Source organism: Xenorhabdus miraniensis, from assembly GCF_002632615.1.
Genome location: NZ_NITZ01000019.1, coordinates 57,672 through 101,016, shown reverse-complemented (window position 1 = coordinate 101,016; position 43,345 = coordinate 57,672). Strand labels below are relative to the sequence as shown.

The following is a 43,345-nucleotide window of genomic DNA, read 5'->3' as shown; positions in this document are numbered from 1 at the left end:
CAAACCTAATGTCTGTGCATCAGGATTACTTTCTGTACAGGCGTTGTCTAGAGGAGCATCAAGCAATACAGTAGGCAAATTGCTGTTCAGTGTCTCCACCAGGGTGGTCTGGGTAAGTAATACCACAGGAGAGGCATCATCAAGCATATAGGCCAGTCGTTCGGCTGGATAGGCCGGATCGAGTGGCAGATAGGTCGCGCCGGCTTTGAGAATACCCAACAGACCGACGACCATTTCCAGACTGCGTTCAACACAGATAGCGACGCGATCATCAGGCTGTACGCCCAGCGCAATCAGATGATGGGCCAATCGGTTGGCGCTCCGGTTCAGTTCACCGTAGCTGAGGAATTGCCCTTCAAACACCACGGCGATGGCATCAGGCGTCAGTTCAGCCTGTTGCTCGAACAATTGATGTACCAGAGCGTTTTGTGGAAAATCAGTGTTGGTCGTATTGAAATCCATCAGCAATTGCTGACGCTCATTGGCGGGCAGGATCGATAAGTGACTAATAGGCTGTTGAGGGTCGGTTGCTAAGGTGTCAAGCAAGTTACCAATAACCGTAGTTATGTAGCCTGTTATTCTCGCTGGATCAATCTCCGCAACACTTTGAACTACTAAACTGAAATCTTCACCCATATCATCTACCGAAAGGGTGAGCGGGTAGTTGTTGCGTTCCTGTGTGGTCAACACACGGATACCGTCCCAGGCAACACTGGCGGAGCCTGATTTATTGTGGCGGTAGTTGAGCAAGGAGCTGAACAATGGTAATGACGAAGTGACTCCGCTACAGCGTTGGGCTAGTGCCAGCGGGGCTTGCTCATGTTCCAGCAGTGTTGTCAGGTCACTATAGGTAGTATGCACTACTTCTGATACGCTGCGATTAGCAAGGGATACCCGTATTGGCAGTGTATTGATAAACATCCCCATTACCCGATCAGCACCGACAGAGCCTTGCAGACGGCCTAATAGCACGGAACCAAAAACCACGTCATCACGGCCGCTGGTCTTTGCCAACATTTGCGCCCAGGCAACATGGAACAGTACTCCAGGGCTGATTCCTAATTGACGGGCCTGAGTACGGAGTCTCCCAGCCAAAGCGCTATCCAGTAATAAACGGGCTTCAACAATATTTTCACTGTCACTCTGCACATTAAGCAGACCAAATGGCGCCGTTGGTGTATCGACGTCGGCGAGCCGGGAACGAAAGTAGTCTTCATGCACTGAGGCCGATACACCCAATGTTTGGGCAATAAAATTACGGTACGGCAACGGATTAGGGAGTTCGTCAGCGAGTCCCTGCAACAACAGGCGGATTTCATCGACGATAAGCTCCAGTGTCATATGGTCACAGACCAAGTGATGGTAATTCAGCGCCAGTAGCCACTCTTGGCTGACCGGGTCATGAGCAATGTTGGCGGTAAGCAATGGTGCCTGACTGAGATTGAGTCGATGCTGGCGTGGATCTGTGTGTGCCTGCAACTGAGCGCGTACATTATCTTCTGAGGTTGGCACGAAATTAGTCACTGACAGCGGGGCCTGTCGCCAGACTACCTGTACAGGTCGCGACACATTTTGCCAGCAGATGGAAGTACGCAGGATATCGTGGCGGTCAATGACCTTTTGCAGGGCTTCAAGGAACGTATTGAGATATTCACGGTTATCGAAGGCAATCAAACTATTTAGCAGGTATGTATCGCCTTGTTCTTGTAGCTGGTGATGGAACAGAATGCCTTCCTGTAGCGGTGCGAGTGGATAAATATCCTGCACATTAGCGGCTCCGCCAACCACGGTTTCGACAACAATATCGATTTCCGCCTGAGACAGGGTTACCAGTGGCAGCATATCGGGGGTAATGGCAGTACAGTCTTCAGGAATACGGCTCAATGGCACAATAAAGGTAGATTCATCCTGAGCAGCCCGGATAGTTTTAGCCATGTCGGCAAGCACTGGTGTTGAAAAGACACTGCGGACATCGAGCAACCAACCCGCGCTGCGTAGCTGTTCAATCAGGCTGACCGCTATCAACGAATGGCCACCGAGTTCAAAGAAATGATCGTGGTGACCGACACGTGCCAGTCCCAGCAGGTCTTGCCAGATCTCAGCCAGCATGATTTCAAGTTCCCCAGAAGGCGCTTCATAGTCACGCGTTACCACCGCTGACTGGTCAGGGGCTGGTAATGCCTGACGGTCAAGTTTGCCGTTAGGGGTAAGAGGGAAGGTTTCTAACACAACAAAAGCACTAGGCAACATATAATCAGCCAGATGCTGTCCAAGTTGCTGGCGCAGTTTAGCCGGCACTAGTTCAGTGTTAGGCTGAGTCCGCAGATAAGCTACTAAGCGCTTGTCACCGGGGATATCCTCGCGGGCGATGACAACAGCCTCATCTATTTCTGGGTACTGAATTAAACGCGCTTCAATTTCACCCAGTTCAATGCGGAAACCGCGTAGCTTGACCTGAAAGTCGTTGCGACCGAGGTACTCGATATTGCCGTCAGGTAGCCAGCGGCCGAGGTCACCGGTCTTATACAGACGAGCATCTGGATCTATTGAGAATGGGTCAGAAATAAAACGTTCTTTCGTCAGTTCTGGGCGGTTCAGGTAGCCATGAGCCACACATACACCACCGATATGGATCTCTCCAGTTACGCCGAGGGGGACTGGCTGACCTTGCATATCCAGAATATAAATTTGGGTATTAGCAATTGGGCGACCTATGGGAGGTAAAGTTGGCCACTGATTAATATTTTTGCCCAGTGTATATGATGTTACGACGTGGCTTTCCGTCGGGCCATAGTGATTGTGTAACTGACATGACCCGGCACGTTGTAGAAAATGGCGAATGGCAGGAGTAATACGCAATTGTTCGCCTGCCGTAACGATATTAGCCAGACAAGTAAAATCTCCCTCAATGCTGCTGGAGGCTTCAGCAAGATGCTGTAGGGCAATGTAGGGAAGAAAAAGTCTATCAATCTGTTTTTGTTGAATAAGTTGAAGTAGTTGTTGTGGTTCCCGACGCATTTCTTCATTAATCAGAACCAAGCAGCCGCCTTCACACAGAGTGGTAAATATTTCCTGAAAGGCAACATCGAATCCCAGTGCAGCAAATTGCAGTGTTTTACCGGTTCCAGAGAGGTGAGAAGGATCTTGATGGTGCCATTGCAACAAGTTCGATACTGCTGACAGTGGCATTTCCACACCCTTGGGCAATCCAGTCGAGCCGGAAGTATAGATGACATAGGCCAGATGGTGTGGTGTCAGCCCCAACAACTGAGGATCTGGATTATGGGTTGGTTGTTCCGCCAGAGATGGGGGTTGAGCATCAAGTACCACGGTAGGCAAATGACTGTTCAGCCTTTCAATAAGTGAGGATTGGGTAAGCAGTACCACTGGTGCTGCATCATCAAGCATATACTTTAGGCGTTCAGTCGGGTAGGACGGATCTAACGGTACATAGGCACCGCCAGCTTTGAGGATAGCCAACAGCCCCACTATCATCTCAAGACTGCGTTCAACACAGATGGCGACTCGGTTATCGGGCTGTACTCCTAAAGTGAGCAGGTGATGTGCTAAGCGATTAGCACGGCGGTTGAGTGCATCGTAGCTAAGGGAGTGTGTTTCAAATACTACGGCAGTAGCATCTGGCGTACTTTCAGCCTGTTGCTCGAACAGTTGGTGTACCAGAATCTCTTGCGAAAAATCACCATCGGTTGCATTAAAGTCCACCAGCAGTTTCTGGCGCTCCGCCGTTGGCAATAGGGGGGCGTCTCCAATGGACATATCCAGAGATGTGATGGCAGCTTCCACCAATAGAGCCAAACGGGATTGAAGGGCGATGACCTCTTCGTGATTTAGGTAATTAGTATCATAATTGAATTCGATTGTGGCAGGCTGGTTTACATTCTCAAGGTGGGTAAACGTGTATTGATAGATGGCTATCGTGAGAGGGAACATGGCACCGCGATGTGATTGTTTGAGTGTTGTGATGGTGCCTTGCATACCCACATCGGCTTCGAACAACTCAAGCGATAGCATGATATCAAAAAGTTGAGTACGTCCTGTTTTCTGTTTGATTCGTGTGTTCTGGTTTATTTCTGCGATTGGCAGCCGTTGATGCTTATAGCAGCGGCGCAACTCCGCTGCTGCTTTGCGCATGACATCAAGGAAAGAGTCCTCAGAATAAACAGTCACTCCGATGGGAATGACTGACGAAAACATTCCCATTGTACATTTTTGTTTTGCATTTCTGCGATTGTGTACAGGAATGCCAATAACAATCTCCTCCGCGTCTGTACTGCGTGCGAAATAGCAGGCGAGAACGGCATACATAAAATGGAGGACAGATAGCCCATGAGCGGCCACGGTATTTTCAATCTGTTGAAAAAGTGTTTTGTCTAATTGCCAAAGAACGGGTTTTGCTTGTTCGTGAGTTGCAGATGTACTTAGATTTGAGGGTGGGATTAGGGCTGACGGCAATTTTTCATAGCGCCCCAACCAAAATTGCAGGTCACGTGTATGCAATTTAGAGTCAAGATAGGTACGATCTTCAACAATGAAGTCGAGATAGGAAGGAGCAGCCTCTGCCTGTACTTCTTTCTTGACCAAGCGATTGTAATTATCTGCAAGATCTTTGATAACCAGTCTCAAACCCAAACCATCTGAGATTAAATGATGACAACAAAATTGCCAGTACCACCGCGTCTTGCTAACTCGCAGCAATTCAGAACGCCATAACTCCCCATACAAATGAAATGGGCGCATAAAAGTAGTATGAATTTGCTGTGTGGCTTGAGCTTCTGCGTCAGGATATTGTGAAAAGTCGTGTATGGATAGAGAGATAGGGAGAGTATCGACAAGTTTTTGGCGGGGTAATCCATGGGTATCTACGAGCCGTAAACGCAACGCATCATGACGAGAAACAACAGATTCAAAAGCCTGAGTAAACAGAGCCTCGTCCAGCTTTCCATCAATACAGACCAATGTGCTGATGTTGTAATTGGGAGAGTCAGGATGAAGGATTTGATCAAGCCAAACAACTTGTTGAGTAGAACTAAGCGATAATTCATGAGAGGAAATCAAAGGATGTTCTAATGAAGATTCGTGGTTATGTGGCACATTCATTTTATAGTTCCAAAGTTTCAAATTTTTATCTATTAACTAAATAATCGTCCTAGTTTTTAATAGAATTGAATATTTGATAATAGAAATAATATAGGACTATGTTTATGCTTAATTTAGATCAAAAAATAATCGGCTTGATATTTGTTACTGATCTAGCCTATTAAGCATGTTATTTAAACGTGAAATTTAGGTTAGATAATATCCAGGAACATTAATTACACAAAAAATTCACAAGAATTTAATGTGCTTATATATGTGAATAATCTTCAACTCCAAGATATTACAATGGACATACGTAGTAAACATACTAGACATGGTATTGAAATTGCCTTAACTCTCTTGATAGTGATAGATATGAAATGAAAAAATACAGTAATTTCAGTGAGCTTAACAAATAGATGATTTTATACCGGATAACTTGGGAGGTGTTAACCTGCTATGAATCCACCGTTAATACAATCAATTGAAAATTCAATATTAATTCTGCTTCGCTATATACATCATATACTATATTTATTTGTGAAATAAACATCTGATATTATCTGATTCATTCAAATAGACATAAATGGTTATAATAAAAAATATTACATCCTTATTTTATATTATTAATGATAAAGTTTTTTGTTTCATTTTTGTGAAATTTATTAAAACATCAGATGGATTATGTAATATAAATGCGATGTAAAAATTTTTATTGGAAATGTATCCAAACTTTTATCTATCTATTGAAATTTCACATAAGAATAATCAGGAAATTCACATTTCATTATCATCCTTCTTTTCAATATATGGCGTACTATATCAACCGATTTGTGAAATATTGTAGAAAAAATTAGCCACTTGGCTGCATGGTTTTCTATTTTCGTTGTGATCTGTGTTTATTATCATGACCTTTTTCAGATAGACAACAAACAGAGCCATCTTTATGTCGCAAAAAACCGCTACTCCCATGCCTGAATCCTTACCCGATCCGCGTTAAAAATTTACTCTTCAACAGTGAATTAAGTTCTGGATTGTCCAATCTTGTGGTAAAAACAGGTGTATATTTTAGAAACAATATATTTGTTAACCTTACGATCTGTGTTCTAACGATTGGTTATGATCGTATCTCACTGTATAAAAGGATAAACATTGAATTTTCAAGGGCTACAAGCAAAATACAATCGTCTTTTTCAGGAAAGCGCCGCCTGGAAATTGTTAAGAGCTGATAATGCGCCTTACATTTTAGCTTTTTTAAGTAACTTGTTTTCTGAAAACAGTGAAGTTCCCTTCAGCCAGGCTCGCCTATTACTTGATGAAGAATTAACACGTTGCCGGGAATTGGCTATTTGGAAAACAGAAACGTCAGCAGGCACTTATCTTAATAAATGGATTAAAGAAGACTGGCTGCGTGAAATGAATGATATCCTGACCAAAACGGATGCCAGTGAAATCGCTCTCCGTTTTGGTCAGGGGCTTGATGAACGTCATTCGGGAACGACCGCATCTCATCTGAGAATTGTTCAGGATGCGGTCAGGGATTTTGCTGTAGCTATTAGTCCAAATATTAATGAACGAATAGCACTCTTAGAATCCAAAGATGCAGAAATCCAGAGAGAAATAGATTCGTTGAAAGCAGGTGTTATTACTGAATTGGACGAAGCAGAGCAGCGAGAAAAAATTCGTGAAATTTATCATCTGGCCTCCGTTTTAACGGGGGATTTTCGCCATGTCGAAGATGAAATCCGTCGATTAGATCAAAACATTCGAATCCAAATTATTGAAGGAGATTCCACAAAAGGAAATATTCTGCTTTCCGTGTTGGAGAAAGAAAATTTATTATCCCAAACTGACGCAGGCAGCGCATTTGAAAGCTTTTTCCATTTGCTGTGTGATCAACACAGAACAACGGAATTGAGAGAGCAACTTCGTAGTATTTTAAATCGTTCGGTCGCAAAGCATTTAACTCCTCAACAGCAACAGTTTCTCAATCGATTAATGAGAGAACTGAGTCGAGAGAGTGAAAGAGTTTTTCAGATCAGACGCCGGATAGAAGAAAGCTTACGTGCTTATATAGAAAGTGGTTATGCTCAGGAAAATCGGGCAGTAGAGCGGTTACTTAATCGATTGGAAAAATTGGCTATTGAATTGAAAAATGCAGGATGTCACTTACAAACAGAAACAACCCTATCACTGCCTACAGGTACAGCAACAATAAACTCTCCTGACAGTATGCTACTCAAATTACCTGATGAAAAACTCAATACTTCCGGTGTTGCGGAGAACTTAAACTCCAGGGTGCCAAGTACGCAGATGTTGGAGTGTCTTGATACAGTTCAAGTCAGGTTAATTGCTGAAAAGATCCTGTCTACATTAAAAAAATATGGGCCAATGACGATAGCTTCTATTGTGATCCATAATCCTATTAGTGCAGGATTGGAAGAATTAGTTGCCTATTTGAGAGTAGCAAAATCGATTGGCGTGGTGTCATTGGAAGAGAATGAATCAATAGAGATCACGGATAAACAGGGAGTTAATTTGAGGGCATCCATTCCAACTTTCCTTTTAAGTACCGATCTATTTCCCGACAATTTGGATGAGTTAACTCTTTAAGTTATCTGGCTAGAAAATGGGGATGAACCATGAGTGAATCTAAGAAAGAAACCAGTTTTTTTGATCAGTTAATAAGAAATCATACACAGTCAGAACGTTCCTCTAATACTCTTAATACAGAGTTAAATACAAACTTTTCATTTGAAGAAGTGCTTCCTGATGACCATATATTGAAAGAAGAGAATCACCATTCTGATATATTGAATGATACGATGGATAATAAAGGAATGCCTGTTGAAGCTCGTCAGGTATTAGTCGCTTTATTGCGTCATGGTGTTGTATTGTCTTCGCAGAAGATAAAACTTTTTGCCTCTCTTTGTCGCTATCAAAACGATATTCGTAAATATTTATCAGACATTTATCTGAAATTAGTTCTGGATGAGAGATCCGGGGTTGCGTTTATCGCAAATATTAATGATGAAGAAGATAAAGAGTCTTTGGGAATGGATGAGAATGAAGAGACACTATCTGTCATTAGCCGGAGAACGCTTTCTCTATACGACACGTTACTGCTGTTGGTACTTCGTAAACATTATCAAGATCGGGAATCCTTTGGTGAACAAAAAATTATTATTGATATAGAACGGATTGAATCTAATCTGACCCCCTTTCTGCCATTAACCAATAGCACCAAATCTGATCGTAAAAAACTCAATGGTGCCTTGACCAAAATGGTGACTAAAAAAATATTAAGTCAGGTACGAGGAAGTGATGATCGTTTTGAAATCACACCAATTATTCGTTATGTCGTTAATGCTGAGTTTCTCGAAAAAATGCTTGCAGATTATCTCAATATGGCAAATGAAAAAGGTATAGCTCTCGGTAAAAAGAGTAGCGGCATGAATAATGATGGAGAAACAGGAGATGACTATAATGACTAATTCATTAGTGCATACGAACCAAATCAGATTGGCTGAACTCTCCGTATATAACTGGGGCTCATTCAATGGGTTGCACACTGCGCGGATTGATGAGGCAGGAACATTAGTTACAGGGGACAATGGTTCAGGAAAATCAACATTTATAGATGGGTTGATGGCTTTGCTGCTCCCAGCAGGCAGGGCGACGTTCAACGTTGCAGCAGCACAGGGAGATCGTACTGACCGAACTTTAATTTCCTATATGAGGGGTAGTTTTGGTTCTGCTCATGACGGTGTCGGCACGAGAGTCAGAAGTAAACGTGAATCTGCCGTAGTGACCGGACTGAGAGCATTATATCGGGGTGATGACGGTACAGAAATCACACTGGCAGCACTTTTCTGGAACAGTAAACCAACCAATGCCCTGTCAGATGTAACACGGGTTTATACCATTGCCAAAAGAAACCTGACACTGAAAGAAGTTCTTGAGGCATTTGGTGAAGGTAATGTGCGGGCACTCAAACAGTGGCTCCGTACTGATCCTGCCATAACATGCTGTGATGACCGATTTTCTGAATATCAGGAGTTATACCGAAAACTCTTGTGTATGGATAATAAAAACGCGCCGGCATTGCTTTCACGGGCATTGGGTTTGAAAAAGATTGATGATCTGACAGAGTTGATTCGTGAATTGGTTCTTGAACCCAGCACCGTTAAGGATGATGCCAGAAAGATAGTGGAAGAATTTTCCGATCTCGTTGCTATACACAGTCAACTTGTGGATGCCAGAGCACAAAGGGATCATTTGGCTAAATTACCAGAGCTGAATGCTAGTCTGGAAAAATCAACAAAAGATCTGGAAAAGCTGACAGCAGAAAAAAATGGATTGTCTGTCTATTTGGGTGAAATCTTTGCACAGTTGTGGAACGAAAAAATTGTTGATATTGAAGCATTGCTGCGAGATATCCGCCGGCAAATAGAACAGGCTGAGATACAAGAGAGGGATACTCATGGGTTGGTCGAGCGAAGACACGAAGAATATCTCCAACTTGGTGGCACTAAAATAGAGTCACTTCGCAAAGAAATTCAGCACACTAAAGATCAATTAAAAAGGATTATTCGGGAATCCTCACAATATCAGGACAATGTTAAAGCGCTTGACCTTCCTTCTACACTGGAACATACCGTATTTGTTCAGAACCAATCTACTGTTGCAAGTAGATTTACCAATATTCAGGCAGAGCAGGAAGAATATGAGCAACAATTTGGTACCATCAGCGGGGAATTCAGCCAGTTACAGGGAAAAATAAAGCATATTTCTCAGGAAATCAGCGAAATAGAGTCAAGACCTAACTCTAATATTGATGTGAAATATCAGCAGCTTCGGGATGAGTTGGTTAATTCCCTTGAATTAAACAAAGATGACTGCATCTTTATTGGGGAATTAATTGATGTTCAGGAGCATGAAAAGGCGTGGCAAGGGGCAATAGAAAGAGCTTTGGGAGGGCTGCGTACAACACTTGCCATCCCACATCACCGCTACTCAATGGTGACACGCTGGCTAAATGCCCGTCATACTGGTTTGCACGTGAGAGTCCAGGTTGTCACTGATATTCAGGATAACGCTGTCGAGTTTAAAACAAATGGGTATTTGAGAAAATTAGCGTGGCGGGAACATCCTTATCGGGAATGGCTCAAACATCATCTCTTGCGCTTTGATTTGCAATGTGTCAAAGATACGGAAGAATTAGACAAAACACCGTATTCAATGACGCAGCAAGGGTTAGTGCACATGGATAAAGGGCGTTTTGAGAAAAAAGATCAATATCGGATTGATGACAGGAGGCGCTGGTATTTAGGTTTCTCAAATAAATCGCGTTTATCTATTCTTAATCATGACAAAAATAATTTCATACAGCTGTTATCAGCAATTGAAAAGCAGGTCAAAGAAGCACGAGAGGCGTTAAATTCCATTGTTAATATCAAAATATTGCTGGAAAAAGTGCAGAATTATCGATGGGATGATATCAATGCACCTTACTGGCATGACAAGCTTTTAACTTTGGAAAAAGATCTGGAAGTACTGGAACAATCCAGTGATTCACTTGAAAAAGCGATGGAACGCTGGAAATCGGCGAAAGAACAGTTACTTCATATCCAGTCAATATTAAAAGGGCTTAACGAACAATCGGGGGCGGTTAACTCGACGCTAAATGCAGCCAAAGGGGAATGGAGAAAAGCGCAGGTCAAAGCATCAAGAGGGATATCTGATATCACGCGGCAGTGGTTAACCACACGGGTGGGCAAGCTGCATGCGGATGTATTGGATCGGGAATCAGAATTGGTCTCTCAGATTGAAGAAAAACTGGAACGCCAACTGGAAAATAGCCGCAACAATAAAAACCGGGCGGAAAAATCCTCTGTCAGCATAATGGCTTCGTTTAGATCCCATGAAAAGTGGCAAATTTATGCGGTGGATTGGCAAACCGATATTAGCAGCTTGCCTGACTACCTTAATCATCTGCAACAGTTGGAAAGCGAAGGTTTGCCAAATCTTGTGGATCAATTTATTGAACGATTAAATAAACATGCCACCCAGTCAATGGCAACCATCAAAACGAAACTTGAATCTGAGCGTGAAGATATTCTTGAGAGAATAGACATTATTAATCAGGTACTTAATCGTACTGAATTTCGTTCAGGTACTCATTTGAGGTTGGGAAGCAAAAGGGAAAAATACCCACATGTTCAGGAATTCGATCGGCTTTTGCTGAAAGTATTGAGTAAAGTGATGAGCGATGATCATGAAGGGCGGTTCCGCGAACTATCAGTCGTGGTTTCCATCCTTGATAAAGCCAGTGCTTCCGGGACATCCACGACATTGGAAAGCCTGAGATTGCTCGATCCTCGTTATCAGATGGCATTTTATGCTGAAGAAATTGATGCTACTACCGGTGAGGTTCGTGATGTGCTGGAATCATCCAGTGGTAAATCGGGAGGGGAAAAAGAATCTTTTGCTGCCATGATTGTGGCTGCGAGTTTAGCATATGTATTAACCCCAGATGGTTATGACAGACCCGTTTATTGCACCGTATTTCTGGATGAGGCTTTTTCAAATACAGCGGAATCTGTGAGCCGACGTGTACTCCGTGTATTTCGGGAACTCTATATTCACGTCAACTTGATTACCCCTTATAAGAACCTGAATTTAGCAAGAGAGTCAGCGCGTTCTTTATTGATTGCCGAACGAAATCAGGAACATCATGACAGTCACCTTTGTGAAGTTACCTGGGAAGAAATTGACAGGATCATGGATGAGGAAAAAAGGAACAAACTAGCAGCTGAAATGCATGAATTCGGCATTAAGATTGAAAACTGACATGTAAAAAATATGCAAAAAGCACCACACACATATTCCTGGGGGTTATTACCCACGCAGGTGAAAAAAATAGTCAGAAAAAGGGAATGGGATAACTTGTCTTCCTTAAAGGCACGTCTATTGGGGGTTAAACCATTCCCCATTCGTATTAGCTTAAAACCCCCCAGTGGTGTTTTTGCATTATCGGATTTGGCACATTTTCAGCGAGTTGTCAGTGAATGGAAATCATTTCCTCACCAAGAAATGGTGTTGTGGTCAAGTAAAAGATTTCGGGAATTATCTGAGCAAGTTATTCCCATTTGGGTTGAGATTGAATCCATGCAACAACTGATAGAGTTTTTAGGTCAGGATGCTATCCGCCGAAGTGTAATATGGGAAAGAAATATGAAACCCTTTTTGCACATTGATGAAGTACTTTATTCGGCATTAATCAAAAATATCGAGATTGTAGAAAAAATCACGTTGAAAGAGGCAGAATTACTGGCGAAATTACTTCCTCAATTAAAGCAAGGGCTGGGGAAAGGACAATATCTACGAGCGCTTCCCATAATAGGTATTGATACCAAATTTTTGGAGAGTCACCTGTTCTTACTGGAAGAGCTGGTTAATACGCTTCATGGAGGGGCAGTTTTTGAGGCTGGCGGGCTGGTGGATTGGTTAGAGTGTCAGACGAATCCCAAAGGCTGGCTGACAGTTAGACCACTTTGTCCTCATGTTGCTGACGCGCTGGGTGGGTTACGCATCCTCCAATTACCTTATGAATTACTGAAAGAGTATGAATTTCCAGCATCAAATATTCTGGTGGTGGAAAACCTACAATCAGGTTTAGCATTACCTGATATGTCGGATACGGTGGCAGTTATTGGGGGCGGAAAAAATATTGCCTGGATGGATGCTTTATGGTTGAAGAAAAAACGAGTCGGCTATTGGGGAGATATTGATACATGGGGGCTAACCTTTTTAAGTGATGCCCGAGGTAAATGTGCCGGACTCGAATCAATCATGATGGATATTAACACGGTTAAGATCCACGAAGATAGAATGGGGATTGAGGATAAGCCCACTAAAGTTGTTCCTGATTTTCTCAGTGAAGAAGAAGTTAATTTATTTAATGGTCTGATTTCCGGCCGCTTTCAATCTTCCCGTCTGGAGCAAGAACGTTTGTCATCAGATTACATTAAACATCAGCTCGCTGATTGGTTAACAAAACAGAGCCTGCCTAAGAGGGCGATTAATAACAGATAAGACAGAGTGATGCGGTCGACAAAAATTGGTCATGACCTGAGAAGTTTTCCAAAGGTACGGTTTTTCCGATACATGTACTTACCTCCGGACTTAACTCCAACGGTACATCGGTAGTGCAGTATACCATCCGCTAAAGGGCGTTTTTCTATGCTATAGTAAGCCATAATTGACATGCTCCTAATTGTATTTAGGGGTGCTTTTTGGGGGCTGCTAATAAGCAAATAGCTCAAAATAACCCTAATTGCACGAAAATAAGCAAAACTGAAAGCGTATTAAATTCACGGTGATAGTAAGAAATGGCGGGTGTTTGACAATGAAATTAAGATATTTGTTTTTGCTATTTAGCCTATTTCTTATTGGCTGTACCAATCCTGCTATCAAATCTACCCCCCCTCCATTAAGCGTTGCTCTTTCTGATCCGATAATGGTCATAGCCCAGCTAAGAGATCAACTTGAACAATGGCACAGTACGCCATACCGTTACGGTGGCATGGATAGGCATGGTGTTGATTGTTCTGGTTTTGTCTATCGTACTTTTTATGATCGTTTTAATATTCGGCTTCCCCGCACAACGAGTGAACAAACCAGATTAGGCACAAAGATTAGCAAAGAGGATTTGATGCCGGGGGACTTGGTCTTTTTCAAGACAGGCAGCGGTGAGAGTGGCTTGCATGTGGGTATTTATGATACTAACAATGAATTTATTCACGCATCCACTAGCAAAGGGGTAATCCGTTCCTCGCTTGATAATGTGTATTGGCGTCGTGTCTTCTGGCAGGCACGCAGGATGTGATCCCACTTTCATCCCATTTCTCCAGCAATGCTTTATGATATCTTAACCCTCTATTTTCCTTTGCTGGAGCCAAAAATGTCCACATTACGTCTGTTGCTGTCAGACTCTCACGATCCCTGGTTTAATCTTGCTGTTGAAGAGTGTATTTTTCGGCAGATGCCACCAAATCAGCGTGTTCTTTTCTTATGGCGTAACGATAATACGGTCGTAGTTGGGCGTGCACAAAATCCTTGGAAAGAGTGTAATACCCGAAGAATGGAACAAGATGGCATTAAACTGGCTCGACGTAGCAGTGGCGGTGGGGCAGTTTTCCACGATTTAGGTAATACGTGTTTCACTTTTATGGCAGGTAAACCTGAATATAACAAAACTGTTTCCACGCAAATTATCCTTGAAGGGCTGAAAAAATCAGGGATTCATGCAACAGCTTCTGGCCGCAATGATCTGGTTTTATTTTCCCCTGAAGGGGAACGTAAAATCTCTGGTTCTGCGTATCGGGAAACTAAAGATCGGGGATTTCATCACGGAACTTTATTGATTAACGCAGATTTGAATCGTCTTGCCGATTACCTTAATCCTGATCCTAAAAAATTACAGGCGAAAGGTATTACGTCGGTTCGTTCCAGAGTAACAAACTTATCTGAATTATTGCCCGGTATTACACATGAAAAAATTTGTAAGGGTATTATTGAAGCATTTTTTGACCAATTTGGCGAAACAGTTAAGGCGGAAATTATTTCACCGCAGATTTTACCTGATTTGCCGGGCTTTAGTGATATTTTTGCTAAGCAGAGTAGTTGGGAATGGAATTTTGGTCAGGCTCCAGCGTTCAGTCACACATTAGATACGCGGTTCAGTTGGGGAGGAATTGAGCTGCATGTTGATGTTGAGCATGGCGTGATTAGCCGTTGCCAGATGTTTACCGACAGTCTTGAACCTGCTCCGTTTGAATTACTGGCTGAAAAGTTAATTGGGGTATTGTACCAGCCAGAGGCAGTTGGACGGATCATTCAACAAATTAGCGAGTTATACCCCTCTTTGGATACAGAGTTACAGCAATCGTATCATTGGCTCATCAATGAATTGAAATGATCTGAAAATTTAGCAAAGTGTGAAAAAAATGGTCAACTACAGGGAAGTTGACCATAAAGGGTGACGCTTATTAAAAATTTTTATTCTTCACAATGTAAGAAGGTCTTAAATTCAGGTAGTTGCCCGTTTTCTCTGAACTTAGCCGGTGTAGTGTTAAAATGTTTTTTAAATATCCGGGTAAATGTAGCCTGAGAACTAAAACCATATTGCAGAGCAATATCAAGAATCGGCAAATTATCTTCACGTAAAGATCTGGCTGCTTCATGAAGACGGCGTCGGCGTACGTATTGGCCTAGTGTACAGCCTTTTAATTCCTTAAAAATTCGTTGTAAATGCCATTTTGAATAGCCACTTTTATGGGCAATAGCATCTATCTTTATACCTTCTGTCCGTTGAAGTTGGCTTTCTAACCATCTGACAATATCGTTGATAACATTTTCTAACATGTTTACCTCCCACGTAAGTGGGTTTTTTGCTAAAAAGATACCGATATATAAATAATTATTTACGTTATTGTGCGTGTCATTTTAAGAATTTCTTTTTTGTCGTATACGCGAAACGTGCGATTTGGGGTTAATTATTTGAGGCGGAATAATTTGAGGCAGAATAGTCAGGAGTTGAGGCAAATTTTGCAGGCTAAAGCAAAATTTGCCTTTTTTCTTATCCGGGCAATAGATTTTAAACTGTAGCTAATCCGCTAAGATCCGAAAGATAGAGAGAATAATCACTCTTTTTACTGCCTGAGATAGATTTGTGGTTGATGAGTTTCAGGATGTTGGGTAACACCTAAATCAGCTTGATACCATTGTTTGAGAATATCGTCCCGCAGTACATCGTGTGGAGTGCCGGATGCGACTAATTTTCCTTTGTGCAAAAGGATGATTTTGTCAGCATAAAGGGCTGCCAAGTTCAAGTCATGCAGCACACAACAGACGGCTATAGGATGTTGACGCGTCAGGCGGTGAACGAGCCGTAGTGTATGTTGTTGATGATAAAGATCCAGTGCTGAAGTAGGTTCATCCAAAAAGAGGCAAGATTCTGTAGGCTCTGGATGCCAAAGTTGGGCCAAAACTCTCGCTAACTGAACTCGTTGTTGTTCTCCGCCGGAAAGTTGTTGGTAATTTCTTTTTCTCAGTTCTTCACATTCAGTTAATGCAATAGCTTCATCAATAGCGATTTTGTTGTGAGCATTTTCATGGGGAACACGACCCATTGCAATGACTTCTTCCACACTAAAAGGAAAAGAAAGGGAACTATATTGTCGCATTACTGCACGAATGCGTGCGAGTTGCTGAGTCGGCCAGCGGGAAATGGGAACACCTTTTAACAGGCATTCTCCTGAGCTTAGCGGAATATAGCCAGTTAATAATCGTAATAGTGTCGATTTTCCTGCCCCATTTGGGCCAATAATCGCAATCACTTCCCCGGAACGAATGGAAAGTGAAACATCACTGATTATCTGGTGCTGGCCGATGAAATAATTTAAATTTTTAGCTTCAAGCAAATTATCTGACATGATCGGCTCCATTATAAACGGCCTCCTGATGACTTAAGAATCAGCCATAAGAAATAGGGAGCACCAATCAAACCCGTTATCAATCCTACTGGCATTTCGGCAGGAGCAACTAATGTTCTGGCCAGTGTATCGGCGGTTAACAAAAGGCATGCTCCGCCCAAAGCTGATATTGGTAACAACCAAGTATGATCGCCACCAAACCGCATTCTGGCAAGGTGTGGAATAACCAAACCGATAAAACCAATGACGCCAGTCAGTGCAACTGCACATCCTATCAACAATGCACTCAGTAATAATAATTGATATTTAGTACGCTGGACATTGATGCCTAAATAATGCGCTTCCTCATCGCCCAATTGAAGCAAATTTAACTTTCGTGATTGGCTGAATGTCAGTATACAAACGGGAATAATGAGGGATGCGGCAATTATCAGCGTTGGCCATTGAATTTGGCTCAACGAGCCCATCATCCAAATGGAAAACTGGCGCAATTGTTGATCGTTACTGATATAACTTAATACACCAATAAATGCCATGCACAGTGCATTAATAGCGATACCTGCGAGTAGCAGCTTTGATAGGTTACCGTGGCTATATTTATTAAGAGAGAATATCAGGGTGGATACCAATAAGCTGCCGGCAAAAGCTGCAATAATATGGCCGTATAGCGCAATACTGGCTGGTAAAGTGAAAGGCAGGACAATAGCCATTGCTACTGTAAGTGCTGCTCCACTACTGATCCCTAATAACCCGGGGTCGGCCAGAGGGTTGCGGAATAACCCCTGCATCACGGCACCAGACACAGCCAATGCACATCCGACAAGAATTGCCAATAGAATACGTGGCAACCGAATATTCAACCAAATTTGCCACTGTGGATCCTCCAAAGAGGATTCCCACAGGGTTTTAAAAGAAAGTGGCAATGCCCCCATATTGGCTGAGCTGATTGCTAGAAAGAATAACAATAAACCCAGTATTATCAAACCAATACTGGGGGATTGGGAACGACTCATTGCACTTTCTCCGCTGCTTCACGGACTTGTTTCATCACGGCAGGAGTTTGCAGACCAAATCCAAGCAGACCCATTTCATCTACAACAACGATCTGTTTTTTCTTGCCTGCTGGTGTGAAATTTAATCCGGGCAGTTGCCAAACTTTATCCATACCGCCTAAAGTCTTCAATCCTTCTGTACTGATCAGCAACAAATCTGGCTTGCTGGCGATAACGCCTTCTTGAGACAGAGGGCGATATCCTTGAATTCCTTGCATTGCATTCTTTGCACCAATCGCACGAATAATCTGATCTGCGGCTGTTTTTTGACCGGCAGACATTGGCATAATGCCACCGTGACTCATGACAAAAATGACTTTAGTGGGAATATCTGATGTGGCGATATTTGCTAATTGTTGCCGGTATTGGGCAATCAATGCTTCACCGTGTTTTTCCTGATTGACCGCCTTGGCGACGGTCATGATTTTTTCAGGAACGGCTTCTAACGAGGTTTCGCTGGTCACTTTAATAACTTTTACACCGGAATCTTCGACTTGCTTGAGTGCCAGAGAAGGTTGAGCCGATTCACTGGCGATCACCAATGATGGGCGCATAGACAAAATCCCTTCTGAATTCAGCATCCTCATATACCCTACATCGGGTAGAGAGAGTAACGCTTTGGGATTTTGGCTGGTACTGTCCCTTGCAACAACATGCTTTCCTTCGCCAAGTGCAAAAACAATTTCAGACACATCGCCACCAATTGTAACAATGCGCTCAGCAGAGAACACATTGAAGGAGATGGCAAGCATAAATGTTAGAAGCCACTTTTTCATGCTATATAAGTTTCCTGTTCTGGTTGCAGTTTAGGCAGCGCAGCAATTTGTTCACGCCATTTAGCTTGCTCTGGGGTACCTTCGGTGCGTTGACCGTATAACTGTGCGATTTGATTTCCATTGGCATCAAATAACTCAAGGCTGGTGACAAAACCATTATCTGTTGGTTTACGGGTAACCCAGCTTTCAGCAATGGCACTTTCAATCAGGTGCAGAGTGAAATTGGAGTTGAAAATATTGAGCCATTTCTGAGAGGAGTTTTCTTCCTGATAAGGCACCAAACGTGCCAGTTTGCCGGTAAAAATCTGAACACAACCACGGTTTCCGACAAAGATCATGATTTCGTTCTGATCGTTATAAGCAGTTTCAACGATCTGGTTTACTGCTGAATTATCAACACGATATGCCAAATCATCACTGACTGCATTGAAAATCTGCTGGCGGTTCAGATTATGGCGTTTCATCATGATGAAGAATTGATGAACATCAGTCATTGCCCGCCATTCTTCATCTAACTGTGCGCGTAATTGCTCAGTGACTTCTGCATGCTCAGGTACTTTTTCTGGCTGAATCTCTAGCACTGGATTTTCATTGGACTGATATTTTTCGATCAAAGCATCCCATGCAGCCATATCGGTGTTACTGGTGGTATAAACCTTATGCAATGCGTCACCTTGGCGATCAAAGAATTGAATGCTGTGACGTACACCATTCTTGGTAGGTTCAACCAAAGAGAAAATACTATTCCAGTGTTCGAAGAACAGGCGCAGGTCAAGTTCACGTGGGTTGAGGATCAAACCAACGTGTGGGCTGAATTTGGTATTTTCGTAACGACCAATATGCTCGTGAACGGCGAAATCATTACGGGTAATTGCCTTGGTTTCGCCAACGGTCGCCAGTTCCTGAAGTAAGGTTGGAGCATCAATATTCAAACGTTTGGCGTCAATACCGACACGGCTTTGCAATAACTCTCCTTCGCTGACATTGAGGTAAGCCGCGAGGTCACGCGCATATTTAGCTTTGTTATCTGCTTTGGCTTGTTGGTAACGTTCATAAAGTGATTGATTCACAGTTGCTAACTCCTTAAAAAATGGCGTTAAAAATACATTTCATTTTAAAAATTAATGGGATGGTCTATTACTATTTACCATTGGTAACTGATGAACAGTTTGGCGTTGCGACCCGTTTGTGGTGTACCCAAAGATGAGTAATAGGCTTTATCGAAAGCATTACCCAGTACGACAGAAGTCGTCATCCCTTTTAATGCGCCATCACCGTGATAGCTGACATAGAAATCATTGACGCCATAACCTGCGTGTTGAGAAATTTTCTGACCGTATTCATCCTTATTCGTGCCATATATACCTTTAAATTGGGTATGTTGGGCAAACTTACCGATCCAACCGATAGAAAAACCTGTGTTAGATAGTGGAATGTCTAATGTGCTGGTTAGGTTGTCAGGGCTTAGGGTACCTATGGATGCCCCGGTTTCTTCATTTTTGCCTGTTGTACGGTTGTAAGCGAGATCCCAGGAGAACCAATCAGAATTATATGTCATGGAAACATCCCAACCCCAGATCTTAGATTTTGGGATGTTAATTGATTTCGTAAAGCCATCCATAATAGATTTCGAAGCGCCTTCTCCTATAATAAATGAGATGTAGTCTTTCGCTTTCGTATCAAAATAGCTGGCCTTAAATTTCAGACCATCACGATTGGTAAACAGCTCCTCGAAACGAAGCCCGAAACCATATTCCAGAGTTTGATTACTTTCAGGGCGTAGATTTGGGGAGGGTACCCAGTAGTTTTTAACAAAATGTTTCGAATCGTTATACATTTCGCCCATGCTTGGCGCACGGAATGCCTGAGAATAGGAAGCAAACATCATCAGCCAATCGGCTGGAGTAATGCTAATGGCACCTTTTGATGACCATTTGTCAGCACTGATATCGTCATATTTGTTATTTGAAGACTTATAACTGTCATAACGGGTACCCGCAATAAACGAAACAGGCAACTCCCGTAAAGTCATTTCGTCCTGAACCCAGCCGGATGCAAAACGAATATCGGCATTGGGAAAACCTACAACAATATCACTGCTTGGCTTTTGTCTTTGCTTATAGATTTCGCCACCGTAGGTAAATTGATGCGCTGCAAAAGCAGTGTTTGGCAAATGGGAGCGGTTTTCAAGTTTTATGCCATAAGTTGCTTGTTTGCGGCCTTCAAAACTTTTGTCTTTATTTTTGCTATTAATATTTACATCGGAATAATAAATATCCGCTCTGGCGTTTAACCAGTTGTAATCTGATGGATTCAGTTGATAAGCCAGATGTGCATCCCGTTGTGCTGTGGTGCGGTCTACCTTTTGGTTTCTACTATTATCGTTAGGTTCTTGTGGATTTTTGGGTTCATGTGCTTCATTGCGGTAATAACGTAAGTCACCGCTGAGCGTCTGGCTGTCAGTTATTTTCCAGGAGCCTTTTGCCAGGATATTTCCAATGGTTTCATCATTACGACCTTGCGTACCATCTCCATAGCGGATATTACCTACATCGCGGGTACCAAATGCCAATAATCCATCAAGTTGTTCTGTTTTACCGAATGCGGTACCACCAAATCCCAGGCTGTGATCCCCTGTACCTGCGCGGTTAAAAACGCGAAAACCTGTGTTTTTACCTTCTTCCAATAAATCAGCAGCATCTACTGTTTGGTAGGCAATAACACCACCGAGAGCACCACTACCATATAATAGCGCCGATGGACCCCGAACGATTTCAACTTGCTTAATCAGTGCAGGATCAAGGAATACGCCATTAAGATGCCCGGTATCGGTTCCTTGCCGAATGCCGTCCACAAGGGTGAGAACACCTTTCTGAGAGTAACCTCTCATATTGATATCTTGTCCATTGGCGCGCCCAGAGCCAGCAATTTCAATTCCCGGAATTTTGTTCAGTAAATCATTTGCATTACCTGCAACTTTGCTACTGGCTGAATTACCATCAATGACCGTAACCATCATCGGAGTCTCAAAACTGTCTCGCTGATTACCCGTGGCGTAAACAGTTAAAGTATCTTTGGATGATTTGTCTTTTTCAGAAACTACGGTCGCTGCATTTGCTGAAGATAAACTTGCAAAGATAGCTACAGTTAATGCAGACAATCTTAGACTGGGCGATTTAATTAGGGTCATGCAGGTTAATCTCCGTGCTTAAATAGTGTCTTATAAATTAAAACGAAAGAGCAACACCTTGCTGATATTCAAAAGGTGAGCTTGCCAAAAATTTTGCTATGTCAGAATAAATTTGCTGCATTTTGTCGAATTTGTTGAGGTAATCTGCTTTTTTTGCCAATTTTCATGGCATACAATTTTGTTGATGGTGGTTGGTCATCAATACAATTGCGCTTTACAGAATCGTTGGATAGATCAGGAAGAATCTGCTGTTGCAGGAGGTTAGTGTAGCAATGCTGACGATACGCTAATTTTTCCATAACCAAACTTGAACAATAATTATTCTAATATTGAGAATAATTATCGTTTCAATGGAGGTTAACTTCAAGTTATTTTTTTTATACCTATGTTAAATGAACAATGGATTGATTTTTATGATTTTTATGGATTTATCTGACTCCGGCAGTAACAAACAGGAGCCAGAATAGGGAAAGGATTCAGGAACAATTTTCAACGGCATTGGCAAGGATACTGATAAATTGTTCGGTATCCTGCCAGCCAAGGCATGGATCGGTAATGGATTGTCCGTAGGTCAAAGGTTTTCCCTGCACCACTTTTTGAGTACCTTCCACCAAAAAGCTTTCAGCCATAATGCCGGCAATGGCAGTTGAACCAGCTTGAATCTGTTCCCCAAGATTTTTTGCGACATCTAATTGACGACGATGTATTTTCTGACAATTAGCGTGGCTGCAATCCACAATCAAGCGTTCGGGTAAATTAAACTCACGTAATTTATGGCAGGTTGCTGCAATCTCTTCCGCTCCGTAATTCGGTTTTTTTCCGCCACGCATAATAATGTGCCCATAGGGATTTCCACTGGTTTGATAAATGGTCATTTGACCATTTTTGTCAGGAGACAGGAACGTATGTCTGGCCCGTGCTGCACGAATGGCATCAATGGCAATCAGTGTATTGCCATCTGTCCCATTTTTAAAACCAACTGGACATGACAGGGCAGAAGCCATTTCTCTGTGGATTTGGCTTTCTGTGGTTCTGGCGCCAATAGCTCCCCAACTAATTAAATCGGAGATGTATTGACCCGTCACCATGTCCAAAAATTCTGTGGCGGTGGGAACACCTAATTCATTGATATCAATTAATAGCTTACGGGCAAGTGATATCCCTTTATTGACCTGACAGGAACCATCTAGCATCGGATCTGAAATTAAACCTTTCCAACCCACGACTGTTCTCGGTTTTTCGAAATAGGTTCGCATTACAATTTCCAGGCTGTGCTGGTATTTTTCACGTAATGTGCGTAAGCGGGAGGCATAATCAAGGGCTGCATCAACATCATGGATGGAGCAGGGACCAATGATGACCAATAAACGTTGATCATTGCCTGTCAGAATGGACTCGATACGTTTTCGTGACAATGTCACATTTTGCAACGTCTTTTCTGATATAGGGTATCGTTCGGCAAGCGCTTTAGGTGTGATAAGGCTGTCAATACGGTGGGTTCTTAACTCATCTGTTTTGTACATATACTTTCTCGGATTTTCCTTCATATTGAGACAGTGTCTGGAATGATAGAAATCACAATAACTCAACTTTCAGCAAATTCAACAGACAATAATGCTATTTGAGAGAGAAAGTGCCGTGAATAAATATTGTGAAACACGCGGGTATCAGAATCAGAACATACGGCGTTTTAGTCCCATATTATCAATAATCTTGGTTGAAATTTCTTCGATGGAATAATTGGTGGTATTCAAATAATTAATCTTGTTTTTACGAAATAGTGCTTCAACTTCAGCAATTTCTACGCGGCATTGACGTAATGAAGCATAACGGCTATTTTCTCTTCGTTCTTCTCGAATGGCTGCAAGCCTTTCTGGGCTGATAGTCAGGCCGAACAATTTATGCTGAAAGGGTTTTAAATCAGGGGGTAACTGTAAGTTATCCATATCATCAGCAGTGAAAGGATAGTTTGCGGCCTGAATACCAAATTGCATGGCAAGATAGAGGCTGGTCGGTGTTTTCCCACAACGGGATACTCCGAGAATGATCACTTGGGCTTGATCAAGGTTGCGTAATGAAACGCCATCATCATGAGCAAGCGCATAATCAACAGCGGCAATACGAGCATCATATTGACTCAGATTTTTTTTGGATAACCCATGGGTTCGATGTAATTCTGGTTTTGGAGCCATACCTATTTCTTGTTGTAATGGCGCAACCAGTGTCTGGACAATATCCTGACAAAACCCATCGCTGCGGGTAATAATGCTTTTTACTTCATCTGAAATGATGGAATAAAAGACCAATGGCCTGATTTGAGTTTGCTGATATATCGCATTTATTTGATCTTTGACTTCTTCAGCCCGAGTTTTGCTAGTCACGAACGGTAGGGTATAGGAGGTAATAGCAATTGGAAATTGAGATAAGACGGCATGACCTAATACTTCCGCGGTAATTGCAGTCCCATCGGAAATAAAAAATACGCTGCGTTCCGATTTTTCATTTTCTGCTGTTTGGGGGAGATAATTTTCTATCATTGTTGCTTTCTTTTATAGTTAGATTGCTATTGTTAGTTATCAAACTTTATAAAGTTGTTTGGCTGAATCGTTTTTATCAAGGATTATCAATACAACCATACTTTTCGATTATACCTGTAAAAAAATAATATTGTTGGGTTGATCGATTCACCTTTCCATATATAGCAAAACAATGTGCTAGGCTATTTCCTGCTGTGAAGAGCAGCCTTAATTTTTCCGATTTGTACTTCAAGAATGTAAAAAAGGATAGTTTCTAATGTCCAATAGTGGCCTCACCCCAAGCAATGTACTCTGGTATAACCAATTAGGTATGAATGACGTTAATCGGGTCGGTGGTAAAAACGCCTCTCTTGGCGAGATGATTACCAATCTGGCAGAACTTGGCGTATCTGTTCCTAATGGTTTTGCAACGACTGCACAGGCGTTTAATGATTTTCTGGAACAAAGTGGTGTGAACCAACGCATTTATCAATTGCTGGATGAAACCAATGTTGATGATGTCAATCAACTGGCCAAGGCTGGCGCACAGATTCGTCAATGGGTGATTGATACGCCATTTACGGCTCAACTTGAAAAAGATATCCGTGATGCTTATCTGCAATTGTCTGAAGGCGAACCTGATGCTTCTTTTGCTGTGCGTTCTTCCGCAACCGCTGAAGATATGCCGGATGCTTCTTTTGCTGGACAGCAAGAAACCTTCTTGAACGTGCAAGGCATTGATGCTGTGATGGTTGCCATCAAACATGTTTTTGCATCACTTTTCAATGATCGCGCTATCTCTTATCGCGTCCATCAGGGATATGATCACCGTGGTGTTGCGCTCTCTGCGGGCGTACAGCGGATGGTACGCTCTGATCTGGCATCATCTGGTGTGATGTTCACAATTGATACTGAATCAGGTTTTGATCAGGTTGTGTTCATTACATCAGCTTATGGTCTCGGTGAGATGGTTGTACAGGGTGCAGTGAATCCTGATGAGTTTTATGTCCATAAACCTACTTTGAAAAATAATCGTCCCGCAATAGTGCGCCGTAATCTTGGCTCTAAAAAAATTCGCATGGTTTATGCCGACAGTAAAGAGCACGGAAAACAGGTACGTACGGAAGATGTATCAGACGAGCTAAGCAATCGTTTCTCTTTATCTGATAGTGAAGTAGAAGCGTTGGCAAGACAGGCGCTATTGATTGAAAAACATTATGGACGCCCGATGGATATCGAATGGGCAAAAGATGGACACAATGGCAAGTTATATATTGTGCAGGCTCGTCCTGAAACTGTTCGTTCAAATCAACAGGTGATGGAACGTTACCAGCTCAATGAAAAGGGTAATGTGCTGGTGGAAGGCAGGGCTATTGGTCACCGTATTGGTGTCGGCACTGTCAAGGTTATTCATAATCTTGGTGAAATGGATCGTATTCAAGTAGGGGATGTGCTGGTAACTGACATGACCGATCCAGATTGGGAACCCATTATGAAAAAAGCGGCGGCCATTGTCACCAATCGTGGCGGGCGTACTTGCCATGCTGCCATTATTGCCCGTGAGTTGGGGATCCCCGCCGTTGTTGGTTGCGGAGATGCGACCGAACGTCTGAAAGAGGGCCAGAAAGTAACGGTTTCTTGTTCGGAAGGTGATACTGGTTTTGTTTATCAGAATAAATTGGATTTCAGCGTTCAGAGTTCTCAGGTTGATGAACTGCCGGAATTAGATGTTAAGATCATGATGAATGTCGGCAACCCTGATCGTGCATTTGATTTCGCTTGTTTGCCGAATGAAGGGGTTGGTCTGGCGCGTTTGGAATTTATCATTAACCGGATGATTGGCGTGCATCCTCGCGCGTTACTTGAATTCTCCCGACAGTCACCTGAATTGCAAGAGCAGATTAAATCGTTAATGCAGGGATATGATGACCCAGTTGAATTTTATGTAGGGCGATTAACTGAAGGCATTGCAACATTAGCAGCAGCATTTTGGCCGAAACGTGTAATTGTTCGTTTGTCAGATTTCAAATCCAATGAATACGCGAACTTGGTCGGTGGAGATATGTACGAGCCGCACGAAGAAAATCCGATGTTGGGTTTCCGTGGAGCAGGCCGTTATATTTCTGACAGCTTCCGCCAATGCTTTGCTCTGGAATGTGAAGCGGTCAAGCGAGTGCGCAATGTTATGGGGCTAACTAACGTTGAAGTTATGATCCCATTTGTACGTACAGTGACTCAAGCTGAGGCTGTGGTAGCTGAATTGGCATCTCAAGGCTTGAAGCGTGGGGAAAATGGTTTGAAAGTCATTATGATGTGTGAAATTCCATCAAATGCGTTATTGGCAGACCAATTTCTTGAGCATTTTGACGGTTTTTCAATTGGTTCAAATGACATGACTCAGTTGGCCTTGGGATTAGATCGCGATTCTGGTGTAGTATCTGAATTATTCGATGAACGTAATGATGCCGTAAAACAATTGCTTTCCATGGCAATTCAAGCGGCGAAGCGTCAAGGAAAATATGTTGGTATATGTGGACAAGGCCCTTCGGATCATGAAGATTTTGCAGCATGGTTAATGAAAGAGGGAATTGACAGTTTATCGCTTAATCCGGATACGGTAGTGAAAACTTGGATTTCTTTGGCTAAAAGTAACTAGTTGAATATAATTCAGGCCTGAATTTAAAAGCCTGTCAGAATATTCGCAGGCTTTTATATTCTATGTAACATGATCTTTTTTAGTGATGATGATTAATTAATAGAAGAAAAACTGAAAAAATGCCAAAAAAAAAAGCCTATCATGGGCTGACAGGCAAAGACTACACACAGCAATATATATTACTTCGTTCATCCCAGCCTATGGCGTTTATAGGCTGGGGTAGCAATTCACTGGGAAACATTTGTTTCGATGTAAAGAATACTAATTTAATAAATGAGTTTATTCATTAAGAATCCTCTTAATAAATAGAACCTAGAAAAGAAACTTTGAAAAAATAACTTTTTTGTAACAATTTTCCGGTGATTTTTATTTCTTTTGAAAAATGAATTTATTTTTTAGATAGGACTTGGGAGACATATTCATCGCAATGATAATTGCGTGAGAAAATAATATTCTCACGCAGTTATTTGATTATTTAACGTGCTTCTTGCTGAAATGTTTTTCTGCATCGGCCATATTACTTTCAGGCTTAGGGACTTCATTCATCCATGCCAACAGGAGGCTGTAAGAAATAGCCAGCACAACAGGGCCAATAAATAACCCGATTACACCCAAAGAAAGTATACCGCCTATTACACCAGTAAGAATTAAAACCATCGGTAAGTCAGCACCAAGGCGAATAAGGAAGGGGCGAAGCACACCATCCATTGTCGTCAGAACCAGGCTCCAGACAACCAAAATGGTTCCCCATGTTGTTTCTCCTGTCCAATAAAGCCATGCGATAGATGGAATAAGGACGAGTAAAGGCCCTAGCTGGGCAACACAACATACAAACATCAGCACTGTTAATATCATTGGATAGGGAATGCCGGCAATGGCTAGCCCAATTCCACCCGCGATGGCTTGAACCAAGGCTGTGACAACCACACCAAGAGCAACGGCGCGAATGGATTGTGCTGCCAGTAATACTACTGCATCACCACGTTTATCTGCCAGCCGGATAGCGAAATGGCGAATACTGAGCATAACCTGTTCACCTTTCCAATACAGTAATACGCTGAACATTACCATCAGTGCCAGATGGAAAAGGAAGCGGCCTGCATTAGCGGCTTGAGTAAAAAACCATGTTGCGGCTTTACCGATATAAGGCGGAATTTTGTTGAGAAGCAGGTTACTGCCATCAGCAATGAGAGCTTGCCATTTAAGATATAAATCATCGCCAACCACAGGTATTCGGCTGAGCCACTCCAATTGTGGCAGATGAAAAGCAGAGGGGGATTTTGCCCATGCAATCAATGGAGCACTGTTTTCCACCAAGCTGCTGACCAGTAATGCGATCGGAATAACGAACAATAAGACTAATAGTAACGTCATTATGGAAACGGCGATCCAGCGCTTTCCCCATAATCGTTGTTGCAGTTTTTCCAACAAGGGCCAAGTTGCGATAACGACCATTCCCGACCAAATGAATCCTAAAATGAAAGGGCTTAAGACCCAAAAACTGGTTGTAATGAGCAATAAAATGAAAAATAGAGCGAATAACAGTTTGGGCAGATCTTGGTATGATTGCGATTTTTCCATGAAATAATTTCTCTTGGCAATTGAAAATACTGTTGGCAGTAACAATGGTAATTAAATATAACGTTATTTCACTGGTTGCTCAAAATAGATAAATATTGTGATATGGTTAAAAGCCTGCCTCTCAGGCAAGTGTCTGAGTTACGCTACCCTGGATAGTATATAAATAGAACGCAATGTTGATACTAAATGCTAATGAGAAAAGGGGCAACTAGCCAATGATCCCACGTATATCACAAGCCCCCCATGTCAGTGATCTGGCACAGGACTATTTGACTGCATTGAAAGAAGCTGGCTTTACTGGAGACACAACCAGTAGTTATGCCGATAGACTGACTATGGCGACAGATAACAGTATTTACCAATTGTTGCCGCAAGCTGTTGTATTCCCGCGCTCCAGTGCCGATGTTGTATTATTGACAAGGATAGCAGGTGAGGAACGCTTTCAAACTCTGACATTTACCCCACGAGGTGGGGGAACTGGAACGAATGGGCAATCACTTAACAATGGTATTGTGGTGGATATGTCCCGGTACATGAACCGTATTCTGGAAATTAATCCAGAACAGGGATGGGTTAAAGTCGAAGCCGGTGTTATCAAAGATCAACTCAATCAATATCTGAAACCATTTGGTTACTTTTTTTCTCCTGAACTCTCAACCAGCAATCGCGCCACTTTGGGCGGCATGATCAATACAGATGCTTCCGGCCAAGGATCGTTGGTTTATGGTAAAACTTCTGATCATGTGTTGGGTGTGCGTGCTGTTTTATTGGGAGGGGAAATGTTTGATACCCGATCTATGAATACGGCATTGGCGGAATCGATTGCTCAGGAAGAGACGCGCATCGGGGGTATTTATAAAACGGTCTTGGAGCGTTGTCGTGAGCAAAGGAAGTTGATTCTTGAGAAGTTTCCTAAGCTCAATCGGTTCCTGACAGGATACGATTTACGCCATGTGTTCAGCGATGATATGCAGACGTTTGACCTTACCCGTATTTTAACCGGCTCTGAAGGCACACTGGCCTTTATTACAGAGGCCACGTTGGATATTACTCCTCTGCCAAAAGTCAGGCGGTTGGTGAATGTTAAATATGACTCTTTCGATTCTGCCCTGCGTAATGCCCCTTTTATGGTAGAAGCGCAAGCACTTTCAGTCGAAACTGTGGACTCTAAAGTGCTCAATCTGGCGCGTGAAGATATCATCTGGCATTCAGTGAAAGAATTAATCGCTGATGTGCCTGATAAGGATATGCAAGGGCTGAATATTGTTGAATTCAGTGGTAATGATGAACCGCAAATTAATCAATTGGTTCATGATCTTTGCGTGCGCCTTGATGAATTAATGGCAAAAAATCAAGCGGGCATCATTGGTTATCAAACGTGCCATGACTTAATGGATATTGAACGCATTTATGCTATGCGGAAAAAATCCGTTGGATTACTTGGTAACAGTAAAGGCGCTGCCAAGCCAATTCCATTTGTCGAAGATACTTGCGTTCCACCGCAACACCTCGCTGATTATATTGCCGAGTTTCGTCAGTTGCTGGATAGTCACAAACTGAATTATGGCATGTTTGGACATGTAGATGCAGGTGTTTTACATGTGCGCCCTGCGCTGGATATGTGTGATCCTCAACAAGAAGTTTTGATGAAGCAGATTTCTGATGAAATTGTTCATTTGACAGCAAAATATGGTGGTTTGTTATGGGGTGAGCATGGTAAAGGATTCCGTGCGGAATACAGTCCGGCTTTTTTTGGCGAAACTTTGTATGATGAATTGCGTCGTATTAAAGCGGCATTTGATCCATTTAATCGCCTGAATCCGGGGAAAATTTGCCCACCAATTGGCATTGATTCCCCAATGATGAAAGTTGATGCAGCCAAGCGAGGAACCTATGATCGTACCATTCCTGTCAATGTGAGAACGGCATTTCGTGGAGCGATGGAATGTAATGGCAATGGCTTGTGCTTCAATTTTGATGTCAAAAGCCCCATGTGCCCTTCAATGAAAATTAGCCAGCATCGCATACATTCTCCCAAAGGAAGGGCAACTCTTGTCAGGGAGTGGTTGCGGCTTTTGACGGAGCAGGGGGTTGAGCCTGATTTATTGGAGCAGGGATTTGATCAGACGCGCCCCAGTTTACGAGGATTGATTGAAAAAACGCGCCATAGCTGGAAAGCATGGCGAGGAGAGTATGATTTTTCACATGAAGTGAAAGAAGCAATGTCAGGTTGTTTAGCCTGTAAGGCTTGTTCAACACAATGCCCGATTAAGATTGATGTCCCTTCGTTCCGTTCGCGTTTTTTGGAACTTTATCACGGTCGTTACCTGCGTCCCCTGCGTGATCATATTGTTGCGAATGTTGAGCACAGTACGCCGTTGATGGCAAAAGTACCTCGGATGTTTAATTTTTTCCTGAAACAGCCGTGGGTACAGAAAATCAGCCAAAATACTATTGGTATGGTTGATCTGCCATTACTTTCCTATCCGACATTGCAACAACAGCTTGCAGGCCATTATGCTGCCAGAACGACGTTGGAACAATTAGAAACCCTATCGCCATCTGAACGTGCTCAGCATATGCTGATTGTTCAAGATCCTTTTACGAGTTATCACGATGCGAAAGTGGTGACTGATTTTGTGCAATTGGTGGAAAAATTGGGATATAAACCCGTATTGTTACCATTTTCACCGAACGGGAAGGCGCAACATGTCAAAGGGTTTTTGAGCCGATTTGCCAAAACGGCAGAAAAAACGGCTGATTTTCTTAATCGAGTGGCGCGTCTGAATATTCCCATGGTGGGAGTCGACCCTGCTTTAGTATTGTGTTATCGGGATGAATATCAAGATATTCTTGGCGAGCGACGGGGTAATTTTCAGGTTCAATTAGTCCATGAGTGGCTAATCAATAACCTGCCGGAAAAAATGTCACCAGAGAAGTGTGATAGCTTAATATCCAGCCAGAATTGGTATTTACTGGGGCACTGTACAGAAGTGACGGCATTGCCGAATAGCGGTAAGCAATGGGGGGATATTTTCCGTCATTTTGGTCATCAATTAAATAATGTCAGTGTAGGATGCTGTGGTATGGCAGGTACATACGGACATGAAAAGAAAAATTTGGATAACTCGATTGGCATCTACAAGCTTTCATGGGCTCCGGCACTGAAAAATCTCTCTTTAGAGCACTGTCTGAGTACAGGATATTCATGCCGCAGTCAGGTGAAACGTCTGGAAGGAAAGCAACTTAAACATCCATTACAAGCCTTATTGGAGATAATAACGTGATTTGGAAACGTAATATAGATGTGAATATGCTGAATCAATTTATTGATGAGAGCATGGTAAGACATGTAGGAATCGAGTTTACCCAGATTGGCGATGATTTTATTGAAGGAATAATGCCTGTTGATCAACGGACTAAACAGCCGTTTGGTATTCTGCATGGCGGGGCCTCGGTGGTATTGGCTGAAACACTTGGTTCGTTCGCGGGGTATCTTTGCTCAGAAGGTGAACAGCAAGTGGTAGGGGTTGAGATCAATGCCAACCATCTTAAATCTGTTCGTGAAGGCGTAGTTAAAGGTGTTTGTAAACCTATCCATCTGGGGCGTTCACATCAAGTTTGGCAGATTGATATCTATAATGATAAACAACAATTGTGTTGTACATCCCGCCTGACAACAGCGGTTTTGTCTTAGCATTATTATTCCAACCGATGATTGCGTTTTTGTTCCTGTCAGTATTTGGCTGACGGGAACAACCTGATATATTTTTGCCGTGAATGGGATAGAATAGTCTTGCAAAGTAGTCTATTAATTAACCAATAACATTCAAGTATCAGTTCAGGAAGCATGTTATGAAACGATTTTTAACTTTGATCGGCATCTTCTTGGTTGCCATGTTATCGTTAGGGGGATTGGCTAATACCGCTTATGCTCTCGAATACCCATTGCCTCCTGCTAATAGTCGTTTGATTGGTAAAAACTCGACTTATGTTGTGCCCGATGATGGTCTTCCACTGGAATCCATTGCAACTAAATACGAAATCGGCTTATTGGCAATGTTGGAAGCTAACCCTGGAGTTGATCCGTATTTACCGAAAGCCGGTACGGAACTCATTATTCCATCGCAGATGCTGCTTCCAGATACACCCCGTCAGGGGATTATCATCAACCTGGCTGAATTGAGGCTCTATTATTTCCCCAATGGGGCAAACCATGTCATCGTATATCCTATCGGTATAGGTCAACTTGGACGTAATACACCAACTATGACGACATCAGTTAGCCAATTGATCAAACATCCAACATGGACACCAACTGCTAATATCCGCAAGGATTATGCAAGTCGGGGAATCATTTTACCCACTGTGATACCTGCGGGCCCGGATAATCCAATGGGTGATTTTGCTTTACGTTTAGCGGCTGGACGTGGTGAATATCTAATCCACGGCACAAATGCGAATTTTGGTATTGGCATGCGTGTCAGTTCGGGATGTATTCGCTTAAGGCCCGACGATATTGAACATTTGTTCCGCATAATTCCACGGGGAACGCGTGTTCAGATCATTAATGAACCTATTAAGTACGCTGTAGAGCCGAACGGTAAGCGCTATGTGGAAGTTCATCAGCCCCTTTCTAAACAAGAGACAGATGATCCACAGATATTGCCAATCCCGCGTTCTGAAGGATTAATGAAATTCATTGCTGATAGTAAAACAAACGAACTTCTTGTTGATCAAGCTATAATCCGCCGTTCAGGAATGCCGGTAGAGGTAAATATAGGGCAGGTTTCAAATAGTCAAAAAGAACCGGGAATTTTAGGGCCGACTGAAAATGGTGAAGCAACTATTTCTGAAACTAAACCCGCTAAAATCCCTCGATTACGTCAGCCAGGACCAATTTATCAACCTGAAACCTGAATCTTTAATGATATAGGGAGAAAGGGAGTTATTTTCGTTTAATAAATGGGAACTGGAAAAGAGAAATGGCGTACACTGTAGTACGCCATTTTTGTTATTTGCTACAAGCTTATTTCTTGTATGAACGAACTTGGTTATTAAGGCGTTGATTCGCTCGAGCTGCTTCGTCTTTGGCTGATTGTACATCAGAACGAATAGAACTAAGGTCATTGCTCAGCTGGTCAACTTTAGAACCGAGAGTTTGAACCTGCGAAGCAAGTTGCTCGACTTTAGTCGCGCTTGAACAACCTGCTAACAGAGTAGAAGCCAGAATTACTGCACCAAGTACAACTTTAGTACGATTCATTACAATACCCTCTAGATTAAGTTAATCTCCAAGTAGCCATCTAAGTATTACACAAACTATTTTAGAAAGAGAATAAATTTTTTCTACGAAAAAAAATTCTACTGTTCTTTATCTCAAAATAAGCCAATAATTTTTGGACATCGACAATAAAATAGTAGTCGAGTGGATGATTTAACCAGAATCGTCTTAATTGTTACGTGATGTGCATACCATTTTTACAGTTTTGACATAATAAATGAGAGCACAAATTGTCTATTTAGTTATTTTAATGGTCGAGAAGTCATTAAACCAAATATCAATAAAGCAATGCAACTTATTGTTATGTGGTGAGTATTGGTCTTAAACGCCAATGAGTAAAAACAGTAAAGTATTTCTGTATTGAACATCACTATAGAAGGCTACGAATAAATTATGGTTCTGGTATTAGCCTGTGTTTCCTAACATTATGGTTTATTTCAATTTTGGAAATATGTTCAATGTAACTGTATAGAAATTGTAAAGTTCATTAAGATAATGGTACGTCATGGAAATATAAAAAGCCCAATTCAGTTTAATACCAATATGGGCTTTAATTATGATTGACTATGCTGCCTGAGGTTAGGCAGCACAATGTTCATGATTAAAAAGTACAGCTTTAAAGCACATGAACAGAAGACGTGTTTGTTGTGCCACTTGGTACCAATGCGCCAGATACCATGACAACGATATCGCCTTTATTTGCCATACCACTCGCCAAAGCAGCTTCTTTACCAATGCGGTAAAAATCATCAGTAGAAGCGATTTCTTTTACAATCTGAGTGGAAACACCTTTGACCAATAGTAATTGGCGCGCAGTGATTTCATTGGTGGTCAAAGCAAGAATTTGTGCGTTAGGGAAATATTTGCGAATAGATCTTGCAGATTTACCGCCATAGGTTGCTACAACGATTAACGGTGCTTCCAGTTTTTCTGCAATTTCAACAGCGCCACGGCTGACTGCCTCAGTAACGCGCAGTTTCTGAATCTTGGTATTTTCAATGCGGCTGTTCATGACGCGGTCTGTACGTTCACAGATAGTTGCCATGATGGAAACCGCCTCAACAGGATATTTTCCTTTAGCGCTTTCACCGGAAAGCATGACTGCATCAGTGCCATCTAAAATAGCGTTGGCAACGTCGCCTGCTTCAGCACGGGTAGGGCGTGGGTTTTTGATCATGGAATCCAGCATTTGAGTTGCGGTGATAACAACTTTACGAGCTGCATTACATTTTTCGATCATCATCTTCTGAGCGAAGATAACTTCTTCAACTGGGATTTCAACGCCTAAATCACCGCGAGCAACCATGATACCGTCTGAGGCTTCAAGAATTTCATCGAAGTTATTCAAGCCTTCCTGGTTTTCAATTTTAGAAATAATTTGGATATGTTCGCCAGCGTGGGCTTTCAGGTGCTCACGAATTTCCAGAACATCGGAGCGCTTACGGATGAAAGATGCAGCGATGAAATCTACACCTTGCTCACAACCGAATACCAGATCTTGTTTGTCTTTCTCTGCCAATGCAGGCAGGTTGATGGAAACATTCGGCAGGTTAACGCCTTTATTTTCGCCCAGGTCACCATTGTTCAATACTTCACAGATAACTTCAGTTTCAGTGACATTTTTGACTGTCATGGCGATCAAACCATCATCAACCAATATGGTATTACCTGATACCAAATCTGCCGGCAGCCCTGCATAAGTCACTGCAACGCGATCTTGATTGCCAATGGTGGATTTATCTGTCGTAAAGGTAAAAATCTGGCCTGCGGTAAGAGAGACATCTTTGCCTCCTTCCAGCTTCATGGTGCGTATTTCAGGGCCTTTGGTATCCAGTAGGATTGCTGCTTTTTTGCCAGTTTTCGCTGCGACCGCGCGAATATTTTTAATGCGTTGACCATGCTCTTCGTAATCACCGTGAGAAAAATTCAAACGCATTACATTCATGCCGGCATTGAGCAGTTCGGTCAATTTTTCTTCGGATTCTGTTTTTGGCCCGATAGTACAAACAATTTTGGTTTTTTTCATGACAATCTATCTACTGGTTTTAATGGATTAAAAGAGTGAATCGCCAACCATTGACATTTATGCCAACATCATCTGGAGTTGTAAGTTGCGCAACATAATGGAAAACGGATAGCAGAAAGCGTCAAATGGTTTTTTAGCATGAAGTCAAGCACGTGCAGACATGCGGACTTGGTTAGATTAATCATCTGTAATTTTTTCTGAATTCGGTAAATTAATTAGCTGAAACCATTCAACTCATGACAGGAGCGTATTATAGAGACTAATTTCTGTGAAATGAATCAAAAAAACGGTTCTTGAAAAGATTTATATACAGAAAAGCAGAAATATCCTGGTTCATGTTAAAAAAATCAGTGAGTTGTTGCGCAAACAGGGTGTAGTTGAATTTTTGGTGTTCAGAATAGGTTGGGGAACAATTGGTACATTTTATGGAATAAAGGATGACAATAAGCGGATAGAAAAATGTGGAATTACTTTCGGGAGTAGTGAGATAAGATTTGGTGCGTCCGAGTGGACTCGAACCACCGACCCCCACCATGTCAAGGTGGTGCTCTAACCAACTGAGCTACGGACGCACATAGAACTGTTTGCTATGTCAACCTGATATTTGGTGCGTCCGAGTGGACTCGAACCACCGACCCCCACCATGTCAAGGTGGTGCTCTAACCAACTGAGCTACGGACGCAATCTAAATTACCGTGGCTGACAACGGGGACGAATATTAACGGGCACTGAGCTTTCTGGCAAGGGAAAAAATGCAAATTCTTGTTCAACTGCTCGTATTTACATCTTTTAGCATGAATTTACAGCTTTTCCCTTGGGTTATTAACTTAATGTGCTGAATTAACGAGAGGATCGTATCAAAACAGAGTGTTCAGGTTGTTTTTGTGTCCACAGAATTCGGTAACCCATCATAAACGCCGCTGCCGTCAAGCCGATAATGAAACCGATCCAGAAACCTTGTGGCCCCATCGGTTCAGTAACATAATCAGTCAACGCCAGAATATATCCGCTAGGTAACCCTAACAGCCAATATGCAATGAAAGTGATAAAGAAGATCGAACGTGTATCTTTATATCCACGCAATACGCCTGAGCCAATGACCTGAACGGCATCAGAAAGTTGATAAATGGCCGCAAACAGCATCAAGTGGGAGGCCAGGATGACAACTTCAGGATTGTCGTTATACATAAATGCAATTCGTTCGCGGAACAATACCGTGAACGTTGCCGTCATAACAGCAAGGATTAAGCCAACAACAAGACTGGTGTAAGCGGATATTTTCGCACCTTCAGTTGATTTCTGACCAAGGTTATGACCAACCCGAATAGTCGCAGCGATCCCCAATGACAGCGGGAACATAAACATCATGGAGCTGAAATTGAGCGATATCTGGTGCCCGGCAACCGCGACAACGCCAAGCGGAGAAACCAGCAATGAAACAACTGCAAAAAGTGTTACCTCAAAGAACATGGCCAGTGCGATAGGCAAGCCGAGCAGTGCAATTCGTTTTTGGGTATGCCATTTAGGGCCTGAAAAATGACTAAATGTTTGAATATCTTTTTGAGCAGGAGAATGCCTTACATATACAAGCAACAGAAGGAACATAACCCAGTAGACCGTTGCTGTTGCAACACCACAACCAACACCGCCCAATTCAGGTGCACCAAATTTGCCGTAAATGAAAATATAATTGACGGGGATATTAACCAGTAAGCCGGCAATACCGATTATCATTGCAGGCTTGGTTTTCGACAACCCCTCACATTGGCCGCGTAATACCTGATAAAACAAGTAACCTGGCGCACCCCACATAATGGCATGGATAAAATCTGTGGCTTTTTGCGCCAATACAGGATCGACGTTATGTTGTGCTTCTATAATAAAGCGGCTGTTATACAATACCGCGATAATTAAGATAGAAAGGAAAGTTGCAAGCCAGAATCCTTGTTGAATCTGAGAAGCAACATTTTTTCTGTGACCAGAGCCATTCATGTGTGCCACGATTGGTGTTAGTGCAAGCAATAGACCTTGACCAAACAGGATAGTTGGCAACCAAATTGATGTACCAACGGCAACTGCTGACATCTCAATAGCCCCAGCTTTACCTGCCATGACTGTATCGACAAAACCCATTGCAGTTTGTGAAAATTGGGCGATGATTATGGGAATTCCCAGAGCGAGCAAACTACGCGCTTCATTTAAATACTTCTGCACGTACTACACCTTTTTTGATTTAAAATTAAGTAGAAAAACAAAGAATATTTCTGCGAGCAAACGATGTTAGTGGAAAATGTATCGCTTATAAGCTTCCCTATTGTATAGGACTCATTTTATTAAGCCAATCATTGCACGATGTTTGTACTCAATAAACTATATTCAATTAAAACGACACGCAACCAAACTAGTGTTTAAAAGTGGTGAGTGGGTTAAACTAACTTTTGCAATGTAAAATGATTAAAGAGGTTCCCATGTTTACAGGTATCGTTCAGGGAAAAGCGCCGCTAGTTGCTATTGATGAAAAAATGCACTTTCGTACCCATGTTGTTAAATTTCCGGCTGAATTATTACCCGGAATTGAAACGGGCGCTTCTGTTTCCCATAACGGCTGTTGTTTAACTGTAACCAAGATCGATGGTGATTTAATTAGCTTTGATTTAATGAAAGAAACCCTGCGTTTGACCAACCTTGGTGAACTTAACGTTGGTGATTTAGTCAATCTGGAGAGGGCGGCTAAATTTGGCGATGAAATTGGCGGGCATTTGATGTCTGGTCATGTTATTACGACAGCAGAAATTGCCAAGATCTTCACTTCAGAAAATAATCATGAAATTTGGTTTCGGATCCACGATAAGCAATTAATGAAATATATCCTGCATAAAGGTTTTATCGGCATCGATGGGATTAGTCTGACAATAGGGGACGTTGTGAATAACCGTTTCTGTGTCCACTTGATCCCAGAAACTTTGGCGCGTACGACACTCGGTAAAAAACGCCTTGGTCAAAAGGTCAACATTGAGATTGATCCACAAACTCAAGCGATTGTGGATACCGTAGAACGGGTGATGGCACAGAAAGAACAGGAAAGATTGTTGTCACAAACTGAAGAACAATAAATATTATCAAGTTGTGGTAAATGTTTTTGTGGCGAAGCCCTGAATTGAACATGAAAGCTACAGAAATTACATTTCTGTAGCTTCTCGAACTCGAGCGATGAAGCAAATTTCTATCTGGGCACTCTCAAACCTTTTTCAATACCTTGCGGGCTAAATACGATTTGCCAGAGTTGAATATCCCTCGCACGAAATGCACCTGCACAGGCATTCAAGTAATAGCTGAACATCCGTTTGAAACGCGGACTGTAGTTATGTTCTATTTCGTGCCAGCTTGCAGTAAAGCGCTTATACCATTCCATAAGCGTCAGGTCATAATCTGCGCCAAAATTGTGCCAATCTTCCATAACAAATTTTCCATTAGTCGCTTTGGCTATTTTTGAAATCGATGGTAAGCAACCGTTGGGAAAGATATATTTGGTGATCCAGGCATCAGTGCCAGATTTATTGATATTAGAACCAATGGAATGGAGAAGAAACAGACCATCGGGTCTCAGGTTCTGTTTCACTATCTGGAAATAATTGTCATAATTTTTGGGGCCAACGTGCTCAAACATGCCAACGGAAACAATGCGATCAAACTGAAGGTTAAGGTTACGATAATCTTCAAGGATAATTTTGACATCTAGATCCTTGCAGCGCTCTTGAGCATATTTTTGTTGCTCGGCTGAAATTGTTACCCCAGTAACAGATACCCCATAATTTTCTGCGGCATAGGCGGCCAAACCACCCCATCCACAACCGATATCTAATAAAGTCATGCCTGGAGCTAGTTGTAGTTTTTCACAAATAAGACGGAGTTTATTGGATTGGGCTTCTTCCAGGGTATTGGCATCTTTCCAGTAACCACAGGAGTATTGCATATAAGGATCAAGAATTCGGGTAAACAAATCATTACCTAAATTATAGTGTTCTTTACCGACAATCCAGGCTCGTTTTGGAGATTGTAAATTAAATATACGAGAGATAATTATCTGCAAAATATCTTTAGTATTTTTGGGGATACGGCGATCCAAACCGGCCCGTAATATTTTATGAAAGAAAATATCAAGGCGATCACATTCCCACCAGCCATCCATATAACTTTCACCCAGTCCCAAAGAGCCTTCTTTCAATACTCGTTTATAAAAATCAGGATTTTTAATGCGTATATCGAAGGAGCGTTTGCCATTGATATCAATATCAGCTTCTTGAAGCAATTCATGGGCGATTCTATGCCAAGAATCCGTTATTGTTTTTTTATCTTCAACGAAAGATGAACTCATATACTCTCCAACATTTGTGTGATGGAATTTTGAGGTATCGTTTTGTAGCTGACTTTTATTATGTTAAAGCCATAATGGATTGTTAGAAATAATATAGATATTAAACTAAAATAAAAAATTGCCTATCTGCCTTGAAATTTAAGAAGGGCTTCAATGCCCTGCAAAACCTCAAATTCCGAGTTTTTAGAATAAAGAATAGGTATGAGTATATGAGTGAAATGGTATTTAAACAATCATCTAAAGGTCACATAATGCTGTAACCTTTAGATAATAATGTTCTTAATTATTATTTTTTTGAGAAATTGTTTAATTTATGTTTAGTGGTTTTCTTCCACATTTTTCTTTTGTAGCCAATAACCTATTGCCATTGGAACAACAGTAAGAGCCATAACTGTTGTTGTAGATAAGAGAGGATATTTCATAAATATAGAAACAAATGAACTCGCAACAAAACAAAGACCTAATTGAAGGGCATTTTGCAATGCAGCAGCTTTACCGCTGTTCTTAGGATAGACCGAAAGAGCTTTTGCCACGGCAATAGGGTAGGAGGCTCCATTCATTGCGGCCATAAAGCAAAAAGGGGCAAGAATGGCCATAAATGAAGGTTCACTTAATATGGAAATTAAATAAATAATGATCATGCTTACAGCATAACCCACCAATAGGAACGGGAATACTGTTTCGCTTTTCACTTTTTCCAGCAAGATACGGCAACCATAACCGCCAATCATAAATGCCAGAGTTTGGGGAATATAACTTAGGCCAATATTGGTAGGATCATAACCCATATTATTCAAAATGATGGGCGAGCCAGTCAGCCAGGCAAAAAAACCAGCACTGCAAGAAGCATAAATCAATACGTTTCCACTAAAAACAGGGGATTTCAGTAACGTAAGGAAAGAAACTGTCTTCTTATCCGTGGTTACTTCAATGTTATTGAGCTTATTGGTCAGGCAAAGTGTTGGCATTAATAGTAAGAGAGTTACTATCATTAAAACAAAGAAAATGATTCTCCAACCATCATGGATCAATAACCATGCGCCTAATAAAGGAGCGAGGGCGGGAGAAAGGGCAACCAGAGGCATGATCATAGCAAAAACGTGTTTGGCGTGCTCTGTATCATATCTATCGACGACCAGTGCTTGCCAGGAAACCGCAGCAGAACAGACGCCAACTGCTTGAATAAATCTCAGTACCAGCAATTGAGTGGCATCCGTTATCCAGAGCATACCTAAACAGCTAATGGAAAACAGAGATAGTCCGATAATAAGAACAGGTTTTCTGCCTAAGCGATCAGATAATTGTCCCCATAAAAGCTGTGCAAAGGCAAAGCCGGCAAGAAAAATGCTAAGACTCGCACTAATGGCGTTTTCTGATGTACCTAATTCTGCTTTCATTGCATCAAAAGCTGGCAAATACATATCGATAGCCAAATAGCCGAGCATACTCAGGCCGGCGAGATAAAACATGAATGAAATTGAGTTTTTATTTGTTGCCATAATATTAATAAACGGTGTTAATAAGTGATGTTAATAAATAGTGTTAATAACTTGACGTGGTAGTTGATAAGGAGATACCCGACTTATTTTATATGGCATGATTTTTACTTGTGAAACGGTAATATTTGCACCATGTTGTGAAAAAATTTGAAAGGAATATATATGTGGTCTGAATACTCTCTGGAAGTTATTGATGCTGTTGCCAGAACAGGAAGTTTTAGCGCTGCCGCATCAGAGCTTCATCGTGTACCTTCCGCTGTCAGCTATACGGTAAAACAACTTGAAGAATGGCTGGCAGTACCTTTATTTGAACGTCGTCATCGTGATGTGGATTTAACTGAGGCTGGAGTTATTTTTGTCAAGGAGGCTAGATCTGTTATCAAAAAAATGAATCACACCCGACACCAGTGCCAGCAAGTGGCTAATGGGTGGCGGGGACAATTCAGTATTGCGGTTGATCAAGTTGTAAAGCCAGAGCGGACACTTCAGTTGATTTTGGATTTTTACCGCCATTTTCCAGATATTGAATTGTTTATCTATCCTGAAGTTTTTAATGGGGTATGGGATGCTCTTGTCGATGAGAGAGTGGATGTTGCCATTGGTGCGACACGTGCCTCTCCTGTCGGTGAGCGATATAGCTTTAGGGATATGGGATTCATGCCCTGGTTGTGTGTCGCCAGCCCTGAACATGAACTGGCTGCAATATCGGGAAAACTGAACGATGATCAAATTCGGCTTTATTCCAGTTTGTGTCTTGAAGACACTTCGCGCAGCTTACCTAAACGCGATACATGGGCTCTGGATAACCAACGGCGATTGGTTGTGCCTGATTGGGATGCTGGATTGAGTTGCCTGATGGATGGGTTGTGTGTCGGGATGGTGCCCAAGCATCGCGCACTGCCGTTGATCCGTAAAGGAAAGTTAGTTGCACTGGAACTTGAACAACCACTGCCTGATAGCCCATGTTGCTTAACATGGTCAGAAGAATGTCATTCACCAGCATTAAGTTGGTTACTTAGTTATCTTGGAGATAGTGAAACACTTAATGCTGAGTGGTTGCAGGAAAATTAACTATTAACGGCGATAATCGATAAAAGGTCCATCCGCCACGGAGCGGCGCTCAACGAGACGCGGATGGACTTCAATAGTTTGTGCATCTTCACGCTTATTAACGATCCTATCTAATAGCATTGAGAAGGCCATTTGCCCCAGACGTTCTTTGGGCTGGTGGATGGTTGTTAATGCTGGTGTAAAATAGCGGGCATTACGAATATTGTCATAACCGATGATAGAAATGTCTTGCGGAACGCGTAATCCCAATTCATCGGCTGCACAAATTGCACCCATTGCCATAACATCGCCACCGCAAAAAACAGCAGTTGGGCGATGCTTTTGATTCAGGATCTTACACATGGCCTGATAACCGGATTCAGGCTCAAAATCACCTTGTACAATCCACTCGTCCCGAATAGTGATATTGGCTTCTTTCAGTGCCTTGAGAAAACCTTGATGACGTCCGCCTCCGGTATTTCTTGCCAATGGCCCCGGAATAGATGCAATATCACGATGGCCGCGTTCAATAAGGTAACGACCCGCCAAGTAACCACCATGAAAAGCGTTATCAATAATTGCATCAGTAAAATCCCCTCTGGATTCTCCCCAATCCATCACTACCATGGGAATATTACGATAGTCTTCTAACATACCTAAAAGTTGTTCAGGATATTCTGAACACATTACCAGCAAACCATCTACGCGTTTTTGCGCCAACATTGCGAGATAAGCTTTCTGCTTA

Annotated in this window: 28 protein-coding genes, 2 tRNA genes and 1 pseudogene (1 of these 31 running past the window's edge); 12 read left to right on the top strand and 19 right to left on the bottom strand. The window is 42.2% G+C overall.

The genetic code is table 11. The features are described 5' to 3' along the window. The coding region (locus Xmir_RS16630) for a non-ribosomal peptide synthetase (protein ID WP_145956917.1) at window positions 1-5,118 on the bottom strand (5,118 nt) is incomplete at its 3' end. 1,131 nt (window positions 5,119-6,249) lie between these two features. On the opposite strand from Xmir_RS16630, the gene Xmir_RS16625 reads away from it, so the two are divergent. Genes Xmir_RS16625 through Xmir_RS16610 form a run of 4 tightly spaced genes read left to right on the top strand, consistent with a single transcriptional unit; the run spans window position 6,250 to window position 13,194 of the window. Then, a complete protein-coding gene (locus Xmir_RS16625; RefSeq protein WP_099115318.1) occupies window positions 6,250-7,710 on the top strand; it encodes a DUF3375 domain-containing protein in 1,461 nt (486 codons plus the stop codon). A 29-nt stretch (window positions 7,711-7,739) separates the two neighbouring features. Continuing rightward, window positions 7,740-8,591 carry a DUF4194 domain-containing protein gene (locus tag Xmir_RS16620; RefSeq protein ID WP_099115317.1) on the top strand — a complete coding sequence of 284 codons (852 nt, stop codon included), beginning with the start codon at window positions 7,740-7,742 and terminating at the stop codon, window positions 8,589-8,591. Continuing rightward, entirely contained in the window at window positions 8,584-11,949 is a 3,366-nt protein-coding gene (locus Xmir_RS16615) for an ATP-binding protein (RefSeq protein WP_244170966.1), read from the top strand. The genes Xmir_RS16620 and Xmir_RS16615 overlap by 8 nt, the downstream gene beginning before the upstream one ends. Window positions 11,950-11,961: 12 nt before the next feature. After that, window positions 11,962-13,194 carry a Wadjet anti-phage system protein JetD domain-containing protein gene (locus tag Xmir_RS16610; RefSeq protein ID WP_099115316.1) on the top strand — a complete coding sequence of 411 codons (1,233 nt, stop codon included), beginning with the start codon at window positions 11,962-11,964 and terminating at the stop codon, window positions 13,192-13,194. Window positions 13,195-13,238: 44 nt separating this feature from the next. On the opposite strand, the pseudogene Xmir_RS29390 reads toward Xmir_RS16610, so the two are convergent. Further along, window positions 13,239-13,358 (bottom strand): annotated as a pseudogene (locus Xmir_RS29390) (site-specific integrase); the annotation flags it as partial. 149 nt (window positions 13,359-13,507) lie between these two features. Between Xmir_RS29390 and Xmir_RS16600 the strand changes: the two are divergent. Both Xmir_RS16600 and lplA read left to right on the top strand, forming a co-directional pair. After that, a complete protein-coding gene (locus Xmir_RS16600; protein ID WP_099115315.1) occupies window positions 13,508-13,987 on the top strand; it encodes a C40 family peptidase in 480 nt (159 codons plus the stop codon). 75 nt (window positions 13,988-14,062) lie between these two features. Then, on the top strand, window positions 14,063-15,079 hold the full coding sequence (gene lplA, locus Xmir_RS16595) for a lipoate--protein ligase (protein ID WP_099115321.1): 1,017 nt from the start codon (window positions 14,063-14,065) through the stop codon (window positions 15,077-15,079). Window positions 15,080-15,159: 80 nt separating this feature from the next. Here the strand turns inward: lplA and Xmir_RS16590 are convergent, their stop codons facing one another. From Xmir_RS16590 to ppsR, 8 genes are all read right to left on the bottom strand, one after another. Further along, window positions 15,160-15,525: a helix-turn-helix domain-containing protein gene (locus Xmir_RS16590; protein WP_099115314.1), complete on the bottom strand. Its 366-nt coding sequence runs from the start codon at window positions 15,523-15,525 to the stop codon at window positions 15,160-15,162. 287 nt (window positions 15,526-15,812) lie between these two features. Next, on the bottom strand, window positions 15,813-16,607 hold the full coding sequence (locus tag Xmir_RS16585) for a heme ABC transporter ATP-binding protein (RefSeq protein WP_099115313.1): 795 nt from the start codon (window positions 16,605-16,607) through the stop codon (window positions 15,813-15,815). Then, on the bottom strand, window positions 16,607-17,608 hold the full coding sequence (locus tag Xmir_RS16580) for a FecCD family ABC transporter permease (RefSeq protein ID WP_099115312.1): 1,002 nt from the start codon (window positions 17,606-17,608) through the stop codon (window positions 16,607-16,609). The genes Xmir_RS16585 and Xmir_RS16580 overlap by 1 nt, the downstream gene beginning before the upstream one ends. Then, window positions 17,605-18,423 carry a heme/hemin ABC transporter substrate-binding protein gene (locus Xmir_RS16575; RefSeq protein WP_099115311.1) on the bottom strand — a complete coding sequence of 273 codons (819 nt, stop codon included), beginning with the start codon at window positions 18,421-18,423 and terminating at the stop codon, window positions 17,605-17,607. Before Xmir_RS16575 ends, Xmir_RS16580 begins: the two co-directional genes overlap by 4 nt. Further along, window positions 18,420-19,493, bottom strand: coding sequence for a hemin-degrading factor (locus tag Xmir_RS16570; RefSeq protein WP_099115310.1), 1,074 nt, complete (start codon window positions 19,491-19,493; stop codon window positions 18,420-18,422). The genes Xmir_RS16575 and Xmir_RS16570 overlap by 4 nt, the downstream gene beginning before the upstream one ends. Window positions 19,494-19,567: 74 nt before the next feature. Further along, window positions 19,568-21,613: a TonB-dependent hemoglobin/transferrin/lactoferrin family receptor gene (locus Xmir_RS16565; protein WP_099115309.1), complete on the bottom strand. Its 2,046-nt coding sequence runs from the start codon at window positions 21,611-21,613 to the stop codon at window positions 19,568-19,570. 476 nt (window positions 21,614-22,089) lie between these two features. Beyond that, on the bottom strand, window positions 22,090-23,136 hold the full coding sequence (locus Xmir_RS16560; RefSeq protein WP_099115308.1) for a 3-deoxy-7-phosphoheptulonate synthase: 1,047 nt from the start codon (window positions 23,134-23,136) through the stop codon (window positions 22,090-22,092). A 150-nt stretch (window positions 23,137-23,286) separates the two neighbouring features. Next, window positions 23,287-24,150, bottom strand: a complete 864-nt coding sequence (gene ppsR, locus Xmir_RS16555; RefSeq protein ID WP_099115307.1) for a posphoenolpyruvate synthetase regulatory kinase/phosphorylase PpsR — start codon at window positions 24,148-24,150, stop codon at window positions 23,287-23,289. A gap of 256 nt (window positions 24,151-24,406) precedes the next feature. On the opposite strand from ppsR, the gene ppsA reads away from it, so the two are divergent. Next, window positions 24,407-26,785 (top strand): phosphoenolpyruvate synthase, encoded by a 2,379-nt coding sequence (ppsA, locus tag Xmir_RS16550; protein ID WP_099115306.1) that lies wholly within the window; start codon window positions 24,407-24,409, stop codon window positions 26,783-26,785. 471 nt (window positions 26,786-27,256) lie between these two features. On the opposite strand, the gene ydiK is transcribed toward ppsA, so the two are convergent. Beyond that, entirely contained in the window at window positions 27,257-28,366 is a 1,110-nt protein-coding gene (ydiK, locus tag Xmir_RS16545; protein ID WP_099115304.1) for an AI-2E family transporter YdiK, read from the bottom strand. Between the two features lie 215 nt (window positions 28,367-28,581). On the opposite strand from ydiK, the gene ydiJ reads away from it, so the two are divergent. The 3 genes from ydiJ to Xmir_RS16530 all read left to right on the top strand — a co-directional run bounded on the left by ydiJ (window position 28,582) and on the right by Xmir_RS16530 (window position 33,286). After that, window positions 28,582-31,653, top strand: a complete 3,072-nt coding sequence (gene ydiJ / locus Xmir_RS16540) for a D-2-hydroxyglutarate dehydrogenase YdiJ (protein ID WP_099115303.1) — start codon at window positions 28,582-28,584, stop codon at window positions 31,651-31,653. Next, window positions 31,650-32,063: a hotdog fold thioesterase gene (locus Xmir_RS16535; protein ID WP_047964344.1), complete on the top strand. Its 414-nt coding sequence runs from the start codon at window positions 31,650-31,652 to the stop codon at window positions 32,061-32,063. The genes ydiJ and Xmir_RS16535 overlap by 4 nt, the downstream gene beginning before the upstream one ends. 158 nt (window positions 32,064-32,221) lie before the next feature. After that, window positions 32,222-33,286 carry a L,D-transpeptidase family protein gene (locus Xmir_RS16530; protein WP_099115301.1) on the top strand — a complete coding sequence of 355 codons (1,065 nt, stop codon included), beginning with the start codon at window positions 32,222-32,224 and terminating at the stop codon, window positions 33,284-33,286. A gap of 109 nt (window positions 33,287-33,395) precedes the next feature. Here Xmir_RS16530 and Xmir_RS16525 read toward each other — a convergent pair whose 3' ends face one another. The 5 genes from Xmir_RS16525 to Xmir_RS16505 form a co-directional block, all read right to left on the bottom strand. After that, entirely contained in the window at window positions 33,396-33,632 is a 237-nt protein-coding gene (locus Xmir_RS16525) for a major outer membrane lipoprotein (protein ID WP_047964342.1), read from the bottom strand. A 634-nt stretch (window positions 33,633-34,266) separates the two neighbouring features. After that, on the bottom strand, window positions 34,267-35,676 hold the full coding sequence (gene pykF / locus Xmir_RS16520; RefSeq protein WP_099115300.1) for a pyruvate kinase PykF: 1,410 nt from the start codon (window positions 35,674-35,676) through the stop codon (window positions 34,267-34,269). Window positions 35,677-36,171: 495 nt separating this feature from the next. Then, window positions 36,172-36,248 (bottom strand) — tRNA-Val (locus Xmir_RS16515). 33 nt (window positions 36,249-36,281) lie between these two features. Further along, window positions 36,282-36,358, bottom strand: a tRNA-Val gene (locus tag Xmir_RS16510). Window positions 36,359-36,516: 158 nt separating this feature from the next. Next, complete coding sequence (locus Xmir_RS16505; protein WP_099115299.1) at window positions 36,517-37,890, bottom strand: MATE family efflux transporter; 1,374 nt, start codon at window positions 37,888-37,890, stop codon at window positions 36,517-36,519. A gap of 254 nt (window positions 37,891-38,144) precedes the next feature. Between Xmir_RS16505 and Xmir_RS16500 the strand changes: the two genes are divergently transcribed. Beyond that, window positions 38,145-38,789 (top strand): riboflavin synthase subunit alpha, encoded by a 645-nt coding sequence (locus Xmir_RS16500; protein WP_099115297.1) that lies wholly within the window; start codon window positions 38,145-38,147, stop codon window positions 38,787-38,789. A gap of 110 nt (window positions 38,790-38,899) precedes the next feature. Here Xmir_RS16500 and cfa read toward each other — a convergent pair whose 3' ends face one another. Next, entirely contained in the window at window positions 38,900-40,051 is a 1,152-nt protein-coding gene (gene cfa, locus Xmir_RS16495; RefSeq protein ID WP_099115296.1) for a cyclopropane fatty acyl phospholipid synthase, read from the bottom strand. A gap of 317 nt (window positions 40,052-40,368) precedes the next feature. Continuing rightward, complete coding sequence (gene punC, locus Xmir_RS16490; protein ID WP_099115294.1) at window positions 40,369-41,550, bottom strand: purine nucleoside transporter PunC; 1,182 nt, start codon at window positions 41,548-41,550, stop codon at window positions 40,369-40,371. A 162-nt stretch (window positions 41,551-41,712) separates the two neighbouring features. Here punC and punR point away from each other — a divergent pair, with 162 nt between their 5' ends. Further along, entirely contained in the window at window positions 41,713-42,621 is a 909-nt protein-coding gene (gene punR / locus Xmir_RS16485; RefSeq protein WP_099115293.1) for a DNA-binding transcriptional activator PunR, read from the top strand. Between the two features lie 3 nt (window positions 42,622-42,624). On the opposite strand, the gene purR is transcribed toward punR, so the two are convergent. After that, window positions 42,625-43,345, bottom strand: the 3' portion of a protein-coding gene (gene purR / locus Xmir_RS16480; RefSeq protein ID WP_099115292.1) for an HTH-type transcriptional repressor PurR. 305 nt of this gene lie beyond the right edge of the window; only the last 721 of its 1,026 coding nucleotides appear in the window; its start codon lies off the right edge, out of view — the gene reads right to left on this strand; the stop codon is at window positions 42,625-42,627.

Coding starts and splice junctions, on each gene's coding strand:
- Xmir_RS16620 (WP_099115317.1), top strand. CDS start 7,740: ATGAGTGAATCTAAGAAAGAAACCAGTTTTTTTGATCAGTTAATAAGA.
- Xmir_RS16615 (WP_244170966.1), top strand. CDS start 8,584: ATGACTAATTCATTAGTGCATACGAACCAAATCAGATTGGCTGAACTC.
- Xmir_RS16610 (WP_099115316.1), top strand. CDS start 11,962: ATGCAAAAAGCACCACACACATATTCCTGGGGGTTATTACCCACGCAG.
- Xmir_RS16600 (WP_099115315.1), top strand. CDS start 13,508: ATGAAATTAAGATATTTGTTTTTGCTATTTAGCCTATTTCTTATTGGC.
- lplA (WP_099115321.1), top strand. CDS start 14,063: ATGTCCACATTACGTCTGTTGCTGTCAGACTCTCACGATCCCTGGTTT.
- Xmir_RS16590 (WP_099115314.1), bottom strand. CDS start 15,525: ATGTTAGAAAATGTTATCAACGATATTGTCAGATGGTTAGAAAGCCAA.
- Xmir_RS16585 (WP_099115313.1), bottom strand. CDS start 16,607: ATGGAGCCGATCATGTCAGATAATTTGCTTGAAGCTAAAAATTTAAAT.
- Xmir_RS16580 (WP_099115312.1), bottom strand. CDS start 17,608: ATGAGTCGTTCCCAATCCCCCAGTATTGGTTTGATAATACTGGGTTTA.
- Xmir_RS16575 (WP_099115311.1), bottom strand. CDS start 18,423: ATGAAAAAGTGGCTTCTAACATTTATGCTTGCCATCTCCTTCAATGTG.
- Xmir_RS16565 (WP_099115309.1), bottom strand. CDS start 21,613: ATGACCCTAATTAAATCGCCCAGTCTAAGATTGTCTGCATTAACTGTA.
- Xmir_RS16560 (WP_099115308.1), bottom strand. CDS start 23,136: ATGTACAAAACAGATGAGTTAAGAACCCACCGTATTGACAGCCTTATC.
- ppsR (WP_099115307.1), bottom strand. CDS start 24,150: ATGATAGAAAATTATCTCCCCCAAACAGCAGAAAATGAAAAATCGGAA.
- ppsA (WP_099115306.1), top strand. CDS start 24,407: ATGTCCAATAGTGGCCTCACCCCAAGCAATGTACTCTGGTATAACCAA.
- ydiK (WP_099115304.1), bottom strand. CDS start 28,366: ATGGAAAAATCGCAATCATACCAAGATCTGCCCAAACTGTTATTCGCT.
- ydiJ (WP_099115303.1), top strand. CDS start 28,582: ATGATCCCACGTATATCACAAGCCCCCCATGTCAGTGATCTGGCACAG.
- Xmir_RS16530 (WP_099115301.1), top strand. CDS start 32,222: ATGAAACGATTTTTAACTTTGATCGGCATCTTCTTGGTTGCCATGTTA.
- Xmir_RS16525 (WP_047964342.1), bottom strand. CDS start 33,632: ATGAATCGTACTAAAGTTGTACTTGGTGCAGTAATTCTGGCTTCTACT.
- pykF (WP_099115300.1), bottom strand. CDS start 35,676: ATGAAAAAAACCAAAATTGTTTGTACTATCGGGCCAAAAACAGAATCC.
- Xmir_RS16500 (WP_099115297.1), top strand. CDS start 38,145: ATGTTTACAGGTATCGTTCAGGGAAAAGCGCCGCTAGTTGCTATTGAT.
- cfa (WP_099115296.1), bottom strand. CDS start 40,051: ATGAGTTCATCTTTCGTTGAAGATAAAAAAACAATAACGGATTCTTGG.
- punC (WP_099115294.1), bottom strand. CDS start 41,550: ATGGCAACAAATAAAAACTCAATTTCATTCATGTTTTATCTCGCCGGC.
- punR (WP_099115293.1), top strand. CDS start 41,713: ATGTGGTCTGAATACTCTCTGGAAGTTATTGATGCTGTTGCCAGAACA.